General features: G+C 69.1%; 48 protein-coding genes and 1 pseudogene (1 of these 49 running past the window's edge). 21 read left to right on the top strand and 28 right to left on the bottom strand.

Features of this window, described 5'->3' with window-relative positions; genetic code table 11:
* Both MMB92_RS17290 and MMB92_RS17295 read left to right on the top strand, forming a co-directional pair.
* Window positions 1-322: the 3' portion of an SDR family oxidoreductase gene (locus tag MMB92_RS17290; RefSeq protein WP_006488202.1), read on the top strand. It extends 440 nt beyond the left edge of the window; 322 of the gene's 762 nt are visible here — the last part of the coding sequence; its start codon lies off the left edge, out of view; it ends in the stop codon at window positions 320-322.
* Window positions 323-550: 228 nt separating this feature from the next.
* Entirely contained in the window at window positions 551-2,443 is a 1,893-nt protein-coding gene (locus MMB92_RS17295; RefSeq protein ID WP_058901660.1) for a hypothetical protein, read from the top strand.
* A 171-nt stretch (window positions 2,444-2,614) separates the two neighbouring features.
* On the opposite strand, the gene MMB92_RS17300 is transcribed toward MMB92_RS17295, so the two are convergent.
* The 16 genes from MMB92_RS17300 to MMB92_RS17375 form a co-directional block, all read right to left on the bottom strand.
* Window positions 2,615-3,232, bottom strand: a complete 618-nt coding sequence (locus tag MMB92_RS17300) for a DUF924 family protein (protein WP_277562808.1) — start codon at window positions 3,230-3,232, stop codon at window positions 2,615-2,617.
* Window positions 3,229-3,960: an alanyl-tRNA editing protein gene (locus MMB92_RS17305; RefSeq protein ID WP_006488196.1), complete on the bottom strand. Its 732-nt coding sequence runs from the start codon at window positions 3,958-3,960 to the stop codon at window positions 3,229-3,231. Before MMB92_RS17305 ends, MMB92_RS17300 begins: the two co-directional genes overlap by 4 nt.
* A 109-nt stretch (window positions 3,961-4,069) precedes the next feature.
* Window positions 4,070-4,480 (bottom strand): group II truncated hemoglobin, encoded by a 411-nt coding sequence (locus MMB92_RS17310; protein ID WP_006488211.1) that lies wholly within the window; start codon window positions 4,478-4,480, stop codon window positions 4,070-4,072.
* 43 nt (window positions 4,481-4,523) lie between these two features.
* On the bottom strand, window positions 4,524-7,139 hold the full coding sequence (locus MMB92_RS17315; RefSeq protein ID WP_277562809.1) for an FtsX-like permease family protein: 2,616 nt from the start codon (window positions 7,137-7,139) through the stop codon (window positions 4,524-4,526).
* Window positions 7,136-7,753: a DUF4126 domain-containing protein gene (locus MMB92_RS17320; protein WP_006483514.1), complete on the bottom strand. Its 618-nt coding sequence runs from the start codon at window positions 7,751-7,753 to the stop codon at window positions 7,136-7,138. The genes MMB92_RS17315 and MMB92_RS17320 overlap by 4 nt, the downstream gene beginning before the upstream one ends.
* 217 nt (window positions 7,754-7,970) lie before the next feature.
* On the bottom strand, window positions 7,971-8,291 hold the full coding sequence (gene sugE / locus MMB92_RS17325) for a quaternary ammonium compound efflux SMR transporter SugE (protein WP_006497024.1): 321 nt from the start codon (window positions 8,289-8,291) through the stop codon (window positions 7,971-7,973).
* Window positions 8,292-8,444: 153 nt separating this feature from the next.
* Entirely contained in the window at window positions 8,445-8,726 is a 282-nt protein-coding gene (locus MMB92_RS17330) for a DUF333 domain-containing protein (RefSeq protein WP_006483516.1), read from the bottom strand.
* Window positions 8,727-8,876: 150 nt separating this feature from the next.
* Complete coding sequence (gene kdpE, locus MMB92_RS17335) at window positions 8,877-9,575, bottom strand: two-component system response regulator KdpE (RefSeq protein WP_006483513.1); 699 nt, start codon at window positions 9,573-9,575, stop codon at window positions 8,877-8,879.
* Window positions 9,568-12,411 (bottom strand): DUF4118 domain-containing protein, encoded by a 2,844-nt coding sequence (locus MMB92_RS17340; protein ID WP_080323895.1) that lies wholly within the window; start codon window positions 12,409-12,411, stop codon window positions 9,568-9,570. The genes kdpE and MMB92_RS17340 overlap by 8 nt, the downstream gene beginning before the upstream one ends.
* Window positions 12,412-12,563: 152 nt before the next feature.
* Window positions 12,564-13,145: a potassium-transporting ATPase subunit KdpC gene (gene kdpC, locus MMB92_RS17345; RefSeq protein WP_006497028.1), complete on the bottom strand. Its 582-nt coding sequence runs from the start codon at window positions 13,143-13,145 to the stop codon at window positions 12,564-12,566.
* Window positions 13,146-13,170: 25 nt separating this feature from the next.
* On the bottom strand, window positions 13,171-15,255 hold the full coding sequence (gene kdpB / locus MMB92_RS17350; RefSeq protein ID WP_043205568.1) for a potassium-transporting ATPase subunit KdpB: 2,085 nt from the start codon (window positions 15,253-15,255) through the stop codon (window positions 13,171-13,173).
* A gap of 54 nt (window positions 15,256-15,309) precedes the next feature.
* Window positions 15,310-17,115, bottom strand: coding sequence for a potassium-transporting ATPase subunit KdpA (gene kdpA, locus MMB92_RS17355; protein WP_006481875.1), 1,806 nt, complete (start codon window positions 17,113-17,115; stop codon window positions 15,310-15,312).
* A complete protein-coding gene (kdpF, locus tag MMB92_RS17360) occupies window positions 17,112-17,204 on the bottom strand; it encodes a K(+)-transporting ATPase subunit F (RefSeq protein ID WP_006752209.1) in 93 nt (30 codons plus the stop codon). Before kdpF ends, kdpA begins: the two co-directional genes overlap by 4 nt.
* 306 nt (window positions 17,205-17,510) lie before the next feature.
* On the bottom strand, window positions 17,511-18,485 hold the full coding sequence (locus MMB92_RS17365; RefSeq protein WP_058901665.1) for a quinone oxidoreductase: 975 nt from the start codon (window positions 18,483-18,485) through the stop codon (window positions 17,511-17,513).
* A 172-nt stretch (window positions 18,486-18,657) separates the two neighbouring features.
* The gene (locus MMB92_RS17370; protein WP_006478230.1) at window positions 18,658-19,050 is read right to left on the bottom strand and encodes a methylglyoxal synthase; all 393 of its coding nucleotides are present in this window, start codon (window positions 19,048-19,050) and stop codon (window positions 18,658-18,660) included.
* Between the two features lie 57 nt (window positions 19,051-19,107).
* Entirely contained in the window at window positions 19,108-19,887 is a 780-nt protein-coding gene (locus MMB92_RS17375; RefSeq protein WP_006481870.1) for an SDR family oxidoreductase, read from the bottom strand.
* 209 nt (window positions 19,888-20,096) lie between these two features.
* Here MMB92_RS17375 and upp point away from each other — a divergent pair, with 209 nt between their 5' ends.
* From upp to MMB92_RS17445, 14 genes are all read left to right on the top strand, one after another.
* Window positions 20,097-20,747 (top strand): uracil phosphoribosyltransferase, encoded by a 651-nt coding sequence (gene upp, locus MMB92_RS17380; RefSeq protein WP_006481871.1) that lies wholly within the window; start codon window positions 20,097-20,099, stop codon window positions 20,745-20,747.
* A gap of 218 nt (window positions 20,748-20,965) precedes the next feature.
* Window positions 20,966-21,694: a YebC/PmpR family DNA-binding transcriptional regulator gene (locus MMB92_RS17385; RefSeq protein WP_006478227.1), complete on the top strand. Its 729-nt coding sequence runs from the start codon at window positions 20,966-20,968 to the stop codon at window positions 21,692-21,694.
* 104 nt (window positions 21,695-21,798) lie between these two features.
* A complete protein-coding gene (gene purD / locus MMB92_RS17390) occupies window positions 21,799-23,079 on the top strand; it encodes a phosphoribosylamine--glycine ligase (RefSeq protein WP_006484263.1) in 1,281 nt (426 codons plus the stop codon).
* A 118-nt stretch (window positions 23,080-23,197) separates the two neighbouring features.
* Window positions 23,198-24,121: an oxygen-dependent coproporphyrinogen oxidase gene (gene hemF / locus MMB92_RS17395; RefSeq protein WP_277562810.1), complete on the top strand. Its 924-nt coding sequence runs from the start codon at window positions 23,198-23,200 to the stop codon at window positions 24,119-24,121.
* A gap of 14 nt (window positions 24,122-24,135) precedes the next feature.
* Window positions 24,136-24,861 (top strand): nicotinate-nucleotide adenylyltransferase, encoded by a 726-nt coding sequence (locus MMB92_RS17400; protein ID WP_069353512.1) that lies wholly within the window; start codon window positions 24,136-24,138, stop codon window positions 24,859-24,861.
* 4 nt (window positions 24,862-24,865) lie between these two features.
* A complete protein-coding gene (gene rsfS, locus MMB92_RS17405; protein WP_006484266.1) occupies window positions 24,866-25,309 on the top strand; it encodes a ribosome silencing factor in 444 nt (147 codons plus the stop codon).
* Window positions 25,310-25,327: 18 nt separating this feature from the next.
* Window positions 25,328-25,798: a 23S rRNA (pseudouridine(1915)-N(3))-methyltransferase RlmH gene (gene rlmH, locus MMB92_RS17410; RefSeq protein ID WP_006484265.1), complete on the top strand. Its 471-nt coding sequence runs from the start codon at window positions 25,328-25,330 to the stop codon at window positions 25,796-25,798.
* Window positions 25,799-25,849: 51 nt separating this feature from the next.
* Window positions 25,850-26,497: a Maf family protein gene (locus tag MMB92_RS17415; protein ID WP_006497036.1), complete on the top strand. Its 648-nt coding sequence runs from the start codon at window positions 25,850-25,852 to the stop codon at window positions 26,495-26,497.
* A gap of 8 nt (window positions 26,498-26,505) precedes the next feature.
* A complete protein-coding gene (rng, locus tag MMB92_RS17420) occupies window positions 26,506-27,975 on the top strand; it encodes a ribonuclease G (protein WP_006490773.1) in 1,470 nt (489 codons plus the stop codon).
* Window positions 27,976-28,101: 126 nt separating this feature from the next.
* The gene (locus MMB92_RS17425; RefSeq protein WP_006490771.1) at window positions 28,102-28,437 is read left to right on the top strand and encodes a 50S ribosome-binding protein YggL; all 336 of its coding nucleotides are present in this window, start codon (window positions 28,102-28,104) and stop codon (window positions 28,435-28,437) included.
* A 455-nt stretch (window positions 28,438-28,892) separates the two neighbouring features.
* Window positions 28,893-30,044 (top strand): collagen-like triple helix repeat-containing protein, encoded by a 1,152-nt coding sequence (locus tag MMB92_RS17430; protein WP_265225455.1) that lies wholly within the window; start codon window positions 28,893-28,895, stop codon window positions 30,042-30,044.
* Window positions 30,045-30,297: 253 nt separating this feature from the next.
* Window positions 30,298-31,263 carry a PRC-barrel domain-containing protein gene (locus MMB92_RS17435; protein ID WP_006497038.1) on the top strand — a complete coding sequence of 322 codons (966 nt, stop codon included), beginning with the start codon at window positions 30,298-30,300 and terminating at the stop codon, window positions 31,261-31,263.
* The gene (locus tag MMB92_RS17440) at window positions 31,260-32,519 is read left to right on the top strand and encodes an MFS transporter (RefSeq protein ID WP_006489615.1); all 1,260 of its coding nucleotides are present in this window, start codon (window positions 31,260-31,262) and stop codon (window positions 32,517-32,519) included. The genes MMB92_RS17435 and MMB92_RS17440 overlap by 4 nt, the downstream gene beginning before the upstream one ends.
* 38 nt (window positions 32,520-32,557) lie before the next feature.
* Window positions 32,558-33,124, top strand: a complete 567-nt coding sequence (locus MMB92_RS17445; RefSeq protein WP_060211828.1) for an FUSC family protein — start codon at window positions 32,558-32,560, stop codon at window positions 33,122-33,124.
* Window positions 33,125-33,188: 64 nt separating this feature from the next.
* Here the strand turns inward: MMB92_RS17445 and MMB92_RS17450 are convergent, their stop codons facing one another.
* Complete coding sequence (locus MMB92_RS17450) at window positions 33,189-33,569, bottom strand: RcnB family protein (RefSeq protein WP_077175819.1); 381 nt, start codon at window positions 33,567-33,569, stop codon at window positions 33,189-33,191.
* Window positions 33,570-33,711: 142 nt separating this feature from the next.
* On the opposite strand from MMB92_RS17450, the gene MMB92_RS17455 reads away from it, so the two are divergent.
* Complete coding sequence (locus MMB92_RS17455; RefSeq protein ID WP_006489606.1) at window positions 33,712-34,482, top strand: glycosyltransferase family 2 protein; 771 nt, start codon at window positions 33,712-33,714, stop codon at window positions 34,480-34,482.
* A gap of 34 nt (window positions 34,483-34,516) precedes the next feature.
* Here MMB92_RS17455 and MMB92_RS17460 read toward each other — a convergent pair whose 3' ends face one another.
* The 7 genes from MMB92_RS17460 to dnaE all read right to left on the bottom strand — a co-directional run bounded on the left by MMB92_RS17460 (window position 34,517) and on the right by dnaE (window position 46,133).
* Window positions 34,517-35,731 carry a glycosyltransferase family 9 protein gene (locus MMB92_RS17460; protein ID WP_062911284.1) on the bottom strand — a complete coding sequence of 405 codons (1,215 nt, stop codon included), beginning with the start codon at window positions 35,729-35,731 and terminating at the stop codon, window positions 34,517-34,519.
* Window positions 35,732-35,768: 37 nt separating this feature from the next.
* Window positions 35,769-37,010 carry a glycosyltransferase gene (locus MMB92_RS17465; protein ID WP_277562811.1) on the bottom strand — a complete coding sequence of 414 codons (1,242 nt, stop codon included), beginning with the start codon at window positions 37,008-37,010 and terminating at the stop codon, window positions 35,769-35,771.
* Window positions 37,007-38,236 carry an O-antigen ligase family protein gene (locus MMB92_RS17470; RefSeq protein WP_006497044.1) on the bottom strand — a complete coding sequence of 410 codons (1,230 nt, stop codon included), beginning with the start codon at window positions 38,234-38,236 and terminating at the stop codon, window positions 37,007-37,009. The genes MMB92_RS17465 and MMB92_RS17470 overlap by 4 nt, the downstream gene beginning before the upstream one ends.
* Before the next feature lie 53 nt (window positions 38,237-38,289).
* Entirely contained in the window at window positions 38,290-39,420 is a 1,131-nt protein-coding gene (locus MMB92_RS17475) for a glycosyltransferase family 9 protein (protein WP_277562812.1), read from the bottom strand.
* A 262-nt stretch (window positions 39,421-39,682) separates the two neighbouring features.
* Window positions 39,683-40,747, bottom strand: a complete 1,065-nt coding sequence (locus MMB92_RS17480; RefSeq protein ID WP_012492745.1) for a glycosyltransferase family 4 protein — start codon at window positions 40,745-40,747, stop codon at window positions 39,683-39,685.
* Window positions 40,748-40,779: 32 nt separating this feature from the next.
* Window positions 40,780-42,567 carry a lipid A export permease/ATP-binding protein MsbA gene (gene msbA, locus MMB92_RS17485; protein ID WP_277562813.1) on the bottom strand — a complete coding sequence of 596 codons (1,788 nt, stop codon included), beginning with the start codon at window positions 42,565-42,567 and terminating at the stop codon, window positions 40,780-40,782.
* A 32-nt stretch (window positions 42,568-42,599) separates the two neighbouring features.
* Window positions 42,600-46,133, bottom strand: coding sequence for a DNA polymerase III subunit alpha (gene dnaE, locus MMB92_RS17490; protein ID WP_006489624.1), 3,534 nt, complete (start codon window positions 46,131-46,133; stop codon window positions 42,600-42,602).
* 216 nt (window positions 46,134-46,349) lie between these two features.
* Here dnaE and MMB92_RS17495 point away from each other — a divergent pair, with 216 nt between their 5' ends.
* Complete coding sequence (locus MMB92_RS17495) at window positions 46,350-47,204, top strand: sulfurtransferase (protein ID WP_006489627.1); 855 nt, start codon at window positions 46,350-46,352, stop codon at window positions 47,202-47,204.
* 24 nt (window positions 47,205-47,228) lie between these two features.
* Window positions 47,229-48,125: a tRNA glutamyl-Q(34) synthetase GluQRS gene (gene gluQRS, locus MMB92_RS17500; protein WP_124632956.1), complete on the top strand. Its 897-nt coding sequence runs from the start codon at window positions 47,229-47,231 to the stop codon at window positions 48,123-48,125.
* Window positions 48,126-48,379: 254 nt separating this feature from the next.
* Here gluQRS and MMB92_RS17505 read toward each other — a convergent pair whose 3' ends face one another.
* From MMB92_RS17505 to purT, 4 genes are all read right to left on the bottom strand, one after another.
* On the bottom strand, window positions 48,380-49,930 hold the full coding sequence (locus tag MMB92_RS17505) for a DEAD/DEAH box helicase (protein ID WP_034178288.1): 1,551 nt from the start codon (window positions 49,928-49,930) through the stop codon (window positions 48,380-48,382).
* Window positions 49,931-50,310: 380 nt separating this feature from the next.
* Window positions 50,311-50,691, bottom strand: coding sequence for an MliC family protein (locus MMB92_RS17510; RefSeq protein WP_006497051.1), 381 nt, complete (start codon window positions 50,689-50,691; stop codon window positions 50,311-50,313).
* A gap of 94 nt (window positions 50,692-50,785) precedes the next feature.
* A complete protein-coding gene (locus MMB92_RS17515) occupies window positions 50,786-50,971 on the bottom strand; it encodes a DUF6726 family protein (RefSeq protein ID WP_006497052.1) in 186 nt (61 codons plus the stop codon).
* Between the two features lie 18 nt (window positions 50,972-50,989).
* On the bottom strand, window positions 50,990-52,204 hold the full coding sequence (gene purT / locus MMB92_RS17520; protein ID WP_006497053.1) for a formate-dependent phosphoribosylglycinamide formyltransferase: 1,215 nt from the start codon (window positions 52,202-52,204) through the stop codon (window positions 50,990-50,992).
* A gap of 215 nt (window positions 52,205-52,419) precedes the next feature.
* On the opposite strand from purT, the gene MMB92_RS17525 reads away from it, so the two are divergent.
* Together MMB92_RS17525 and MMB92_RS17530 are read left to right on the top strand one after the other, a co-directional pair.
* Complete coding sequence (locus tag MMB92_RS17525) at window positions 52,420-52,965, top strand: META domain-containing protein (protein WP_277562814.1); 546 nt, start codon at window positions 52,420-52,422, stop codon at window positions 52,963-52,965.
* A gap of 177 nt (window positions 52,966-53,142) precedes the next feature.
* A pseudogene (locus MMB92_RS17530) lies at window positions 53,143-54,034 on the top strand (DNA translocase FtsK); the annotation flags it as partial.

The following is a 54,034-nucleotide window of genomic DNA, read 5'->3' on the forward strand; positions in this document are numbered from 1 at the left end:
GTCGATCGCATCGCGGCTCGGCTCGCCGAACGAGTACGTCGACTACGCGGGCTCGAAAGGCGCGGTCGATTCGCTGACGATCGGCCTCGCCAAGGAACTCGGCCCGCACGGCGTGCGCGTCAACGCGGTACGCCCCGGCCTGATCGAGACCGACATTCATGCAAGCGGCGGCCAGCCGGGCCGTGCGGCCCGCCTCGGCGCGCAAACGCCGCTCGGCCGCGCGGGCGAAGCGCAGGAAGTCGCCGAGGCGATCGTCTGGCTGCTCGGCGATACGGCCTCCTACACGACGGGCGCCCTGCTCGACGTCGGCGGCGGCCGCTGAGCTGACGCGCCGCGCAACAATACGGCGGTCGACAACGCCGCGTGGTCACGCCGCCACAAATCTCCACAATTCCGTGACAGTTTCAGTAAACATCCGTAACAATTCCGTGCTCTACTAGCGGTCATTCAGACAGGTGTCTTAAACATCCTGTCCGTTAGCCGGATGTAATCCCCTTATCGGTCCAGCCCATGTCGCCGGACCGGCTCGACTCGACCCGAGATCTTTTCCATGCCTGGAACCGCAGCGCCCAGCCGGCGACGCACGTCCGTGCCCGCCTCGGCCGCGCACACCCGCTCGACCGCCGATACCGACGTCATCGCGACGCTCGACGTTGCCGGCACGCCCGTTGCCGCATCGACCGCGGCCGCCAGCCCCGCGCGCGACCGCGCGCTGCTGCTCGGCTGGCGCGCCTGGTTGTTCGTTGCCGCCCTGGTGTGCGCGTACACGCTGCCCGGCGTGCTCGGCCACGATCCGTGGAAACAGGACGAAACCTACACGTTCGGCATCATCCAGCACATGCTCGAGACCGGCGACTTCGTCGTGCCGACCAATGCCGGCCTACCCTTCATGGAAAAGCCGCCGCTTTACGCGTGGGTCGCGACCAGCCTCGCGTGGCTGCTGCAGCGCGTGATGCCGCTGCACGACGCGGCGCGCCTGGCGAGCGCCCTGTTCGCCGCGCTCGCATTCGGCTTCATCGCACGTGCGGCCCGCGTGGCCAGCCGGACGGAGAACTGGTTCGACCTGGGCGTGCTCGGCCCGGTCGTGCTGAGCGCGGGCACGCTCGTCGTCATCAAGCACGTGCACGACATGATGACGGACGTCGCATTGTTTGCCGGTACGGCAATGGGGTTCTGCGGACTGCTCGAACTCGTGATGCAGCACGTCGCGCGCGCGCAGCAGATGCGGCACGGGCTGCCGGTGCACCCGGCGAGCCGCTGGGCCGCGCCGCTCTTCGGCGCGGGCGTCGGCATCGCGCTGATGGCGAAGGGGCTGTTCGTGCCGCTCGTGTTCGCGGCCACGCTCGTCTGCACACTGGTGCTCTACCCGGCCTGCCGCACCCGCTCGTTCGCACGCGCGCTCGGCATTGCCGCGCTCGTGTTCGCGCCGTTCGCGCTGATCTGGCCGACCGCGCTGTTCCTGCGCTCGGAGACGCTGTTCATGAAGTGGTTCTGGGACAACAACGTCGGCCGCTTCTTCGGTTTCTCCGTCCCCGAGCTCGGGGCAGAAAACGACAAGCCGCTCTTCATTCTCCGCGCGTTCCTGACCGTCGGTTTCCCGATTGCACCGCTCGCGATCGTCGCGCTCGCACGCGGCGCATGGCGTGACTGGCGCGTGCCGTCTGTCGCGCTGCCCGTGCTGTTCGCCGGTATCGGGCTCGTGGTGCTGCAAATATCCGCGACGTCGCGCCAGCTCTACATCCTGCCGTTCTTCGCACCGCTCGCACTGGTCGCCGCGCAGGCGATCGAGCGCCTGCCGCGCCGGCTGCATCTCGCGTGGGATTACCTGAGCCGCCTCCTGTTCGGCACGGTCGTCGTGCTCGCGTGGGCGATCTGGGCGGTGATGGCCGATCCGGCCGCGTCGCGCGCCGATCTCGCGCTGCTCGGCCGCTGGCTGCCGCTCGACTGGACGATGCCGATCCAGCCCGCGCTCGTGACCGGCGCGCTCGCACTGACGGTCGGCTGGCTGACGCTGCTGCCGAAGTTGCGCACGACGGGCCGGTGGCGCGGCGCGCTGTCGTGGGGCGTCGGCGCGCTCGTCGCGTGGGGGCTCGTCTACACGCTGCTGCTGCCGTGGCTCGATGCCGCGAAGAGCTACCGCTCGGTGTTCGACGACCTGAACGCGCATCTGGCGCTCGAATGGAACGACGGCGACTGCATGGCGAGCCTGCCCGGCTTCGGCGAATCGGAGGCGCCGATGATGTACTACTTCTCCGGCATCCAGCACACGCCGATCGACGACGCGAAGACGACGCGCTGCACGTGGATGATCGTGCAGGGCGTGCGGGCCGTCGAGCCGGCGCCCGGCAGCGAGTGGAAGCTGTTCTGGACGGGCGCCCGCCCGGGCGACAACGACGAGTTGCTGCGCGTTTACGTGCGCACGCCCGAACAGCACCTGCAGTGACACCGGGCGGCGCGATGCGCCGTCCTGCCCGCCTTCGATTTCTTCTTCGGCAATGGCCGCGCTCATCCGCCCGGCCGGTGCGCAGCCCTTGCGCGATACCGGCGCCGGTCCGAGCCCGCCAGCGCCCCAACGGTCGCCGCCCCTTCCGTCATCACGTCGACATCCGGATCGTCAGAACGACGAGCCGGGCTCTCGCAGAAACGCCGTTTCCTCGTCGGTCGACGCGCGGCCGAGAATCGCGTTCCGGTGCGGAAAGCGCCCGAAGCGCTCGACGACCGCCGCATGCAGCAATGCGAAGCGGTGATAGCTCTCGCACCCGGCCTCGTCACGGATGCCCGCGCACAGACGCACGGCCTCGCGCTGGCTCTCGACCGACTCGTCGTGCTCGAACGGCAGATACGCGAACGCACGGTGATGGCCGCTCGGCAACCGCGCGTCCCAGCCGGCCGCGACGACGCGGCGCGCGAGCGCGAGCGCCTTCGAATCGGCGGCAAACGCTCGCGGCGTGCCGCGATGGATGTTGCGCGAGAACTGGTCGAGCACGACGATCAACGCGAGCGCGCCCGACGGCGAATCGGCCCAGTGATCGCAAGCGCCGTCGCATGCAGCGTCGAGCAGCGCGCCATAGCGCGTACGCAGCACGTCGTCGAATGCCGCGCCGCCATTGAACCAGACCGTGCGGTTCTGCCCGAATTCGGCCGAGCCCGGCGCGCCGAACCAGAAATCGAGAATCTCCCGTACCTGCGGATCGAGCGCCGCCGCGCCTGCTTTCCCGGTATCGATCGTCATGCAAACTCCAGTACGAGGCGCCGTGTACGCGCACTCTTCTTTTCCAGTTTCGCGACCCGCAACCCACCGATTTCGGACGTGTTGCGCACATGCGTGCCGCCGCACGGCTGCAGGTCGACGTTTTCGATGCGCAGCAGCCGCACGCGGCCGAGGCCCATCGGCGGCTTCACGCTCATCGTGCGCACGAGTTCGGGCCGCTCGGCCATCTCGTCGTCGGTAATCCATTCGGTCGTGACCGGATGCGCGCCGACGACGAAGCCCGCGAGGCGCCGCTCGACGTCGTCGCGGTCGATCGCGTCGGACGTCGCGAAATCGAGCCGCACGTAGTCGGCCGTCACGCTGCAGCCGTCGACCGCATACGGCAGCACCGCGCACATCAGGTGCGCGGCCGTATGCAGGCGCATGTGCCGGTAGCGGCGCAGCCAGTCGATCGCCGCGACCACGCGCGTGCCGGGGGCGAGCGTCGCGACGCTCGCCTCCTGGTCCGGCGCGGGCACGTGCACGGCGTCGTCGGGCGTCGCACCGTCGAACTTCGCCTTGCGCGTGTCGGCGATCGCGATCGTGCTGCCGTCGGGCAGCGTCAGCGTGCCGGTGTCGCCGGCCTGGCCGCCGCCGAGCGGATAGAACACCGTGCGGTCGAGCCGGATGCCGTCGTCGCCGACGGCCTGGACGATCGCCTCGCATTGCGTGAGGTACGCGTCTTCGCGAAACAGCGCTTGTGTCGTCATCGGGCGAGCCTCGTATCGATGGGGGAATGGAAACGGCCAGTGTCGCGCCGGGCGGCACGGGCGCCCAGACGCAGATCGTCCCGCGCGCGGGCAGCGGCGTACCGGTCGATCAACCGGGCCGGTTGCGCATCCAGTCGGCCGTGTCGTAGAACGAATGCATGAGCCGCTCGCGCAGCGGCTCCGGCAACCCGACATCCTCCATCGCCCACGCCATGCAGCGCAGCCACTGGTCGCGCTCGACCGACGCGATCGGGAACGGCAGGTGCCGCGCGCGCAGCCGCGGATGGCCGAACCGGCTGATGTAGTGGTCGGGGCCGCCGAGCCAGCCGCACAGGAACCAGAACAGCTTGTCGCGCGAACCGTCGAGCGACGGCGGATGCAGCGCGCGAATCTGCGCGAACTCCGGCTCGAGGTCCATCAGGTCGTAGAAGCGGTCCACCATTTCGCGCACGCGGGCTTCGCCGCCCACGAGCTCGAACGCCGTCGGCTGCGACGGCGCATCGTCATTCACATCGGTCATACGGATAGTCGGGAAACGGGATCTTCGGGGCCGCGGGCGACGCTCAGGCGTCGCGCAGCGACTGCAGCGCGGGGCGCCGCAACACATTATGCAGGCTCAGCCAGCCGGCCGCACCGGCGCAGACGACACCGGCCGCGATGCCGGCCGGCACGAGCCAAGGATCGACGGCGAGCTGGAAGTCGAACACGCGCGCGGCGAGCACCCAGCCGACCGCGATCGCGCCCGCCGATGCCAGCACGCCGGCCAGCGCGCCGACCACGACGAATTCCGCGCGCTGCACCGCGTTCACCTGCGCGCGCGACGCGCCGAGCGCGCGCAGCAGCGCGGCCTCGCGCACGCGCTCGTCGCGCGAGCCGGCGAGCGCCGTGTACAGCACGAGCACCCCGGCCGCGAGCGTGAACGCGAACAGGAACTGCACCGCCCCGACCACCTGCAGCATCATCCGCTGCAATTGCGCGAGGATTGGCGCGACATCGATCGCGGTCAGGTTCGGGTAGCGCGCGATCAGCGGATCGAGCAGCGCGGCGTCCGAGGCCGGCAGATGGAAGCTGGTCAGGTAGACGGCCGGGAAATCCTTCAGCACGGGCGGCGGCATCAGCACGAAGAAGTTGACGCGGAACGAGCCCCAGTCGAGCTTGCGCACGCTGGTGACGGGCGCGTCGACCGTCAGTCCCGTCACGTCGAAGCGCAGCGTGTCGCCCGGTTTCACGTTCAGCGTCTTCGCGAGGCCGGCTTCGATCGAGATCTGCGGCGTGGCCGCGGTGCCGAACCAGTCGCCTTCGACGATCCGGTTGTCGGACGGCAGCTCGGTCGTATACGACAGGTTGAACTCGCGATCGACGAGCCGGCGCGCCTCTTCGGACGGGTACGCGTCCGGATTCACCGGCTTGCCGTTGATCGCGACGAGGCGGCCGCGCACCATCGGCGCGGGCTCGGCGTCGCGCACGCCGTGCGCGGCCAGATAGGCCGCGACATCGGCGCGCTGGTCGGGCTGGATGTCGATCAGGAACTGGTTCGGCGCATCGGGCGGTGTCGACTGCCGCCAGCCCGCCACGAGGTCGTTGCGCGTGATCGCGATCAGCAGCAGGCACATCAGGCCGAGCGCGAGCGCGGTGATCTGCAGCGCGCTGGCCGTGCCGCGTCGGTGCAGCGACGCCAGCGCGTAACGCCAGCCGACGCCCGCGGCCACGCGCGCATTGCGCACCGCGCGCGCGGCGGCAAACAGCACGAGCCGGGCGATCAGCGCGAAACCGACCAGCGCACCGGCAAAGCCGCCCGCGACGATCAGGCCGAGCTTCAGGTTGCCGGCGGCCACGATCAGCAGCCCCGCGAACAGCACGACGCCGATCGCGTACGCGGCCCACGCGGTGCGCGACGCGTCGCCCCACTCGCGCCGCAGCACGCGCACCGGCGGCACGCGCGTGAGCGGCACGAGCGGCGGCAGCGCGAAACCGAGCAGCAGCACGAGCGCGGCGCCCATGCCGATCAGCGCCGGCCACAACGTCGGCGGCGGCAGCACGACGTCGATCAGGCTGCCGAGCGCGGCCAGCAACGCCCAGTGGCCGGCATAGCCGAGCACCGCGCCCGCGGCGCCCGACACGATGCCGACGCCGGCGAATTCCAGCGCGAACAGCGCGCCGAGCGTGCGGCGGCTCACGCCAAGACAGCGCATCGTCGCGCAGCCGTCGAGATGACGCCGCATGTAGCGCTGCGCGGCCATCGCGATCGCGACCGCCGCGAGCAGCGCGGTCAGCAGCGCGACGAGCGTCAGGAAATGGCGCGCGCGATCCAGCGTCTGCCGCACCTGCGGCTGCCCTTCCTGCAACGACTCGAGCCCGACGCCGCGCAGCTTCCCGCCGTCGACGCGCGTGTGCGCATACGTTTCGAAGCGCGCGATGGCCGGGGCATCGCCGGCGACCAGCAGCCGGTACGTGACGCGGCTGCCGTAGCCGGTGAGCCCCGTCGCGGCGAGCTCGTCCGCGCGCATCATCAGCCGTGGCGAAAAATTGAGGAACGAAAAGCCGCGATCGAGTTCGCGGGTGATCGCGGCGGCGACCGTAAATGTACGCAGCCCGACCCGCACCGTATCGCCGGCCTTCAGGTGCAGCGCGTCGAGCAGCACCGGGTCGGCCCATACGGTGCCGGGCGCGGGAATCGCGGCCGCCTTCTGCGCAGTGGCGGCACCGGCCGGCAGAATCTCGACCGCGCCGCGCAGCGGATACCCGGGCGACACGGCCTTCACGGCCGCGAGGCGCGACGGCGCCGCGTCGGCCGCCTGCCCGCCCGCGGCGGCCGCGATCATGCTCGGAAAAATGGCGGTCGTCGCGGTACGCAGGCCGAGCGCGCGGGCCTGCCGGTCGAACGACGGATCGACCGGATGATCGGCGCGCACGACGAAATCGGCGCCGAGCATCTGGCGCGCGTCGCGCTCGAGCCCCTGACGCAGGCGATCGGCGAGAAAGCCGACGCTCGTCAGCGCCGCGACCGCGAGCACCAGCGCGAGGACGAGCAGCGTCAGTTCGCCCGCGCGCCAGTCGCGCGCGGTCATCCGGGCAGCCTGGTGGATCAGGTCGCGCAGACCGAAGCGGCCCGCATGCGCGCGCCCGTCATGGCCGGATGGCCCGGCCGGCGGCTGCGCCGCGTGTTGCGGCCCCTTCAATCGCGTTTCCCTCCGATCGAGTTGAGCCGCGACACCATGTGGTTCGCCATCCCGCGAAAACCGCCCGACACGCCGCGCCACAGACGCGGCAGCGCCCACGCCGACGCCGCGATGAACGCGGCGAGCAGCACGAGGAACGCGAGCGGAACGAAGAACGCGAGGACGAGCCCGCCGACCACGAGACCGTCCTCGGTCGACGACGCGACCCAGTTCGAAATCGGTTCGGGAGACAGGTTGATCAGCGCGCGCGTGCCGGCCTTCGCCACGTGCGCGGCGCCGGCGAGCGAGCCGCCGGCGAGACCCGCGACCGCCAGCATGGTCGGGTCGGCATGGCCGAGCGCGCCGGCCGCGAGCACGGCCCCGGCCGGGATGCGGATGAAGGTATGCACGGCATCCCACAGCGAGTCGAACGCGGGGATCTTGTCGGCAAGGAACTCGGTCACGGTGAGCACGGCCGCGGCGCCGATCACCCACGGCGACATCAGCACGGCCAGCGTGTCGGGTAGATGGAGCCAGCCGAACCGCGCCAGCACGCCGGCGATCAGGACCGTCAGGTACAGGCGCAGGCCGCTCGCCCACGCGAGCCCCGCGCCGAGCGAAATGGCTTCGATCATGGCCCTCTCCTTGCACTTTCCGTGCGTTTTGCCGATTGATCGGATCGGGTCGGACAGATTGGCCGCGCGGCGCGTGGCGACCGGCACCGCGTGCCGCGAGAAGCACGACGGGATTCAGGCCCGAATGCGTTCCATTATAGACAGGCTGGGCGGGCGACCGGCGCAATTCCGCGGGGCAAGGCGGCGCCCGGGCGCCTGCGCACCCGGGATACCGTCGTCAGGCGGCCGACGACAGCTTCAGGCCGACCAGCCCCGCGACGATCAGCGCCGCGCTCGCGACGCGCGCGACGGTCAGCGCCTCGCCCATCATCACGATGCCGAACACGAACGCGCCGACCGCGCCGATGCCCGTCCACACCGCGTACGCGGTACCGAGCGGCAACTGGCGCATCGCGACCGCGAGCAGCCCGAAGCTGGCCAGCGCCGTCACGATCGTAAACACCGACGGACCGAGCTTCGTGAAGCCGTCCGACGATTTCAAGCCGGCCGCCCAGGCCACTTCCAGCAAACCGGCGATCAACAACCATACCCACGCCATCTCGACGTACTCCGTATCGGATGGGGCCGTCCCCGTTGAAGCGAATGACCCGGGGTCGTCCCCGGGCGGCGCCGAGTATAACAAGAGGCTTACGGACCTGCCGGCTGCCTGCTACGTCGGTGGCCGATGCGGGGCGCGATCGGCCGGCCGCGCTCAGTTCGCCACGCGCTTCGGCGCACCGCCGCCGACGCAGCGATCGTCGCGGTACAGCGCCCACTCCTCGCACACGCGGCCATCCTTGAACACGCACATCCCGACCTGCCCGCTCGACAGGTTGCGGATCACGTGGCGACCGCCGAGCTTCTCGCAGTTGACCGACGCGGGATTGGCCAGCGCCACCTGCGCGGGCGGCTGCTGCCCGGGCGGCAACGGTTGGGCGAACGCGCCGGGCGCGACCAGCGCGAGCGCACAGAGGACGACCAGACGGACGGACATTGCACGCTCCTCGTTTTCGTTCGCGGAACGGTCAGGATAGCGGGGATCGCGCAGCCGGTGTGCAAGGCCGGCGGCAGTCGCGAGACTGTCGCGCCGGCGCAACCGTGCCGGCGCGCGGGGTCATGGCCGCGTGCGCCGCCGCGCCCGTCGTCACACGGCGCCGACGAGCCGGTAGCCGACGCCCGTCTCGGTGACGATGTGCTCGGGCTGCGCGGGATCGGCCTCGAGCTTCTGGCGCAGGTGCGCCATGTAGATGCGCAGATAGTGATGGCTCTCGACGTGCGACGGCCCCCACACGTCGCGCAGCAGCTGGCGGTGCGTGAGCACGCGCCCCGCGTGACGCACGAGCGTCGCGAGCAGCCGGTATTCGAGCGGCGTCAGGTGCACGATCGCATCGTCGCGCCATACCTGGCGCAGCGCGAGATCGACGGTCACGCTGCCGAAGGTCACCTTCGGCGACTCGTTCGCGCCGCCCTGGTTGCGCCGGCGCAGTTGCGCGCGCATCCGCGCACGCAGTTCGGACACGCCGAACGGCTTGGTCAGGTAGTCGTCGGCGCCCGCGTCGAGCGCCGCGACCTTCTCCTCTTCTTGCGTGCGGGCGGACAGCACGATCACCGGCACCTCGGACCAGCCGCGCAGTTCGCGGATCACGTCGAGGCCGTCGGTATCGGGCAGCCCGAGGTCGACGATCACGAGGTCGGGCTTGCGCGTCGCCGCGTCGATCAGCCCCTGCTTGCCCGTCTCGGCCTCGAACACCGCGATGTCCTCCTCTTCGAGCGCGGCGCGCACGAAGCGGCGGATCTGCTTTTCGTCCTCGATCAGGACGACGGTCAGGCTGGGTTCACTCATGGTCTGGCAATGACTCGGATGGGGGCGATGCGCCCGGCAGGTCGGGTTCGTCGTCGGGCACGGCCGGCGCGGCCGGCGGCGTGTCGACCGGCAGCGTGAACCAGAAGCGCGCGCCCGTCACGTGGCCGTCGGGCGCGGTGCGGTTCAGCGCGCCGATTTTACCGCCGTGCGCCTCGACGATCGCGCGGCAGATCGCGAGGCCGAGCCCGATGCCCGGCGTCGCCGATTCCTTCTCGCCGCGCGTGAACTTGTCGAAGATCCGCGTTTCCATGCCGGCCGGCAGGCCCGGGCCGTGATCGTCGACGTGCACGCGCACGAATGGCTGCCCGTCGTCGGTCACGCGCTCGGCGCCGATGTCGAGCGCCGTATCGGGCGGCGTGTACTTCGCCGCGTTCTCGAACAGGTTGGTGAACAGCCGCTCCATCAGCACCGCGTCCATCTGCAGCAGCGGCAGGTCGGCCGGCAGCGCGACGCGCGCCGGATGGCGGGCGAGCACCCGCCGGCAGGCGGCGAGCGCGGCGCCGACGGTTTCCTCGAGCAGCGACCACTGGCGCTTGAGCTGCAGGCTGCCGGCCTGCAGCCGCGCCATGTCGAGCAGGTTCGTGACGATGCCCGTCATGCGCAGCGCCTCGTCGTGGATCGCGTCGACGAGTTCGCCCTCGCGCTGCGCGAGCCGCGCGGCCGCCGCGGCGTCGCCCGCCTGCGCGGCCGCGCGCCCGTTCGCGAGCATCGACGAGAAGCCGACGATCGTCGTGAGCGGCGTGCGCAGGTCGTGCGAGATCGCCGACAGCAGCGAGTTGCGCAGCCGTTCGGATTCCATGTTGACGAGCGCGTCGCGCGCGATCTCGACGTAGTGCACGCGCTCCAGCGCGAGCGCGATCTGCGCGGCGAATGCGTCGAGCATCCGCTGCTGCTCGGGCACCTCGAGTTCGCGCGGCTCACGCGACGCGACCGCGAGCACGCCGCGCGTGCGCATTGGCGCCTTCAGCGGCAGGTACAGCGCGGCCGTCGCCGGCAGCGTATCGGTGCCGCGGCCGGCCGGCTTCTGCTGGTCGTACACCCACTGGCCGACGTCGCTGTCGAGCTCCGCGCCCGTCAGCGTGACGGCCGCGTCGGGCTCCTCGATCTTCTGCCGCACCTGGTCCGCGCTGTCGGGCAGCAGGAACGCGACACGCGCGCGGAACACCTCGCCGACGTGGCGGCTGCCGATCTCGACGATCTGCTCGGTCGTCAGCGCCGCGCCGAGTTCGCGCGCCATCGCGTAGATCGCGCCGGTGCGGCGCTCGCGGCGCTGCGCGACGCTCGCCTGGCGCGTCAGCGTCGATGTCAGATGGCTGATCACGAGCGACGTCAGCAGCATCCCGAAGAAGGTCAGCAGGTATTGCGTGTCGCTGACCGAGAACGACATGCGCGGCGGCACGAAGAAGAAATCGAACGCGGCCACCGACAGGAACGACTGCAGCACGCCCGGGCCGCGCCCGAGCCGCACGGCCGAGAACACCACGCCGAGCAGGTACAGCATCACGAGATTCGTGAGGTCGAGCCGCCCGGACACGACGCTCGCGACGACGGTGATCGCCGCGCAGATCGCGGCCGCATACGCGTAATGGCGCGGCGGCGAGCGGTGCGTGCCGAACTGCGCGAACGCATCGCGCCAGTCGCGCGCCCGCGCGTCGAGCGGCGCGGCGCGCGCCTCGTCGCTCGCGGATGCGCGAATCAGCATCAGGTCGACGTCGCCCGCGCGTTCCGCCAGTTGTTCGCCGAACGGCCGCGCAAAGCGGCGCGCGAGCCCCACCTTCGGCGAACCGCCCGCGACCAGTTTCGACACGTTGCGCACCTTCGCATAGCCGATCAGCGCGGCGACCGCGTCGGCGCCGGCGAGCGTGGCCGTCTCCGCGCCGAGCTCGGCCGCGAGCTTCAGCGCGTCGAGAGTGCGCTGCCGCCGCGCGTCGGGCAGCCGCTGCAGGCGCGGCGTCTCGACGTACACGGCGATCCAGTCGGCCTTCAGGCTCGCCGCGAGCCGCGCGGCCGCGCGCACGAGCGTCGGCGCTTCGGGGCCGGGCCCGACGCACACCAGCAACCGCTCGCGCGCCTGCCAGATGCGCTGGATCGAACGGTCGGCGCGGTACTCGCGCATCTGCGCGTCGACGCGATCGGCCGTGCGCCGCAGCGCGAGTTCGCGCAGCGCGATCAGGTTGCCCTTGCGGAAGAAGTTGCGCACCGCGCGCTCGGCCTGCTGCGCGAGATAGACCTTGCCGTCGCGCATCCGCTCGAGCAGTTCCTCGGCCGGCAGGTCGACGAGCGTGACTTCGTCGGCCGCGTCGAACACGCGATCGGGCACGGTCTCCCACACGCGGATGCCGGTGATCGCGCCGACCACGTCGTTCAGGCTTTCGAGATGCTGGACGTTGACGGTCGTATAGACGTCGATGCCCGCGTCGAGCAGCTCGTAGACGTCCTGCCAGCGCTTCAGGTGGCGTGCGCCCTGCACGTTCGAATGCGCGAGCTCGTCGACGAGGATCAGTTGCGGCGCCCGCGCGAGCGCGCCGTCCAGATCGAATTCGGCGAGCGTGCGGCCGCGATAGTCGATGCGGGCGGGCGGCAGCACGTCGAGGCCGTCGAGCAGCGCGGCGGTCTCGCTGCGGCCGTGGGTCTCGACGATGCCGACGACGACGTCGACGCCATCCTGCCGGCGCTGGCGCGCGGCCTGCAGCATCGCGTAGGTCTTGCCGACGCCGGCGGACGCGCCGAAGAAAATCTTGAGCTGGCCGCGCCGCTGCTTTTCTTCGTCTCGCTGCAGCTTGTCGAGAAGTTGGTCTGGATCGGGACGGTTCATGCGTGAGGAAAGCGGAGCGCCCGGATGCGCGCGAGTACGAGCATTGTGGTTCCAAATCGCCGCAAAAGGCAAAGACGGCGCAAGCGCCGTCGGGAAAAGCGCGTCCAGCGCGGCTCAGGCCGCGCCGGATGCCGGTCGGCACGCGCGATCGGTCAGTGCGCGGCCTGCGCGGCGTCGAGCGCGAGATTCAGCTTCAGCACGTTCACGCGCGGCTCGCCGAGCACGCCGAACTGGCGGCCCGTCGTGTTCGCGGCGACGAGTTGCGCGACCGCGTCCGGCGCCAGATGGCGCGCCTTCGCGACGCGCTCGACCTGGTACGCGGCGGCGGCCGGCGTGATTTCCGGATCGAGGCCGCTCGCCGACGCGGTCACGAGGTCGATCGGCACCGGTTTCGACAGGTCGGTCCCGGCGTCGCGCAACGCGGCGATGCGCGCCTTCACCTGGTCGGGAAGCGACGGGTTCAGCGGGCCGAAGTTCGAGCCGCCCGAGCCGGCCGCGTTGTACGGCATCGGCGCGGTGGCCGACAGCCGGCCCCAGAAATACTTCGGCGCATCGAACGGCTGGCCGATCAACGCGGAGCCGACGACCTTGCCGTCCTGCTCGATCAGGCTGCCGTTGGCCTGCGACGGAAACACGGCCTGACCGAACACGGTCATCACGGCCGGGTAAGCGAGCCCCGTCACGGCGGTCAGGATCACGAACAGCACGACGAGCGGGCGAATCAACGATTTCATGATGGTTCCTTCCAGTGCGGCCGGCTCAGGCCCAGCCGAGCGCGGCGAGCGTCATGTCGATCAGCTTGATGAACGGGAACGGCAGCAGCACGCCGCCGAGGCCGTAGACCAGCAGGTTGCGGCGCAGCAGCGACGCGGCGCCGAGCGGCCGATAGGTCACGCCCTTCAGCGCGAGCGGAATCAGCGCGACGATGATCAGCGCATTGAAGATCACGGCAGACAGGATCGCGGACGCCGGCGACGTCAGGTGCATGATGTCGAGCACGCGCAGTTGCGGGTAGGTCGTCACGAACGCGGCCGGGATGATCGCGAAATATTTCGCGATGTCGTTCGCGATCGAGAACGTCGTCAGCGACCCGCGCGTCATCAGCATCTGCTTGCCGATCTCGACGATCTCGATCAGCTTGGTCGGGTTCGAATCGAGGTCGACCATGTTGCCGGCTTCCTTCGCCGCCTGCGTGCCGGTGTTCATCGCCACCGCGACGTCGGCCTGCGCGAGCGCCGGCGCGTCGTTGGTGCCGTCGCCCGTCATCGCGACGAGGCGCCCGGCCGCCTGATGCTCGCGAATCGTCGCGAGCTTGGTTTCCGGCGTCGCTTCCGCGAGGAAATCGTCGACGCCCGCCTCCGCCGCGATCGCCGCGGCCGTCAGCCGGTTGTCGCCCGTCACCATCACGGTCTTGATGCCCATCTTGCGCAGTTCCGCGAAGCGCTCCTTGATGCCGCCCTTCACGATGTCCTTCAACTCGATCACGCCGAGCACGCGCGCCGCCCCGTCCTGCAGGTCGGCGACGACGAGCGGCGTGCTGCCGCGGCGCGCGACGTCGTCCACCGCGCGGCGCACTTCCTCGGGGAAGCGGCTGCCGTGGGTTTCGACGTAGCGGCGGATCGCGTCGGCCGCGCCCTTGCGGATCTCGCGACCGGGCAGGTCGACGCCGCTCATCCGCGTCTGCGCGGAAAAGCCGAGGAACGTCGCGTGCAGTTGCGCCATGTCGCGCTGGCGGATGTTGAAGCGCTCCTTCGCGAGCACGACGATGCTGCGCCCTTCCGGCGTTTCGTCGGCGAGCGACGACAGTTGCGCGGCATCGGCCAGCGCTTCCTCGGTCACGCCCGGTGCCGGCACGAACGTCGACGCCTGACGGTTGCCGAGCGTGATCGTGCCGGTCTTGTCGAGCAGCAGCACGTCGACGTCGCCGGCCGCCTCCACCGCGCGGCCCGACGTCGCGATCACGTTCGCCTGCATCATCCGGCTCATCCCGGCCACGCCGATCGCGGACAGCAGCCCGCCGATCGTCGTCGGGATCAGGCACACGAGCAGCGCGACCAGCGCGGTGATCGTCACCACGTGGCCGGCCTTCATCGCGTCGACCGAGAACATCGAGAACGGCAGCAGCGTCGCGGTCGCGAGCAGCATCACGATCGTCAGCGCGACGAGCAGGATCGTCAGCGCGATCTCGTTCGGCGTTTTCTTGCGCTTCGCGCCTTCGACCATCGCGATCATCCGGTCGAGGAACGCCTCGCCGGGGTTCGCGGTGACCTTGACGACGATCCAGTCGGACAGCACGCGCGTGCCGCCCGTCACCGACGAGAAGTCGCCGCCCGATTCGCGGATCACCGGTGCGGATTCGCCGGTGATCGCCGATTCGTCGACCGACGCGACGCCGTCGACGACCTCGCCGTCGGCCGGGATCACGTCGCCGGTCTCGACGAGCACGACGTCGCCTTTGCGCAGGTCGGACGCGGTCGTGATGCGGATCGGCGACTTCGGATGCGGCTCGTTGAGCTTCTTCGCCATCACGTCCTTCTTCGCGCTGCGCAGCGATGCGGCCTGCGCCTTCGAACGTCCTTCGGCGAGCGCTTCGGCGAAGTTCGCGAACAGCACCGTGAACCACAGCCACAGCGTGACCGCGAGGATGAAGCCCGCGGGCGCCTCGGCCTGGCCGGCGAGCGCCGCGATCCACAGGATCGTCGTCAGGATGCTGCCGACGTACACGCAGAACATCACCGGGTTGCGGAACTGCGTGCGCGGCGTGAGTTTCTTGAACGAGTCCACGATCGCCGGGCGCAGCAGCGCCGGGTCGAACATGGACCGTGTTGCGGAATGTTGAGTCATTGCGATCTCTTCAAGCTCTTCAGTCTTTTCAACGTGTCGCCATGCGGGCGCGCATCACGCGCCCAGCCACATCATCAGGTGCTCGACGCCCGGGCCGAGCGCGAGCGCCGGCACGTAGGTCAGCGCGCCCACCAGCAGCACGGTGCCGAGCAGCAGCACGACGAACAGCGGCCCGTGGGTCGGCAGCGTGCCGCTCGTCACCGCGATGCGCTTCTTCGCGGCGAGGGAACCGGCGATCGCCAGCACCGGCACGATCGTGCCGAAGCGGCCGAACCACATCGCGATCGCGGTCATCCAGTTGTAGAACGGCGTGCTGACCGTCAGGCCCGCGAACGCGCTGCCGTTGTTGTTCGCGGCCGAGCTGAACGCATAGAGGATTTCCGAGAAGCCGTGCGGGCCGGGGTTCGCGATGCCGGCCTTGCCCGCATCGGCGAGCACGGCGATCGACGTGCCGACCAGCACGAGCAGCGGCGTGAGCAGCACGACGATCGACACCATCTTCATCTCGTACGATTCGATCTTCTTGCCGACGTATTCCGGCGTGCGGCCGATCATCAGGCCGGCGACGAACACCGCGAGCAGCGCGAACACGAGCATCCCGTAGAGACCCGAGCCAACGCCGCCGTAGACCACTTCGCCGAGTTGCATCAGCAGCATTGGCACGAGACCGCCGACCGGCGTCAGCGAATCGTGCATCGCGTCGACCGCGCCGCACGACGCCGCCGTGGTCGCGACCGTGAAGATGCCGGTCTGCGCGATCCCGAAGCGCGTTTCCTTGCCTTCCATGTTGCCGCCCGACTGCAGCGCGCCCGCCGACTGGTCGACGTGCAGCGCGGCGAGCGTCGGGTTGCCGGCCTGCTCGGCACTCACCTCGACGCCGATCGCGATCGTGAACGCGACCGTCATCGCCGCGAGCACCGCGACGCCCTGCCGGCGGTCGCCGATCATGCGGCCGAACACCAGGCACAGCGCGGCCGGGATGATCAGGATCGCGAAGATCTCGATGAAGTTCGCGAACGGCGTCGGGTTCTCGTACGGGTGCGCGGAGTTCGCATTGAAGAAACCGCCGCCGTTGGTGCCGAGCATCTTGATCGCTTCCTGCGACGCAACCGGGCCCATCGCGAGCGTCTGCTTCGTGAGCGGGGTCGGCACCGTGACCGCGTTGCCCTTGTCGTCCTTCACCGGGTTGCCCTGCGCATCGAGCTTCGGCGCCGCGTAGGTGCTCGCCTGCAACACCGGCACGTCCTGGTACGCCTTCATGTTCTGCAGCACGCCCTGGCTCATCAGCAGCGCGGCGACGAGCGCCGCCATCGGCACGAGCACGTACAGCGTCACGCGCGTGAGGTCGACCCAGAAGTTGCCGATCGTCTGCGCGGTGTGGCGCGCGAAGCCGCGGATCAGCGCGATCACGACGACGATGCCGGTCGCTGCCGACAGGAAGTTCTGCACCGTCAGGCCGAGCATCTGCGACAGATAGCTGACGGTCTGCTCGGGCGCGTAGTCCTGCCAGTTCGTGTTGGCGACGAAGCTGACGGCCGTGTTGAACGCGCCGTCGGGCGTCATCGCGCCGAACTGCTGCGGGTTGCCGGGCAGGAAGCCCTGCAGGCGCAGCAGCCCGTAAAGGAACAGCACGCCGAGCGCGTTGAACGCGATCGTCGCGACCGCATACTGCTTCCAGTTCATCTCGGTGCCGGCGTCGACGCCGGCCACGCGGTACAGCGCGCGTTCGAGCGGCCCGAACACGCGCACGACGCGCGAACTGCCGTCCATCACCGCGCTCAGGTAGCGCGCGACCGGCACGGCCGCCGCCAGCAGCACGACGATGAACAGCAGCGTCTGCAACAGGTTGTTCGCGTTCATTCGATGTCCTCCGCGCGCAGCAGCGCAAAGACGAGATACGCGAACAGCAGCGCGGTGGACGCACCAGCCAGCCAAAGCATCCAGGTCATGCCCGCCCCCCGCGACCGTATTGCGCGAGCGTGTCGCAACCGGCAAGCAAACCGAGGGTCAGCGCGGTGAAGAGCACCAGTGCGCCGATGAAAACCCCATCCATTTTTATGTTCTCCGTCGTCGAAATCGGACGACTAGAACCTTATGGGAACGCGCGTAAAGGGCGGGTCAAAGGTATCGGGGCGGGTGTAAAAAACGCGTAAACGCGCGGGGCGGGACGGATGCGAATCGAGGCGGGACGGACGGCGCCGGGGCGCCGCCCGCAACAGGCGCATGCCGGCGTCGCGCCGGCATGCGGGGACGGGTCAGGGAACGAGGATCGTCGAGCCGGTGGTCTTGCGTGCTTCCAGATCGGCATGCGCGCGGCCGACTTCGGCGAGCGGGTAGCGCTGGTTGATGCTCGTCTTCACCTTCCCCGACAGGATCACGTCGAACAGCTCGGCGGCCGCGGCCTCGAGATCGGCGCGCTTCGCGATGTACGAGAACAGCGTCGGCCGCGTGAAGAACAGCGAGCCGCGCGACGAGAATTCCTTCGAGTCGATCGGCGGCAGCGGGCCCGACGCATTGCCGAAGCTGACGAAGTAGCCGAGCGGCGCAAGGCAGTCGAGCGAGCCGATGTAGGTGTCCTTGCCGATCGAATCGTAGACGACCGGCACGCCCGCGCCGTTCGTGATTGCCTTCACGCGCTGCGTGAAATTCTCGCGCGTGTAGACGATCGGGTGGTCGCAGCCGTGCGCCTTCGCGAGTTCGGCCTTTTCGTCGGAGCCGACCGTGCCGATCACGGTCGCGCCGAGCGCCTTCGCCCACTGGCATACGAGCAAGCCGACGCCGCCGGCCGCCGCATGGATCAGGATCGTGTCGCCGACCTTCACCGGGTACGTGCGGCGCAGCAGGTAATGGGCGGTCAGGCCCTGCAGCATCACCGACGCCGCGTCGTCGTAGCCGATGCCGTCCGGCAGCTTCACGATGCGCTCGGCCGGCATCACGCGCTCCTGCGCATACGCGCCGGGCGGCTGGCCGACATAGGCGACACGGTCGCCGGCCTTGAACGCGGTCACGCCGTCGCCGACGGCCGTCACCTCGCCCGCCGCCTCCATCCCGAGGCCGCCGGGCAGCGGCTGCGGATACAGGCCCGTGCGGAAATACACGTCGATGTAGTTGAGCCCAACGGCGTGTTGCCGGATGCGGACTTCGCCCGCCTTCGGCGCGCCGACCTCGACATCGACCCACTTCATCACGTCCGGGCCGCCCGGCTGGTCGTATCGGATTGCTTTCGGCATCGTTTTGCTCCTCTTCTGTCTGTCAGTCAGGAAAACCCGGGGCGCCGATGCGCGCGTCGCACCGATTCGTGCAGGAGCCGGCAGGCGCGCGTGGCGACGCACGATTCTCGCGCGTCGCCGCCGTCCGTGCATGGCCCTGCCACCGGCAGGGACAATCGGACGCGGCCCGCGCCTAGCAAACGTCCTGCATGTTCCGCGCCAGATCGTCGAGCAGCATCCGCGCGGTCGCGACGTTGGTCGCCACCGGCACGTCGTGCACGTCGCACGCGCGCACCAGCGCGGTGATGTCGGGATCGTGCGGCTGCGCGGTCATCGGGTCGCGCAGGAACACGACGATGTCGACCCGGCCGTCGGCGAGCTCCGCGCCGATCTGCAGGTCGCCGCCGAGCGGCCCCGACAGCTTGCGTTCGACCTCGAGCCCGTGCGCGGCCGCGATGCGGCCACCCGTCGTGCCGGTGGCGACCAGCCGGCATTGCGCGAGCGTCTCGCGATACTGGCCCGCGAGCGCGACGATCTCGTCCTTCTTCGCGTCGTGCGCAATCAGTGCGATGCGGGGTTTGCTCATCTCCAGTTCCTTCGTCGTTCGGTTGTCGTGTTGTCGTCGTGAATCGAAAAGCGCGGGTCAGAACGTACCCGGATATGCGCCGCCGTCGAGCAGCCAGTTCTGCCCGGTGATGTAGCCCGCATGGACGCTGCACAGGAACGCGCAGGCCGCGCCGAACTCGGCGCGGGTGCCGAGGCGCCCGGCCGGAATGTCCCTGGTGCGACGCGCACGCATCTCGTCGACCGTCACGCCCTGCGCCTGCGCCGACGCGGCGAGCGTCGTCGCGATCCGGTCGGTGTCGAACAGCCCCGGCAGCAGGTTGTTGATCGTCACGCCCTGCCCCGCGACCTTGCGCGACAGCCCCGCGACGAAGCCGGTCAGCCCCGAGCGCGCACCGTTCGACAGCGCCAGCACGTCGATCGGCGCCTTCACGGCCGAACTCGTGATGTTGACGATCCGGCCGAAGCCGCGGCCGATCATCCCGTCGACGGTCGCGCGGATCAGCTCGATCGGCGTCAGCATGTTCGACTCGAGCGCACGGATCCAGTCGTCGTGCGAGAAGTCGCGGAAGTCGCCGGGCGGCGGGCCGCCGGCATTCGTCACGAGAATGTCCGGCTGCGGGCACGCGGCGAGCGCGGCCGCGCGGCCGTCCGGCGTCGTGATGTCGCAGGCGACCGCCGTGACCGACACGTTCGCGCCGGCCCGGATCTCTTCCGCGGTTTCCTCCAGCGTGTCGCGCGTACGCGCGACGATCACGAGGTTCACGCCCTCCGCGGCCAGCGCTTCCGCGCAGCCGCGCCCGAGGCCCTTGCTGGCCGCGCATACGAGCGCGGTCTTTCCTTCAATGCCGAGATCCATCGTCGCTTCCCTGGTGGCGCGCGTGCCGGCGCGGCCCCGTGTGGCCGCCGACGGGCGGGCGAACGGGCGTGCGCGGCACGCGGATTGTCGTGAGACGTCGATAATATCCGGATCGCGCGGCGCGCCTTGGTAAAATTGCGGCCATAAGCGACGGCCGGCCCGTGCCCGCCGCCGCCCCCGATCCCCTTTTGCCGCCAAGGCACCCCGTCATGAAACAGGACAGCCGTTTCCCGAACCTCTTCATCACCGATCACCCGCTGATCCAGCACAAGCTCACGCACATGCGCGACAAAGACACGTCCACGCGCACGTTCCGCGAACTGCTGCGCGAGATCACGCTGCTGATGGGCTACGAGATCACCCGCAACCTGCCGATCACGACCAAGCGGGTCGAAACCCCGCTGGTGGCGGTCGACGCGCCGGTGATCGCGGGCAAGAAGCTCGCGATCGTGCCCGTGCTGCGCGCGGGCATCGGGATGTCGGACGGCCTGCTCGACCTGGTGCCGTCCGCGCGCGTCGGCCACATCGGCGTGTACCGCGCCGACGACCACCGCCCGGTCGAATACCTGGTGCGCCTGCCTGACCTGGAAGACCGCATCTTCATCCTGTGCGACCCGATGGTCGCGACCGGCTATTCGGCCGTGCACGCGGTCGACGTGCTCAAGCGCCGCAACGTGCCGGCCGCGAACATCATGTTCGTCGCGCTGGTCGCCGCGCCCGAGGGCGTGCAGGTGTTCCAGGACGCGCACCCGGACGTGAAGCTGTTCGTCGCGTCGCTCGACTCGCACCTGAACGAGCACGCGTACATCGTGCCGGGCCTGGGCGACGCGGGCGACCGCCTGTTCGGCACCAAGAACTGACTCGCCGGCGCCGCCTGCCGCGCGGCCCGGCGCGCCGCGACGGCCGCCCCGGCCGTTCGGCCATGCGCGGCGGCCCCGAACCGGCGGTCGCCGCGTGATAAAATCACGATCCACTCGACACGCGCGGCCCCGCGGCTTCATGCCCGCCGAAACGGCCGCCGATTCAACGACACACTGAAACAATCGCCCGCGCTGCGCGCCCGGGCACGGAGAAAGGTATGGCTGGTCATTCGAAATGGGCCAACATCAAGCATAAGAAGGCTGCGGCCGACGCGAAGCGCGGCAAGATCTGGACCCGCCTGATCAAGGAAATCCAGGTCGCGGCGCGCCTCGGCGGCGGCGACGTCAACTCGAACCCGCGCCTGCGTCTCGCGGTCGACAAGGCAGCCGACGCGAACATGCCGAAGGACAACGTCAAGCGCGCGATCGATCGCGGCGTCGGCGGCGCGGACGGCGCGAACTACGAAGAAATCCGGTACGAAGGCTACGGCATCAGCGGCGCGGCGATCATCGTCGACACGCTGACCGACAACCGCACCCGCACGGTCGCGGAAGTGCGCCACGCGTTCTCGAAGTTCGGCGGCAACATGGGCACCGACGGCTCGGTCGCGTTCATGTTCGATCACGTCGGCCAGTTCCTGTTCGCGCCCGGCACGTCGGAAGACGCGCTGATGGAAGCCGCGCTCGAAGCCGGTGCGAACGACGTGAACACGAACGACGACGGTTCGATCGAGGTGCTGTGCGACTGGCAGGCATTCTCGGCGGTGAAGGACGCGCTCGAAGCCGCCGGCTTCAAGGCCGAACTCGCCGAAGTGACGATGAAGCCGCAGAACGAAGTCGAATTCACCGGCGACGACGCGGCGAAGATGCAGAAGCTCCTGGACGCGCTCGAGAACCTCGACGACGTGCAGGACGTGTATACGAACGCCGTCATCGTCGAGGAATGAGATGCCGGCCGCCGCGCACCTGTCGCGGCGGCGGCCCGACCGATTCCGCGGCCGGCGCGCCTGAGCGTGCCGGCCGCCCTGTTTTCTAGTCTGCGGGGAATCCCATGAAACTACTCGTCGTCGGTTCCGGCGGCCGCGAACATGCACTGGCGTGGAAGCTCGCGCAGTCGCCGCGCGTCCAGATGGTCTACGTCGCGCCCGGCAATGGCGGCACGGCGCAGGACGAGCGTCTGAAGAACGTCGACATCACGTCGCTCGACGAACTCGCCGATTTCGCGGAACGCGAAGGCGTCGCGTTCACGCTCGTCGGGCCGGAAGCGCCGCTCGCGGCCGGCATCGTCAACCTGTTCCGCGCACGCGGCCTGAAGGTGTTCGGCCCGACCCGCGAAGCCGCGCAGCTCGAAAGCTCGAAGGATTTCGCGAAGGCGTTCATGAAGCGCCACAACATTCCGACCGCCGACTACGAAACCTTCTCCGATGCGGCCGCCGCCCACGCGTATCTCGACGCGAAGGGCGCGCCGATCGTCGTGAAGGCCGACGGCCTCGCGGCCGGCAAGGGCGTCGTCGTCGCGATGACGCTCGAAGAGGCGCATGCGGCCGTCGACATGATGCTGTCGGGCAACAAGCTCGGCGATGCCGGCGCGCGCGTCGTGATCGAGGAATTCCTCGATGGCGAGGAAGCCAGCTTCATCGTGATGGTCGACGGCAAGCACGCGCTGGCACTGGCTTCCAGCCAGGACCACAAGCGCCTGCTCGACGAGGATCGCGGCCCGAACACCGGCGGCATGGGCGCGTATTCGCCCGCGCCGATCGTCACGCCGCAGATGCACGCACGCGTGATGCGCGAGATCATCATGCCGACCGTGCGCGGGATGGAGAAGGACGGCATCCGCTTCACCGGCTTCCTGTACGCGGGCCTGATGATCGACAAGGACGGCAATCCGCGCACGCTCGAGTTCAACTGCCGGATGGGCGACCCGGAAACGCAGCCGATCATGGCGCGCCTGAAGAGCGATTTCTCGAAGGTCGTCGAGCAGGCGATCGCGGGCACGCTCGACACGGTCGAGCTCGACTGGGATCGCCGCACCGCGCTCGGCGTCGTGCTGGCCGCGCACGGTTACCCGGACGCGCCGCGCAAGGGCGACCGCATCAACGGGATCCCGGCCGAAACCGAACAGGCCGTGACGTTCCATGCGGGCACGACGCTCGCCGACGGCGACAAGCTCGTGACGTCCGGCGGCCGCGTGCTGTGCGTGGTCGGCCTCGCCGATTCGGTGCGCGAAGCGCAGCAGCATGCGTACGACACGATCAACCAGATCAACTTCGAAGGCATGCAGTACCGCCGCGACATCGGCTTCCGCGCGCTCAACCGCAAGAGCGCGTGACGTCGCCATCGCCGCCCCGCGCCCGCGCGGCGGCGGCCCCTCTGCCGGGGTTCGATAGAATGCCCGGCAGACGCTTTTTTTACGGCCCCCGCGTCAGGCGGGGGCAGCCAGTCCAGACATGACCGATTCGACCTACGACGTGGCGCGTGTGCGCACGTACCTCCAGGGCCTGCAGACACGGATCGCCCACGCGCTCGGCGCGCTCGACGGCACGCCGCTCGCGACCGACACGTGGCAGCGCGGGCCGGCCGAACGCCTGCGCGGCGGCGGCTGCACGCGGATTCTCGAAGGCGGCCGCGTGTTCGAACGCGCGGGAATCGGCTTTTCCGACGTGGCGGGCGATGCGCTGCCGCCGTCGGCGAGCGCGGCGCGCCCGCAGCTCGCGGGCCGCGGCTTCGAGGCGCTCGGCGTGTCGCTCGTTTTGCACCCGCGCAATCCGTACTGCCCGACCGTGCACATGAACGTGCGGATGCTGATCGCGACGAAACCGGGCGAAGCGCCCGTGTTCTGGTTCGGCGGCGGCATGGACCTGACCCCGGTTTACGGTTTCGAGGACGACGCGCGGCATTTCCACCAGACCTGCAAGGATGCGCTCGATCCGTTCGGCATCGAGCTCTATCCGCGCTTCAAGCAGTGGTGCGACGAATACTTCTTCCTGAAGCACCGCAACGAGACGCGCGGCATCGGCGGGATCTTCTTCGACGATTTCTCGGAGCCCGGTTTCGAACGCTCGTTTGACCTGATGCAAAGCGTCGGCGATGCGTTCCTGCACGCTTACCTGCCGATCGTCGAGCGCCGCGCCGAGCTGCCGTACGGCGAGCGCGAGCGCGACTTCCAGGCCTACCGCCGCGGCCGCTACGTCGAATTCAACCTGGTGTTCGACCGCGGTACGCTGTTCGGCCTGCAAAGCGGCGGCCGGACCGAGTCGATCCTGATGTCGATGCCGCCGGTCGCGAACTGGCGCTACAACTGGCAACCCGAGCCGGGTTCGGCCGAAGCGCGGCTGTATAGCGACTTCCTCGTGCCGCGCGACTGGGTCTGAGCCCGCGCCCCCCGCTGCCCCAACGAAAGGACGCGTTTCTGGACACCACCGCCCGCCCCGCCCCGCTGCCGCGCCGTATCGGCTTGCTGGGCGGCACCTTCGACCCGATCCACGATGGCCATCTCGCGCTCGCGCGCCGGTTCGCCGAGCTGCTCGACCTGACCGAACTCGTATTGCTGCCCGCCGGGCAGCCGTACCAGAAGCGCGACGTGTCGGCCGCCGAGCACCGGCTCGCGATGACGCGCGCGGCCGCCGGCACGCTGTCCGTGCCGGGCGTGACCGTAACGGTCGCCACCGACGAGATCGAGCACACCGGCCCGACCTACACGGTCGAGACGCTCGCGCGCTGGCGCGAGCGGATCGGCCCGGATGCGTCGCTGTCGCTGCTGATCGGCGCGGACCAGCTCGTGCGCCTCGATACGTGGCGCGACTGGCGCACGCTGTTCGACTACGCGCACATCGGCGTGTCGACGCGCCCGGGCTTCGAGCTCGGCGCGGCGCCGCCGGACGTCGCGCGGGAAATCGCCGCGCGGCAGGCCGGCGCCGACGTGCTGAAGGCCACGCCGGCAGGCCGCTTGCTGATCGATACGACCCTTTCGTTCGACATCGCCGCGACCGACATCCGCGCGCACCTGCGCGAATGCATCGCACGCCATGCGCAAATGCCCGACGCGTCGGCCGAACATGTGCCGGCCGCCGTATGGGCCTATATTCTTCAACATCGCCTCTACCATTCCTGAATCCATGGATATTCGCAAACTGCAGCGCGTGATCGTCGACGCCCTCGAAGACGTCAAGGCGCAAGACATCAAGGTGTTCAACACCAGCCACCTGACCGAACTGTTCGACCGCGTGGTCGTCGCATCGGGCACCTCCAACCGCCAGACCAAGGCGCTCGCGTCGAACGTGCGCGACAAGGTCAAGGAAGCCGGCGGCGACGTCGTCAGCTCCGAAGGCGAGGACACCGGCGAATGGGTGCTGGTCGACTGCGGCGACGCGGTCGTGCACATCCTGCAACCGGCGCTGCGCCAGTACTACAACCTCGAGGAAATCTGGGGCGACAAGCCCGTGCGGATGAAGCTCGGCGGCGGCAAGGGCAACGGCTTCGCGACGGCGAGCGAAGACGACGAGGAAGAGGAAGAAGCGCCCGCACGCCCGGCGCGCAAGACGGCCGCCCGCCGCCGTTAAGCCGTCACGCGTGTCCCGATGAAGCTTTTCATCCTCGCGGTCGGCCACAAGATGCCGGGCTGGATCGCCTCCGGCTTCGACGAATACACGAAGCGGATGCCGCCCGAGCTGCGCATCGAGTTGCGCGAAATCAAGCCCGAGCTGCGTTCGGGCGGTCGCAGCGCCGAAAGCGTGATGGCGGCCGAGCGGCAGAAGATCGAGGCCGCGCTGCCGAAGGGCGCGCGCCTCGTCGCGCTCGACGAGCGCGGCCGCGACTGGACCACGATGCAGCTCGCGCAGGCGCTGCCCGGCTGGCAGCAGGACGGCCGCGACGTCGCGTTCGTGATCGGCGGCGCCGACGGGCTCGATCCGGAACTGAAAGCGCGCGCCGACGTGCTGCTGCGCATCTCGAGCATGACGCTGCCGCATGGCATGGTGCGCGTGCTGCTCGCCGAACAGCTTTACCGGGCGTGGAGCATCACGCAGAATCACCCCTACCACCGCGCATGACGTGTCGTCCTCGAGACGCGCGCCGCGCGCGCTCAACGAGATAACGACACCATGCCGTCCAGCACGTCCCCCGCGCTTTTTCCGACCCCGCTTTTCCAGACGCTTTACCTCGCTTCGCAAAGCCCGCGCCGCCAGGAGCTGCTGCAGCAGATCGGCGTACGCTTCGAGCTGCTGCTGCCGCGCCCCGACGAAGACGCCGAGGCGCTCGAGGCCGAACTGCCCGGCGAAGCCGCCGACGCGTACGTGCGGCGCGTGACCGTCGCGAAGGCCGAGGCCGCGCGTGCCCGCCTCGTCGCGAGCGGCAAGCCGGCCGCGCCGGTGCTGGTGGCCGATACGACCGTGACGATCGACGGCGCGATCCTCGGCAAGCCGGCCGACGCCGACGATGCGCTCGCGATGCTCACCCGCCTCGCCGGCCGCGAACACGCGGTGCTGACCGCCGTCGCCGTGATCGACGCCAGCGGCGAGCTGCTGCCGCCCGCGCTGTCGCGCTCGTCGGTGCGCTTCGCGGCCGCGTCGCGCGACGCATACGTGCGCTACGTCGAAACCGGCGAGCCGTTCGGCAAGGCCGGCGCGTACGCGATCCAGGGCCGCGCGGCCGAATTCATCGAGCGAATCGACGGATCCCATTCAGGTATCATGGGTCTGCCCCTTTTTGAGACTGCCGCGCTGCTGCGTACCGCACGCGTCGCCTTCTGAACCGCACCATGAACGAAGAAATCCTGATCAACCTCACGCCGCAGGAAACGCGCGTCGCACTCGTCCAGCAAGGCGCGGTGCAGGAGCTTCACGTCGAGCGCACGCTGTCGCGCGGGCGGGTCGGCAACATCTATCTCGGCAAGGTCGTGCGCGTGCTGCCCGGCATGCAGTCGGCGTTCATCGACATCGGCCTCGAGCGCGCGGCGTTCCTGCACGTCGCCGACATCTGGCATCCGCGCCTCGCGGGCGAGCCGCAGTCGGGCGCGCCGCACCAGCCGATCGAGAAGATCGTGTTCGAAGGCCAGACGCTGATGGTCCAGGTGATCAAGGATCCGATCGGCACGAAAGGCGCGCGGCTGTCGACGCAGGTCAGTATCGCGGGCCGCACGCTCGTCTACCTGCCGCAGGAACCGCATATCGGCATCTCGCAGAAGATCGAAAGCGAGGCCGAGCGCGAGGCCGTGCGCGCGCGGCTGACCGCCGTGATCCCGCCGGACGAGAAAGGCGGCTACATCGTGCGGACGATCGCCGAGGACGCCACCTCCGACGAGTTGGCCGGCGACGTCACGTACCTGCGCAAGACGTGGGCGACGATCGTCGCGCAGGCGCAGCGGCTGCCGGCGACAAGCCTGCTGTACCAGGATCTCGATCTCGCGCAGCGCGTGCTGCGCGATTTCGCGAACGACGACACGACGCGCATCCAGGTCGATTCGCGCGAGACGTACACACGTCTCGCGGAGTTCGCGGGCGAGTTCACGCCGGCCGTGAGCCCGAAGCTGCATCACTACACGGGCGAGCGGCCGCTGTTCGACCTGTACAACATCGAGACGGAGATCCAGCGCGCGCTGTCGCGCCGCGTCGACCTCAAATCGGGCGGTTACCTGATGATCGACCAGACCGAGGCGATGACGACGATCGACGTGAACACGGGCGGCTATGTCGGTGCGCGCAACTTCGACGACACGATCTTCAAGACCAACCTCGAGGCCGCGCACACGATCGCGCGGCAACTGCGGCTGCGCAACCTCGGCGGGATCATCATCATCGACTTCATCGACATGGAGAACGCCGAGCATCGCGACGCGGTGCTGTCCGAGCTGAAGAAGGCGCTCTCGCGCGACCGCACGCGCGTGACGGTGAACGGCTTCTCGCAACTCGGGCTCGTCGAGATGACGCGCAAGCGCACGCGCGAATCGCTCGCGCACGTGCTGTGCGAACCGTGCCCGACCTGCCAGGGCAAGGGCCAGGTGAAAACGTCGCGCACCGTGTGCTACGACATCCTGCGCGAGATCCTGCGCGAATCGCGGCAGTTCAACCCGCGCGAGTTCCGCGTGATCGCCGCGCAGCAGGTGATCGACCTGTTCCTCGATGAAGAGTCGCAGCATCTGGCGATGCTGATCGACTTCATCGGCAAGCCGGTGTCGCTGCAGGTCGAGTCGAATCTGAGCCAGGAGCAGTACGATATCGTGCTGATGTAACCTTCCGCCCATCCGCCGCCGGCAGCACCGCGCGGCGCCCCGCTGCGGTGGCCGGGCTGTTCGCGCATGCCGCGCCGGCACCTGCCGCCGCCCTTTCATTGACCCTTTTCGCATTCACCCCACACCATGAGCCAAGGCCACAACCGCCGCCAGCGCAAGAAACTCCACATCGGCGAATTCCAGGAACTCGCGTTCAACGCCACCGCGCACTACCGCAACGACATGACCGACCTCGAGCGCGGCCAGTTGATCGATGCGTTCATCGACTTCGTCGAAGCGAACGGGCTGCTGACCGTCGCGTCCGCGGACGAAGGCATCGGCGCGTACGTGATCTCCGGCGCGCCGCGCGGCACGACGACCGACGCGGACCGCGAACTCGTGCGCGGATGGCTGGCCGCCCGTCCGGAACTGACGGACGTCAAGGTCAGCGAATTCACCGACGCGTGGTATCCGGACGCCTGATTGCCCGGCTTCACGCTGCTTCAAACGGCGCCCGCGCCTGCCCGCCATCACGGCGGGCCAGGCCGGCGTCGCGTGTTTCCCCTTCCGCCGCCCCTCTCCTCCCCGGCACCGGCTCACACGATTCGCGCCGCGTCGACCGTGATTACCCCGATTTCCGCAGTGAATCGGACGCTTACTTCAATTTAACGATCGTTAAAAGACGGCTCGTGTCGACGGACCTACTCTGATCGCACGAATCCGGTGGTTTTCGGCACGATCGGCAAGCAAGACGAAAGAATTCAAACGATTCGTCCTGCAGGCGCTCCGGGTTCCGACTCAGGCGAAAACGCGACACGGCGACAGGTCAATCAGGGAGACAACAACGATGCGCCCGACGCCTTGCTTCCGTCGCGACGATACGTCGACGCACACGAAGGCTGCCTGAGATCCATTTCCATAATCGAGACGAGGACGACATGAACACGCCCACCCTTCATCAAGCAGGACTCCGAATGATCATGATCGCGGCCGGCGCCGCGGCGCTGATGTCGCTGTCCGCGTGCGGCGGCTCCGGCTCGCTGAGCCAGGGCACCGGCGGCAGCGGGTCGGGATCGGGCGACACGACGGCCACGACCGGCGGCACGGGCAACGGCTCCGGCGGCACGTCCGCCAACGGCGTCGGCCAGACGACCGCGGCGTCGAGCAACATCGTGACCGCCGCGGGCGGCACCGTGTCGGGCGGCGGCGCGGTGATCGCGAGCCAGTCGGTGCCCGGCACCAACGCGGCGACCATGCAGGGGCTCGGCACCGTCGTGCAGGACGTCGGCGCGGCCGTCACCACGCTCGGCACCGGTCTCGGCGCCGGGCTCGGCCAGCTCGGCGCGTCGTCGAATCCGGTCGGCACGACGGTCGCGAGCACGGGCGGCGTGGTCACGAACCTCGGCGACGCGGTCGCGGCGACCGGCGGCGTGGTGTCCAGCCTCGGCGCCAGCGGGTCGGCGCTGGCGCCCCTCGCGCCGGTCACGTCGCCCGTCGGCGGCGCGATCACGACGCTCGGCAACACGATCGCCGGCGGCGGCGCCACGCTCGGCACGCAGTTGTCGACCGGCCCCGTCGCGCAGGTCACGGGCGCCGCCAGTTCGGCGATCACGCCGATCACGACGCAGGTCGGCTCGATCACGCAGACGGTCGCGTCGAGCACGCCGCTCGGCGCGCCGCTCACGAACCTCGTGACGACGGTCGGCAACGGTGTCGCGAACGCCGGCACGACGATCGCGAAAACCGGCGGCAACCCGGTGACGACCGGCGTCGGCAACGTGGTGACGGCAACCGGCAACACGGTCGCCACCGCCGGCACGGCGCTGCTCGGCGGCGGCGGCGCCGCGACGAGCCCGCTCGCACCGGTGACGGGGTTGCTGTCGACGGGTGCACTCGGCGGTGCAACGGGCGGCGGCAACCCGGCAGGCGCGCTCACGTCGGCGGCCGGCACCGTGACGGCCGCCGTGTCGGGCGCGACCGGCGGCGCGCCGGTCGCGGGGCTGACGGGCGGCAGCGGCACCGGCGCGCTGTCGAAGACGGGTGGCGTGCTCGCCCCGCTGACGACGACGCTCGGCTCGCTGGTCAAATAAGCAACACGCCATGCGGCGCCCGCCGCGTCGTCGACGCTCGGGCGCCGCAACCGCATCTCCGACGGTTTCCGCGGTCGTCCGCCCGCGTCCGATCCCTTCCTTTTCCCGACGGTCCGCCTGCAACAGGCCATCGAAATCGGTCCTGAAAGCAAGACACGTTAAACTCTCACCTCGCGTGGTGCGCCGCCCGCACCCGCCATCCATCGCCAGCCGCGTGCCCTCGGGCCGCCCCCGACCCATGGAGTGAGTGTCAATGAGCGGCGGACTCCCGTTTCCCGCATCCCGCAAGTCGTTGCCGTCGTCGACGGTCTTCCTGATTCTCGCCGCCGCCGCGCTGCTGTCCGGCTGCGGGCTGCTGCCGGTCCAGAACCCGCCCGCCCCGATCAGCGAGGCGCTCGTCGAGCCGGTCGAGGAGACCGCCGGCGAGCCGCTGACGATGCCGCCCGTGCCGGCGCCGACGCAACCGGAAACGCCGGAAGCGCCGAAGAAGCCGCACCGCGAGGTGACGCGGCCGAAACCCGTGCAGCGCCCCGAATCGCCGACCCCGCCGCCACCTCCGCCCCCGCCGATCGTCGCGACGCGCCCGCTCGACCGTACCCAGATCCACGCGCTGCTCGACAGCGAAGTCGCGCGCCGCAACGGCAAGGTGGTCGGCCGCGCGGTCGACATGGTGGTCGACGCGAGCGGCAAGCCGCGCGAGATGATCGTCAACCTGCAAGGCTTCATGGGCATCGGCGACCGCAAGGTCATCTTCCCGTGGAACGTGTTCCGCTTCACGCCGGGCGGCAAGCAGGAGCCGATCGTGCTCGACGTCCCGTCGGGCGACCTGCCGCCGGCCGCGCGACCGAAGGCGGTGCCGCTGTCGGGTTCGGCCGCGGCGTCGCCGACGACGCGGCTGCCGATGCTCGACAGCGATGTCGAGCGCCCGAACGGCACGAAGATCGGCCGCATCGTCGACGTGCTGATCGACCGCGGTGCACAGCCGCAGGCCGTCGTGCTCGACCTCGGCGGGCTCGTCAATACCGACCGCCGTTCGATCGCCGCGAGCTGGGGCGCGCTGCGCTTCGTCACGCGCGACAAGGCGCTGCACCCGCAGCTCGACCTGAACGACGCCCAGATCAAGGCATCGCCGCCCTACGCGGCCGACAAGCCGATCGTCGCGGTCTTCCCGCCCGTTGTCCCGGCCGCGCCGGCTTCGTCTGCGAGTGCCACCCGATGACGATCAAGCATTCCGTCAGCGTTCGCAGTCTCCGGGCCCTCGACTGGCTCAACTTTTTCGTTGCAAACGTTCAAACCGGGTTCGGTCCGTTCATCGCGTCCTACCTCGCGTCGCACAAATGGACGCAGGGCGAGATCGGCATGGTGCTGTCGATCGGCACGATCAGCGCGATGGTCAGCCAGGTGCCGGGCGGCGCCGCCGTCGATGCGCTGAAGAACAAGAAAGGCGCGGCCGCGTGGGCGATCGCGGCCATCATCCTGTCCGCGGTCCTGCTCGCGTCGAGCCCGACGATCGTGCCGGTGATCGCCGCGGAGGTATTCCACGGCTTCGCGAGCTGCATGCTGGTGCCGGCGATGGCCGCGATCTCGTTCTCGCTCGTCGGCCGCGCCGACCTCGGCGACCGGCTCGGCCGCAACGCGCGCTGGGCGTCGATCGGCAGTGCAGTCGCGGCCGGGCTGATGGGGCTGACCGGCGAATACTTCTCCGCGCGCGCGGTGTTCTGGCTGACCGCCGTGCTGGCGCTGCCCGCGCTGTTCGCGCTCGCGATGATCCAGCCGACGCACCAGGTGATCCCGCAGTCGTCGAAGCCGGACGACCTCGACGAAGCCGGCGAGCGCGAAACGCTGCTCGAACTGCTGCGCGACCGCCGGATGCTGATCTTCGCGGCCTGCGTCGTGCTGTTCCACCTGTCGAACGCCGCGATGCTGAACCTCGCGGCCGGCGAAGTCACGGCCGGGATGGGCGAGAACGTGCAGCTCGTGATCGCCGCGTGCATCATCGTGCCGCAGGCGATCGTCGCGATGCTGTCGCCGTGGGTCGGCCGCTCCGCGCAGCGCTGGGGGCGCCGGCCGATCCTGCTGCTCGGCTTCTCCGCGCTGCCGGTGCGCGCGCTGCTGTTCGCGGGCGTCAGCAGCCCGTACCTGCTCGTGCCGGTGCAGATGCTCGACGGCATCAGCGCGGCCGTGTTCGGCGTGATGCTGCCGCTGATCGCAGCCGACGTCGCGGGCGGCAAGGGCCGCTACAACCTGTGTATCGGGCTGTTCGGGCTCGCGGCCGGGATCGGCGCGACGCTCAGCACGGCCGTGGCCGGCTACGTCGCCGATCACTTCGGCAATGCGGTCAGCTTCTTCGGACTCGCGGCCGCGGGCGCGCTCGCGGTGCTGCTGGTCTGGCTCGTGATGCCCGAAACCCGCGTCGAGAATGGCGATGCGACGGCCGACGAACCGGCCGCCGCCTCGCCCGAACAGGCGCATTGACGGCGGCCCGCCGCCACCCGCTTCTTGGCCGACGCACGATGGATACGATCAGGACACTCAACGAAGCCCGCCAGCAGATCCAGCAGTCGATCTTCGATCTGTTCAAGGGGCTGTCATTCAGCGAGCGGCTCACGCAAGGCGCGCTGATGGCGCTGCAGGCCGTCTGCGGCGCGTGCCTCGCGTATGCGATCGGCCGCGCGATGCATACCGAGCAGGCCGTGTGGGCGGCGATCACCGCGATCGCCGTCACGCAGCACAACTACTCGGACACGATGTCGCTGTCGCGCGACCAGTTCATCGGCGCGATGGTCGGCGGCGTACTCGGTTTCGCCGGCGCGGCGCTGGGCGGCGATCGCCTCGTCGCGTATGCGCTCACGGTCGCGGTCGTGATCGTCTGCTGCTGGTGCCTGAACGTCGGCAGCGCGGCGCGGCTCGGCGGCGTGACCGCGACGATCGTGCTGCTGTTCCCGGGCAACGGACCGCTGTGGGACGTTCCGCTGATCCGGCTCGGCGAAGTGACGCTCGGCACGGTATGCGCGCTGGGCGTGTGCTGGCTGATGTCGAGAATCGAACGGCGCTGGTTCCGCCGCGCGGCGGCAAAGTGACGCGCTAATCCGGCGGCCCGGCGCGCATCGCGGCATCGCCATCCATGCCGGGCCGCGGGCTAGGTCAGTCGCCGATTCGCAGCACGATGCCGGAACCGATCTGCACCAGCAGGTGATCCCCGCCGACGCCGACCCATTGATAGCCGCGCGGCGGCGGACTCAGGTGATAGCCGCGCCAGTCGTCGATCACGTATTGGCGGTCGCGGAACTCGGGAGGAAGCCGGTCACCCTTGTGCCACTCGCGGCGCGGCTGGTCGGCCCAGCGCGGCGGTACGTCTTCAACGCGGCCGGGCCCTTTGCGCATGTCGTGCTTGCCGTGACCATACGCATGGCCATTGCCATGCCCATGCCCGTGGTCGTCCTGTTGCGCGCTGGATAACGTCGGCGCCGCCAACGCGGCGGCCACGAACACAACGGCAAGAATCGGGTGCCTTGTTACCATCATCCACCTCCCGTCGAACCGCCGGCGCCGGGATGACGCCGGCCGCACACAAGGCTAGCACACCTCGCGGGGCCCGCCGGTTGTGCGGCGCCACGCACGAGGCAGCGGGTATACTCTCGCTCACCTTCGATCCGTACGATTTTTCATGGCTGAACCTACGCTCGGCGTCGCCATCATCGCCCACAACGCGGCCCGCCGGCTCGCGCAGTGCCTCGACGCGCTCGCCTTTGCGGACGACATCGTGGTCGTCGACGGCGGCAGCACCGACGACACCGTCGAGATCGCCCGCGCACACGGCGCCCGGGTGATCGTCGCCGCCGACTGGCCGGGCTTCGGCCCGCAGAAGAATCGCGCGCTCGCAGCGCTGTCGACGGACTGGGTGCTGTCGATCGACACCGACGAAGTCGTGTCGGACGAGCTCGCCGCATCGATCCGTGCGGCGTTGCGCGCCCCGCAGGCCGATGTGTACGCCATCGACCGGTTGTCGGCGTTTTGCGGCAGCTGGGTGCATCACAGCGGCTGGTATCCGGACTGGATCCCGCGCCTGTTCCGGCGGGACACCGCCCGCTTCTCGGACGACCTCGTCCACGAGCGGCTGGTGTTCGACGGCCGCGTCGCGCGGCTCGACGGGAAGCTGCACCACTACTCGTACGACGACATCGACGCGGTGCTGCGCAAGCTCGACGCGTATTCGAGCGCCGGTGCGCGGCAACGCCGCGCGGCCGGCGAGCGGGCGACGGTCGGCAAGGCCATCCGGCGGGGGGTGTGGGCGTTCGTGCGGACCTACGTGCTGCGTCGCGGGTTCCTCGACGGGCGGGCCGGATTCATGATCGCGGTGTTCAATGCGGAGACGGTGTACTACCGCTTCCTGAAGCTCGCGCACGACGGCGCGGCTGAACCCGCATCGCGCCGCTAGGCAGCGGCCGAAAGGTGCGCCGATGGCGCACCGGTTATACGCCGCCGCGCGGCAAGGCCGACACGTCGATGATCGACTCGCGCGGCGCCTCCACCACCGGACGGCCTTCGACGAGCGCCGCCGCGGCGGCAATCACGCGCTGCGCGGAAAGCTCCGTCAGGCAGCGGCTCCAGCTTTCCAGATGACGGTCGCAGCCTTCGAGTTTGCAAGGCACGCAGTCGCCGTCACCCTGCATCAGGTAAACGTTGCCGCGCTGCGCCGAACCGCGCAGCGCCCACGGCTCGTCGTGAGCGGGCCAGTGGGCGGGCCACGGCCCCCAGCGCACCGGGTTGGACGGTCCGAACAGCGCGAGCGTCGGCGTCCCGCACGCGGCGGCGACGTGCGTCGCGCCGGTGTCCGGCCCGACGAACAGCCGTGCGCGGCGAATCAGTTCGGCGGTCTCGCCGAACGTCAGGCGCCCGACGAAATTCGCGACCGGCTCGCCCGCGGCAGCCACGATCCGCTGCGCATAGTCGACCTCCGCCGCGCCTGGCCCACCGCTCAGCGCGACGTCGAAGCCGCTTGCGCGGGCCCAGCGGATCAGTTCGACCCAGCCGTCCTCGCGCCACTGCTTGTAACGGAACATCGGGGATAGGTGCAGCACGATGTGCGCTCGAGTACGCGACAGCGCGGCCGGCCCATACAGCAGTGCGTCGAATTGCGCGACGCGCGCCGGATCGGTGCCGATGCCGGGCGCGACCACTTCAGCGCAAGGCGTCACGCCGAGCACTTCTGCAATCGCGAGACTGCTCGTCACCGTATGGACATCGCCGTGGCGATTGAGCGCAATGCCGTCCAGCATGAAACGCGTCAGCCGCGTGATCCGCTCCGGATCGACGAGCCCGACGCGCCGACGCCCACCGAACCACGTATAGAAACGGGCACGATCGGAGCTGATCGCCGCGCATGCGAGATCGTAGCGCCGCCACAGCCTGGCCGCGTCGGCGAACCGCTCGCGCGGCTTCGCGCGCTGCGCGACGACGATCACCCGACGAATGTCGGGATTGTGCTCGAGCACGCCCTCGGTGCCGCGAAACACGACCATGTCGATCTGCGCGTCAGGCCAGCGCCGCTTCAGGGAGCGGACCAGCGGCGTCGCCAGCAGCACGTCGCCGATCCGGCGGGTGCAGGTGACGAGAATGCTGCGCGGCGGCGTATCGAACGTAAGGGAAGCGGTCACGGCGGGTATCGACTGACGGAAGCGGGCCATTTTAGCGAAATCGCGCGGCGCGAACCATGCTGCCGGCTCAGCGCGCCGCCGCGAGCAGGTCGGCGGCGAGCGCGGCGAAACGCCGGTTCGCCGCCGGCACGTCGAACGTCGCGATCCGTGCCGCGGCACAAGGCGCGAGCGCCGCCCGCACGTCCGCGTCGGTCACGAGGCGTTCCAGCGCCGCCGACATCGCATCGACGTCGCCGACCGGCACGAGCAGGCCTGCGCGGCCGTCGTCGAGCATGTCGCGCGGGCCGGTCGGGCAGTCGGCCGCGAGCACCGGCGTGCTGAGCGCCATCGCTTCGCCGAGCACCATGCCGAACCCTTCGTAGCGGCTGCTCAGCACGAGCGCTTCGGCGGCGCGAACGTACGGAAACGGATTCGCGCAATAGCCCATGAAATGCACGGCATCGCGAATCCGCAGTTCGTCCGCAAGCTGCTCGAGTGCTGCGCGATCCGGCCCGTCGCCAAGCAGGACGAGATCTACCGCGTCCGGCCGGCGAGCACGCCATTGCGCATACGCGCGCAGCAGTGTCCGGTGATCCTTCTGCCCTTCGTCGAGCCGCGCGACCGACACGACGAACCGTTCGGCCGGCCACTCGACCGACGCCGTTGCTTGCTGCCGGATCGCAGAGATGTCGATCACGTTCGGGAGTTCGACGACCCGCACGCCGGAGCCGGCGAACATCTTCTCGGCTTCGTGCTGCATCGCAGGCGTCAATACCGCGATCGCCGCGTAGCGCGCGTACTGGCGCGTGCGCCGCGCCATGTACGCGTCGCCTTTTTTGCCGAAGCGTGCGACGAAGCTGTAGTGGCTGACGCCCAACCACGGCGCGGTACCGCGGCCGGCAATCCGCCGCAGCGAGAAATCGTAATCGCAGACGAGGTCGTAGCCGGAGGCGACCTGCAGGAAGCGTCGCGCGACCAGCCGGCGAATCGCCGCATGGGTCGTCAGCTTGTGCAGCAGCTTTTCGCCGAAGCGCAACCGGCGGCGGCGCTCGAGCTGGTGCAACGCATGCGACCAGCGCGCCGTCGCGAGCACGTGAACCGGCACGTCGGCCGGAATCGCGCCGCTGCGGCGCAGCGCATCGAGATCGTCGGTCGGGAAGGCAACCGACAACGCGGGAGCAAACTGGCGGCGATCCAGCGCGTTCAGCCACGCGACCAGCGCGGTTTCGGTACCGCCCCGCCCGAAGTCGTCGATATGGAACAGCAATCGCACGGGCTTGCCGTTCGCGATCGACGGGCCGGCTTCCGCGCGGCTCGCGACGGCGTTCACGATCCGCTCCCCGGCTGCGCGCGACGCACGCGTGCGCGTCGCTCGCCATGCCCGAGCACCAGCCCGGCAAATGCCCAGAATGCCAGGATCGTCGTCTGCCACATGAAATCGTCCACCAGGTTCTTCGTGACCATCCCGACCACGAGCGCGATGCCGCCCGCCGCAATCCACGGATCAGCCTTCCGCAGTCGCCAGAACGCGAATGCGAGCGCCGCCAGCAACAGTGCCTGCATTGCCAGGCCGATGCGCCCGGTCTGTAGCCACGTATTCAGGAAAAGATTGTGCGCGTGCGTCAGCGCCTGCGGCTCGAGTGCCAGCAATTCGGGCGGCATCTCGCTGCGGTAGGCCATTCCCGGCACCGGTTTGCCGAAACCGATACCCAGCCATTTGTGACGGCTACCTTGCTCGTCATAGAACCGCCACAGCTTGGGCCGCGTGTCCGACGACAGCGTGTCGCCGACTGCCGTCATGCCGGGCGGCACATACAGACGCACGCCGGCGATCGAGACGTCGCGCGATGCGGCCAGCGGCGGCGGTGAATCGTGATAGCGCAGCCGCGCGCTCATTTCGAGCGTGCCGATCGCACCGGCGCCGACGACGACCACTGCCAGCCCCGCCAGCAGCAGATGATGCCGGTACAGCGGATAAAGGCCGATCAGCAACACCACCGCGGCAGCAGGCCAGAAGAAGCGGTTGAGGCTGGCAAGCCCGACCATCCCGCACAGCACGAGTCCCGACACGCCGAACCAGCGCCAGCCGCGCCTGGGCACGAAGAACGCACAGAACAACGCCATGGCGAACGCAACGAGCGTACTCGTATGCCCCACCCGCGCATAGAACCGCAACGGGAACGTTTCGGGTGTCGGCGGCTGCAGCTTGCCCCAGTAGATCACGCTGACCGCGGCGAGCAACGCGCACGCGAGCCAGACGGTCAGCGTGACGCGTTCGGGCCGCTCGACCCGCGTGCCGAACAGCCAGAAGCCCCAGAACGACAGCAGCGGATACACGACCTCGTCGAGCCACGCATGCCGGCTGACGTCCGGGAACACCGACCAGCGGGTGGCCGCGAAACTCCACGCCGCCCAGCCGACGATCGGGACGAACAACGGCCACCGGAACACCGCCGGCCGGTCGCGCCCGCACGCGGCGCCGATCAGCGCAATCCCGACCAGCACCATGCTGCAATTCACGAACGCCGCCATGTGCCCGAACATGATGGCGAACATCAGAACGGGGCAGCCAATCCACAGAAGACGCTCCATACGCGCCGCAATAGCCGTCATCGAACTTGCACCAGAACGTGTTTCAGTGCGCCACGTACCGCATCCACCGACAGCCCGCTCATGCAGCCCGCGGAGCCGTCGTGCCACGCGACGCATGTCGTGGCGTCGCGATCGCATCGCCTGACCCACTGGACGTGACGCCGGAAAATATACGGTTGATCGCGGCATGGCATGTCCGCGATCGTTACGGCGACGAACGGAACGTCGCGCCAGTAACGTCCGGCACCGTGAACCAGCGCGCTGCCGGGCCCGAACAGCGCGACGGTCGGTACGCCGATGAGGCGCGCGAGATGCGCGACGCCCGTGTCGGGACAGACAACTGCCCGAGCGCCTGCATAGAGATGCCAAAGATCGGCGAGACCGAGTTTCCCGGCAAAGTTCGGCTGCCCGGCGTGCGGCCCGATCTGCTCGATCAGGTCGGCTTCGCTCTTGCCGCCGCTCCACACCACCCGATAGCCACCCGCCTCCATGTCGGCCGCCAGCGCTCGCCAGCGCTCGATCGGCCAGCGCTTGACCATCGTGCTGGCACCCGGATGCAGCACCACGTAGGGCCGCTCCCGAAGCGCCGCTGGCAACGCGACGCTCGGCGGCGGCGCCGGCCAGTCGCCCGGCCGGTATGCGCGCGGAGGGCCGCCGTCGACCAGGTCCGCGATCAGGTCGCCCCACGCGGCCGGCGCATCGGGATACGGACGACGTTCGTCGACTGGCCAGTTCTTCCACGCCGGGGCATCGCCGTCGTGCGCGACGATCCAGCGACAGCCGGCCGCGAGCGCCAGCCAGCTGTGACGGTTATCCGCCGCGACGAGGCCGAGATCGTACGGCCCCGACGCCAGCAAGCGGCGCACCGACACGGGGTCACGCGGATCGAAAGCCAACGCCTGGACGCCAAACGGCTCGCCCGCATACAACGGTGCGATCGCCTTCGGACACGCGAGCGCGATGCGCGCGTGCGGATATTGTTCGCGCAGCTTCGCCAGCAACGGTGTCAGCAACAGCGTATCGCCGAGCAGGAGATGGTGCGCGACGAAAATGCTCGCCAGTTGCCGAGGCTTGCGCCGCAGCGGCTTGAACAGCAATCTCGGCAGAGCCCGCGCGAAGATGTGGATACGTCCGGGGAAGCGGCTCATCGTTAACAGCGGGCTGTCTCGATGGCAAAATTCGCGACGCGGATCGGCCCGATGAACAGCCGAGTCGCCACACGAATCACCATGATCATTGTGAATTGAATAAGTATTTGCACGGAGCAAATCGCGCCGATCAACCGGCACGAATCACCGGAGCGGAATAGCCAGCCGCACCACCCAAACAGGCCGCCAGAGTATACCATCGCCCCCTCGCGCGCCCGAACCGGAAGCCGTCTGACAGATTGCCCCTTACAGGGACGGACCGCTACGCCGGCGCCCACGCCTCGCGGGCCAGCGCGAGCAACTGCTCGACATGATGGCGCACGCCCGGGTCGTAACCTACCGCGTCGCGCGCGACGGCGGCCCGGTCGCCGGCTCGCACGCGCTGTGCGGCCGTCGCCAGCACGGCGCGCAGCGCCTCGACATCGTCGGCTGCGAACGTCAGCTTCGCATGGTCCGCGATGACGTCATGGCAGCCGAGCGTGGGCGGCAAGATCACGGGTGTCCCGCACATCACTGACTCGATGCCGACCAGCCCGAACGGCTCGTATTTCGATGCAAGGATCGTGTAATCCGCCGCGCGGTATCCGTCCTCGATGTCCTTCACGTAGCCGATGTAGCGCAGTTGCGCCGAGGTCCGCTCCGGCGGGCGGCCGGCCACCGCGACGACGATCGACGCGTCCGTCCCCTGCAGCGCGGCCTCGATCAGCGGCAAGCCCTTGCGCACGTGGCTGCTCGACGGAAACAGCAGCACGACGTCGCGCTCGCCGAAACCGAAGCGGCGCCGCAACGCGGTGCGCTCGTCGTCGCCGACAGGCGTGAAGCGCTGCGCATCGACGGGGGGATACAGCATGCGGATCCTGGCGTCGTCGACGCCGTACAGCGTGCGCAGTTCGTCGCGCATCATCTGCGAATGCGCGACCACATAGCGCGCATTCGCGTACTGCCGGCTCTCGAGCGCAATCTGGCGCCGGTCGAAATAGCCCGGTGCGCGGCCGATCGCGCGCAAGAACCCTCGATGTGTGCCGCCGCAAATCGCGATCTCCGAGCAGGCGACCCGATTACAGCCGATCAGCACATCCACGTCGGCCGCGCGGCGTGCACCGCGGAGCCGCCACGAGAACCATTCGTCGCGCACCTTGCCGGGCAGGAACGAGACGTTGATCCGATGCGGCTCGACGAGCCGCGCCTCCGGAATCGACGCGTCGACGGAGCGCGCGAAGAACGCGGGCGTCACGCCCGCCTCCGCCATTCCCCGCGCGATATCGATCGCGTAGCGCTCGAGGCCGCCCCCGTGCTTCAGCGCATTGGCCGACAGGCCGATCTTCATCTCCGCACGCGCGACACGGGCCCGCACGACGCTCACCCGGCCTCCTGCTGGAACTGAATCCGATGCAGATGGGCATACAGGCCGCCGGATGCGAGCAGCGCCGCGTGGCTGCCGCTCTCGACGATTCTGCCGCCGTCCATCACGAGAATCCGGTCTGCACGCTCGATCGTCGACAGCCGATGTGCGATCACCAGCGTCGTGCGGCCCTTCATCAGCGTCTCGAGCGCCGCCTGAACGTGACGCTCGGATTCCGAATCGAGCGCCGACGTCGCTTCGTCGAGAATCAGGATCGGCGCATCCTTGTAGATCGCGCGCGCAATCGCGAGACGCTGGCGCTGGCCGCCCGACAGGCGCATGCCGTTGTCGCCGACGAGCGTGTCGAGCCCGTCGGGCATCGCCTCGACCGTACTGAGCAGATTCGCGGCGCGCAGCGCCGCCGTCACGCGTTCGCGGTCGGGGGTTTGGCCGTACGCGACGTTGCTCGCGATCGTGTCGTTGAACAGCACGACATCCTGACTCACCATCGCAATCTGGTCGCGCAGGTCACGTAGCCGATACTCGGGTAACGCGACGCCGTCGACGAGAATCTCTCCGGACGTCGGATCGAAAAAGCGCGGCATCAGGTTGACAAGCGTCGTCTTGCCGCTGCCTGACGGCCCTGCGAGCGCGATCATCTCGCCAGGCGCCACGTCGAACGACACGCGGTCGAGCGTTGGCTTGCCGATGCCGGCGTGATACGCGAACGACACGTCGTTGAAACGAATCCGGCCGGTGGCCCGCTCGAGCGGCTTGCCGCCGCCTTCGGGCTCGCGCGGCTCGTCGATCAGGCCGAAGATCAGCTCGGCCGCCGTCATCCCGCGCTGCAGCGGCTGGTTCACGTCCATCAGGTGCTTGAGCGGCGAAATGATGAGCAGCATCGCGGTGACGAACGCGACAAAGCCACCGACCGTCGTCTGGTCGTTCGCGGACTGCACGACGGCAATCGTCAGCACGACGGCCAGCGCGATCGACGCGAGAAACTGCGTGAGCGGCTGCGCAAGCCCACCCGACACGATCATTCGCATCGAATAGCCGCGCAGACGCCGGCTCAATTCGTTGAAGCGGCTGATTTCGTACTGCTCGCCGTTGTGGATCTTGACGACCTTGTAGCCGCCGACGGTCTCCTCGACGATGTACGCGAGCTGGTTCGTCAGCATCTGGTGCTCGCGGTTCAACCGGCGCAAACGCCGGTTGATCTTGCCGACGAGCCAGCCGATACACGGCAGCAACACGGCGACGATCAGTGTCAGTCGCCAGTTCAAATAGAACAGATAACCCAGCAGAAAGACCACCGTCAACGAATCGCGCACGAGCGTAATCAACACGCCCAGCAATACGTTCAGGACCTGGTTGACCTCGAAGACGACCGCATTGATCACCGTACTCGCGGTCTCGCGCTGGAAAAACGACACGCCGGTGTGAATCATCCGGTTGAACATCTCGATCCGCAGGTCGAGCAGGATCCGGTTCGAGACATACTGAAGCAGATAGTTGGACGCGTACTGCGCGGCGGCACGCACCAGCGCGAGACCGACGACCGCGATCGGCACGTAGAGCTTCGCGGTCACGTCGCCCTTCGTGCCGAAGCCGCGGTCAAGCAGCGGCTTGAGCAACGCCGGAATCCCGGCTTCCGTTGCCGCGACGACGGCCATCGCGAGGACGCCCGCCACCATCACCCACAGGAGCGGCTTCAGGTACGGCCAAAGGCGGCGCGCGACGACCACGGGCGACGATGCGTCTTCCCCGCCTATGGGTTTGCTAAGAGTAGGCTTGACGCTCAAGGTGCCCTCAAGGAATTTGAATCGAAAATCATTCAGTAGACGATTTCGGCGGAACTACCGTCGAACGCCGCGCGCAGCTCTGCCAGCAGCACGTCGCTCGGTTTCACGCGCCAGGCATCGCCCAGACGCATTTCGCCTTGCGCGCGCGCGTTGCTGTAGTGGATCTGCACCGCGAGCCCGTTCGGCAGCGGCGCCTGCGGGCGCCGACCGCCATCGCGCCCGCCGCCGCGCGGCGCGGGCGCTTCGATCACGTTCGCGGCGGCCGGATCGTCCTTCGACACGTGCGGCTCGAGCACACGGCGCAGCGCGAGCGCGTCGGCGTTGCCGTTCATCGTCAGCCGCACGGCCTGCGCGTAGCGGCTGCGCGCGCGTTCGAGATCCATCACGGTATCGGCCGTGAAGCGAATGCCGCCGGTGAACGCGTCGTTGCGCGCCTGCCCCTGCACGATCAGCAGCTCGTCTTCCTTGAACAGCGCCTTGTTCGCCTCGAACTGTTCGTTGAAGATCGTGATCTCGCACTGGCCCGTGCCGTCGTCGAGCAGCGCGATCAGCATCTTGCCGCGCTGCGTCATCTGCGTGCGCAGCGACGCGATGATGCCGGCGACGAGCTTGTCGCGCCCTTCCTTCAGGTCACCGACCTTCTGCCGCACGAACCGCCGCACTTCGTCGCGATACGCATCGAACAGGTGGCCGGACAGATAGAAACCGAGCGCGGCCTTTTCTTCCTGCAGGCGGCGCTTGTCGTCCCACGCGGGTTCGTCGACGAGCGCATGCGCGTGCGGCGACTCGGCGCCCATGTCGAACAGGCCGGCCTGCATCGCGTTCGCTTCGGCCTGGTCGGCCGCTTCCATCGCGAGCGGCACCGACGCGATCAGTTGCGCACGGTTCGGATTCAGCGAATCGAACGCGCCGGCGCGGATCAGCGCCTCGACCGTGCGGCGGTTGACGACGCGCCGGTCGATCCGTTCGCAGAAGTCGAACAGGTCGGTGAACGCCTTTTCCTCGCGGGCGCGCAGGATTTCCTCGATCGCGTTCTGGCCGCTGCCCTTCACCGCGCCGAGGCCGTAGCGGATCGTGCGCGAGCGCTTGCCGTCGGCTTCCGCGACCGGCTCGAACCGGTAATGCGACTGGTTGATGTCCGGCGGCAGCACGGCGAGGTTGTTCACGACGCAGTCGTCGAACAGGATCTTCACCTTGTCGGTGTCGTCCATCGCGAGCGTCATGTTGGCCGCCATGAATTCGGCCGGATGGTGCGCCTTCAGCCACGCGGTGTAATACGCGAGCAGCGCATACGCGGCCGCGTGCGACTTGTTGAAGCCGTAGCCCGCGAACTTCTCCATCAAGTCGAAGATCTCGTCGGACTTCTCGCGCGTGAGGCCGTTCTTCGCGGCCCCCTCGGCGAAGATCTCGCGGTGCTTGACCATCTCCTCGGGCTTCTTCTTGCCCATCGCGCGACGCAGCAAGTCCGCGCCGCCGAGCGAGTAGCCGCCGATGATCTGCGCCATCTGCATCACCTGCTCCTGATAGACCATGATGCCGTAGGTCTCTTTCAGGACGGGTTCGACGCGCGGATCCGGGTATTCGACCTTCTCGCGGCCGTGCTTCCGCGCGCAGAAGCTCGGGATCAGGTCCATCGGGCCCGGCCGGTACAACGACACGAGCGCGATGATGTCCTCGAAGCGGTCGGGCTGCGCATCCTTCAGCATGCCCTGCATCCCGCGGCTTTCCAGCTGGAACACCGCGACCGTGTTGGCCTTCTTCAGGATCTGGAACGACGCCGGATCGTCGAGCGGCACCTGCGCGAGCGACCAGTCTGCCTTCGACGGATCGAGACGGCGGATGTAGCGCTCGGCCCAGTCGAGGATCGTCAGCGTCGTGAGACCCAGAAAGTCGAACTTCACGAGGCCGACGGCTTCGACGTCGTCCTTGTCGTACTGGCTGACCACGCCGCCGTCGTCGCCCTGCGTGTACAGCGGGCAGAAATCGGTCAGCTTGCCGGGCGCGATCAGCACGCCGCCCGCGTGCATCCCGACGTTACGCGTGAGGCCCTCGACGCGCTGCGCGAGATCGAGCAGCTGGTGGACTTCGTCCTCGTGGTCGTAGCGCTCCTGCAGCTGCGGTTCTTCCTTCATCGCGTCGGCAATCGTCACGTGCTTGCCGGGCTTGAACGGAATCAGCTTCGCGACGCCGTCGGTAAACATGTAGCCGAGGTCGAGCACGCGGCCGATGTCGCGCACGGCCGCCTTCGCGGCCATCGTGCCGAACGTGGCGATCTGCGAGACGGCGTCCGCGCCGTATTTCTCCTTCACGTACTGGATCACGCGATCGCGGCCGTGCTGGCAGAAGTCGATGTCGAAGTCGGGCATCGACACGCGTTCCGGATTCAGGAAGCGCTCGAACAGCAGGTTGTAGCGCAGCGGATCGAGGTCGGTAATGCCGAGCGCGTACGCGACCAGCGAACCGGCGCCCGAGCCGCGGCCCGGGCCGACCGGCACGCCGTTGTTCTTCGCCCAGTTGATGAAGTCCGCGACGATCAGGAAGTAGCCGGGGAAGCCCATCTTCGTGATGGTCCCGCACTCGAATTCGAGGCGCTTGTAGTACGTGTCGCGCTGCGCGTCGCGCTCGGCTTCGACCGGATACAACTGCGCGAGGCGGGTTTCGAGCCCCTCCTTCGACAGCTGGACCAGGTAGTCGTCGAGCGACATGCCGTCCGGCGTCGGGAACAGCGGCAGTTTCGGCTTGCCGAGCTCGAGCTTCAGGTTGCAGCGCTTCGCGATCTCGACCGTATTGGCAATCGCCGACGGCAGGTCGGCGAACAGCGCGGCCATGTCGTCCTGCGTGCGGAAATACTGGTCGGTCGTGAAACGCTTCTGGCGCCGCGGGTTCGCGAGGATGTCGCCTTCCGAGATGCACACGCGCGCCTCGTGCGCGGTGAAATCGTCGTCGGTCATGAACTGCGTCGGGTGCGTCGCGACGACCGGCAGCTTCAGCGACGCGGCGAGCGTCGCCGCCTGCTGGATGTACGCCTCGGCGCCCGGCTGGCCGTAACGCTGCAGCTCGATGTAGAAGCCGCCCGGGAACACCCTCGCCCAGCGCTCGGCGTGACGGCGCGCGGCTTCTTCGTTGCCCGCGGCCAGCGCAAGCCCGATATCGCCCTGTTGCGCGCCCGACAGCGCGAGCAGCCCCTGCGCGAGCTCGCCGTCGAGCCAGCTCGCGTCGAGTTCCGCGCGGCCGCGATACTGGTTCGTGAGCCACGCCTTCGACAGCAGCTCGCAGAGATTCAGGTAACCGACCTTGTCCTTGACCAGCAGCAGCAGCCGCGACGGCTTGTCGCGGTCGTCCGGATTGGCAATCCAGACGTCGCAGCCGGCGATCGGCTTGATGCCCTTGCCGCGGGCTTCCTGGTAGAAACGGACGAGGCCGAATGCGTTGCCGAGATCGGTGAGCGCGAGCGCGCCCTGACCGTCCGCGGCCGCCGCCTTGACGATGTCGTCAATGCGCACGATGCCGTCGGCAATCGAGAATTCGGAGTGAACGCGAAGATGGACGAAGCGAGGATCTGACATGGGCGCTATTGTAGCCGCCCCGCCGCGCGGGCTGCCCAAAAAATGCCCGCTTTGGCCGTTCGGCCGATGCACGCGGCGACGCGTCGCGCGGTTGGCCGATCGGCCAGGTACCGACGCCCGCGCCGTTTGCGGGATAATACGGTTTTTCGAATCAGCGCCCCGGCTTCGCACCCTTTTTTGCGGGCCGCCGGGCGGCCGTTTTCCCGTCGGACCATCATGACCATCGTCAACCTCGCCGCCTACCACTTCGTATCGCTCGACGCGAACGAGCAATGGCGCCCGCTCGTCACCGCCCGCTGCAACGAACTCGGCCTGCGCGGCACGATCCTGCTCGCGCCGGAAGGCATCAACCTGTTCATCGCCGGCACGCGCGAAGCCACCGACGCATTCATCGCGTACATCCGCCACGATCCGCTGTTCGAAGGCAAGTTCGCGACGCTGCAGTTCAAGGAAAGCCTGTCCGACTCGCAGCCGTTTCGCCGCATGCTCGTGCGCCTGAAGCGCGAGATCATCACGATGAAGAAGCCCGCGATCAAGCCGGAACTCGGCCGCGCGCCGTTCGTCGACGCGCGCACGCTGAAGTCGTGGCTCGATCGCGGCCACGACGATACCGGCCGCCCGGTCGTGATGCTCGACACGCGCAACGCGTTCGAGGTCGACGTCGGCACGTTCGACAACGCGCTCGACTACCGGATCGACAAGTTCAGCGAATTCCCGGAAGTGATCGACGCGAACCGCGCCGACCTCGAAGGCAAGACGGTCGTGTCGTTCTGCACCGGCGGCATCCGCTGCGAGAAGGCCGCGATCCACATGAAGGAAATCGGCATCGACAACGTGTACCAGCTCGAAGGCGGGATCCTGAAATACTTCGAGGAAGTCGGCGGCGCGCATTATCACGGCGACTGCTTCGTGTTCGACTACCGCACCGCGCTGAACCCGCAGCTCCAGCCGACCGAGAACGTCACGTGCTTCGCGTGCCGCGCGGTCGTCACGCCGGAAGCGCAACGATCGCCGAGCTACGTGGCCGGCAAGTCGTGCCCGGCCTGCGCGCAGGCAGCCAGCGCCGCGTAACGGCGCGTCGCACCGCGCCCCGCGATGAATCCCGGCTATCGCGGCCGCTTCGCGCCGTCGCCCACCGGCCCGCTGCACTTCGGCTCGCTGGTCGGCGCGCTCGCAAGCTGGCTCGACGCCCGCGCGCACGGCGGCACATGGCTCGTCCGCATCGAGGATCTCGACGGCCCGCGCACGGTCCCCGGTGCGGCCGACGACATCCTCGCGACCCTCGCGCATTTCGGCATGACGCCCGACGAACCGCCCGTCTGGCAGAGTACGCGCGATGCGGCCTACACGGCCGCGCTCGAGCGGCTCGTCGCGGCGGGGCTCGTCTATCCGTGCGGCTGCACGCGCAAGGAAATCGCCGATTCGCTGCGCGCCGCCCATGAACGCCATACGACGCTCGCGTATCCGGGTACCTGCCGCACCGGCCTGCACGGCAAGCCCGCGCGCGCATGGCGGCTGCGCGTGCCGGACGGCGACGATGCGGTCGTCACGTTCGACGATCGCTGGCAGCACGCGCAATCGCAGAACCTCGCGACCGAAGTCGGCGATTTCGTGCTGAAACGCGCGGACGGCCAATGGGCGTATCAGCTCGCGGTCGTCGTCGACGATGCCGATGCCGGCATCACGCACGTCGTGCGCGGCGCCGACCTGCTCGATTCGACCGCGCGCCAGATCTACCTGCAGCGCTGCCTCGGCGTGCCGACTCCCGCGTACCTGCACGTGCCGGTCGTCGTCGATGCCAACGGCGAAAAGCTCAGCAAGCAGACGGGCGCGACGGCACTCGGACGCGACGATCCGCTGCCGGCGCTGCGGGCCGCGGCCGCGCATCTCGGTTTGGCGGCCGATGGCGATCGGCCGGTCCATACGATCGACGCGTTCTACGCGGCCGCGACCGATGCATGGGCGCGTCGCTTCGGGCCGCGTGCCGGTTGAATCGCTTGCACGACGCCGGCCCACGCCGACGACGCGCCTGTCTCGGTCAGCACCGAATCCAGCCGCATGAAAGCAAGGCGAAAGCCACGTCCGCCGACGACTCGGCATCGAAAGCTCCTCCCGCACGCGGCAAGCAATAGCTCGCACACGCCCCGCCCCGATCGCCTCGCCCAATGAAAAACGGGCACATGCTCGTCACATGTACCCGCTTGTCCGGCAGCGCTCACGCGCCGCCCCAACCCACTCGGCCCGCCTTATGCCGACGGCTTGCGCGGCATCCCGAAGCCGCCGAGCAGCGCGGCGACCTGGCGCTTCGGCCCTTTCTTCTCGGGCTGCTGCGCGGGCTGCGCGTCGTCCGGCTGCTTCGCCGACGCCGACGGCTCGTACGGCTTCAGGAAGAAATCGTCGACCGGCGCTTCGTGGCGGCGATGATGGCCACCGCGCTCGGCGCTGCCCGACGACCGGCGGCCCGAGGCACCGCGATGCTCGTCGCGATCGCGCCGACCGCCCCGTTCGCCACCGCGCTCACCGCCACGCTCCCCGCCGCGCTCGTCGTGACGATGGCGCGCCGGCTTGTCGAGCTTGAGCGTCTGCATTTCGAGCGGACGCTTGATCAGCTTCTCGATATCGGCGAGCTGCTTGCGCTCGTTCGGGCTGCACAGCGACAGCGCGTCGCCCGTCGCACCCGCGCGGCCGGTACGGCCGATCCGGTGCACGTAGTCTTCCGCGCTGAACGGCAGGTCGAAGTTGATCACGGCCGGCAGCTCGGCGATGTCGAGACCGCGCGCGGCCACGTCGGTCGCGACCAGCGCCTCGATCTCGCCGCGCTTGAACGCGTCGAGCGCCTGCATCCGCTCGATCTGCGTCTTGTCGCCGTGGATCGCCGATGCGACCACGCCGTCGCGCTCGAGATTGCGCGCGAGGCGGCTCGCACCGATCTTGCTGTTGCAGAACACGATCACCTGCTTGAGGCCGCGATCGCGCAGCAACTGCACGACGGCCGCCTGCTTGTCGCCTTCGGCGACGTCGTAGACGATCTGCGTGACGTTCGCGTTCGTCGAGTTGCTGCGCGCGACCTCGATCGTCTGCGGGTTGCGCAGGTAGGTCGACGCGAGCTTCTTGATTTCGCCCGAGAAGGTGGCCGAGAACAACAGTGTCTGACGCTCCTTCGGCAGCAGGTTCAGGATGCGCTGCAGATCGGGCAGGAAGCCCATGTCGAGCATCCGGTCGGCTTCGTCGAGCACGAGGATCTGCACCTGGCCGAGGTTCGCCGTCTTCTGCTGCACGTGGTCGAGCAGGCGGCCCGGCGTCGCGATCAGGATCTCGACGCCGCGGCGCAGTTCGGCCGATTGCGGGTTCATGTCGACGCCGCCGAACACCACCGCGCTGCGCAGCGGCGTGTGCTTCGCATACGCGTGCACGTTCGCGGCGACCTGGTCGGCGAGTTCGCGGGTCGGTGTGAGGATCAGCGCACGCACCGGGTGGCGCGCCGGTGACGCGCTCGTGTTGGCCTGCGGCAGCAGACGCTGGATGATCGGCAGCGAGAAGCTCGCGGTCTTGCCGGTGCCCGTTTGCGCGGCGCCCATGACGTCGCGGCCGGCGAGCACGACCGGAATGGCCTGCGCCTGGATCGGCGTCGGCGTCGTATAGCCCTGCTCCGCAATGGCTTTCAGGATATCGGCGGCAAGGCCGAATTGATCGAAGGTTGCGTCGACGGGCTTGGCGACAGAATCGGACATGGTGGCGTTTCGCTCAAAAGGCGCGGCGGGGACATCGTGCGTCAGGCCAGCCGGGCCTGCGCTCATCACAATTCGGAAATAGACGGAGCCGCGGCGCGCCGCGCGGCGCCGCTCTGGCGCTTGGGACCGGTTCAATGCGAACGCTGGACGCCAGGCCGTGCGGACTCCGTTCGGCGCGAATGCCGGCGGAAAGGGCCGTATTGTAGCACCGTGCGGGCATCTGTCCGTGACAAGCCGCGAACGGCCGTGGCGGCGGTTCGCGCGGCGGGGCCGCCCAGGCCCGCCCAAGGCCCGCGCGGGCGAACGGCTGGCCGATCGGGTTATCCGACTCGGCCGGCACACGATATTAGGGGTTCGATCTCTAAGCGTCGTATCGACAGGTGCGCCGCCAGCCCGACAGCCGGTCAACACGGGTGGCGAATACGCTCCGCGATCGTGCCCGCCGATCAGCCCTTCTTCTTTTTCTTCTCGACCTGCACGCAGTCGCCCAGCAGCGGCGGCGACTTCGGGTCGGCGATCTCGTCGCGCAGCGTCGCTTCCTTGCCCTTCGTCCACCACGTATAGCGGCCTGCCTGATAGCGCGCGCCGGACGCCGACACCGTATCGACGAACAGCATCTGCTTGCCGTCGACCGGCACGAGCGCGAAGCTCTGGCCGTTGCCCGCGAGCCAGTACGACACGCGCACCGGCTGCTTGTGATTCGCGCACTGGTAGACGGTTTGCTGGCGCGCGTCGGCGTCGATCTCTTCGACGGTCAGTTGCGCGGCATGCGCGACGGAAACGGCGGTACCGGCGAGCGCAAGCGCAGCGAAGGTTTGGCGAATCATGCAGGTCCTCTCACGAGACGGGTGGAAACGCGCCCTCGCGGGGCGCGCGGTTATTGTTTATCGGGGTGGCGGGTTAGCACGCCGGTTGCCGGAATCAGGGATCGATCACGTCCGCGCACGCATCGGTCGGCGCGGCGGCGACATGGCCGACGAGCGGCACGATCTTGAGCCCGGCCGACGCCACGCGGCACGGCGCGGCCGCGAGGCCGCAGCCCGCGAGACTCGCGACGAGCGCCAGCGCGGCGCCCAGCTTTCCGATACGCAACCATCTCGACGCCATCGTCGTCTCCTCGTTCCGTCAGCGTGCCGACACGGGCCGGACGGCCGCGGCCGCGCGCTTCGCGCGTTCGCGGGCTTCGTCGACGCTCGCGCCGGTCGCCAGCGCGACGCCCATGCGTCGCTTCGCAAAACTTTCCGGCTTGCCGAACAGGCGCAGGTCCGCGCCCGGCACCGCGAGCGCGTCGCGCACGCCTTCGAACGCGATCCCGCGCTCGTCGAGCCCGCCGTAGATCACCGCCGACGCAGCCGGCGTGCCGAGCGCCGGATCCACCGGCAGCCCGAGAATCGCCCGCGCGTGCAGCTCGAATTCCGACTGGCGCTGCGAGGCGAGCGTGACGAGGCCCGTATCGTGCGGCCGCGGGCTCACCTCGGAGAACCAGACGTCGTCGCCGCGCACGAACAGCTCGACGCCGAACATCCCGCGCCCGCCGAGCGCCTCGGTCACCTTGTGCGCGATCTCGCGCGACTTCGCGAGCGCTGCCGCGCGCATCGGCTGCGGCTGCCACGATTCGACATAGTCGCCCGCCACCTGCACGTGGCCGACCGGCTCGCAGAAGTAGGTACGCGTGTCGAGCGTCGCGGGGTCGATCGCGCGCACGGTCAGCTGCGTGATCTCGTAGTCGAAATCGACGAAGCCCTCGACGATCACGCGGCCGTGGTTCACGCGCCCGCCCGCCATCGCATGGTCCCACGCGGGTTTCACGTCGGCGTCGGTCTTCACGACCGACTGCCCCTTGCCCGACGACGACATCACGGGCTTCACGACGCACGGCATGCCGATCTTCGCGACGGCCGCGCTGAAGGCTTCGAACGAATCGGCGAACGCATACGGCGACGTCGGCAGGCCGAGTTCCTCGGCCGCGAGCCGGCGGATCCCTTCGCGATTCATCGTGAGCTGCGTCGCGCGCGCGGTCGGGATCACCTCGGCGAGGCCGGCCGCCTCGATCGCCGCGAGCGCGTCGGTGGCGATCGCCTCGATCTCGGGCACGATCAAATGCGGGCGCTCGGCCTCGACGATCGCCCGCAGCGCGGCCGGGTCCGTCATGTCGATCACGTGCGCGCGATGGGCGACCTGGTGGCCCGGCGCATCCTGATAACGATCGACCGCGACGACTTCGACGCCGAGGCGCTGCAACGCGATGATGACTTCCTTGCCGAGTTCGCCGGCGCCGAGCAGCATGACGCGCGTGGCCGAGGGTGAAAGCGGCGTACCGAGCCGCTGACCGATCTGCATGTGATTTCCCGCTGGTTCTGTTGGAGGACGAAAACGGCTTCGATGTTAACACGGGCATCCGGGCCGGTTTGGGCGGTTTGGTCGCGCCCACGCCGCGCCGCGCGATCCCGTGGGCGGGCTGCGAACGTTTTCACGCGCGAAGTGTCGGCTCGCCTGCCGCGGGGCGGGTGCGTTACTCTTACGCCTTGATCAGAATCCGAAGAGGAACGAGGCTCATGTCCCACCTGTCCGCGGCCGCACGCGCACGCACCGGCCTGCTTCGCCCGTTGCGCGCGCCGCTTTGCGCGCTGACGCTTGCCACGCTTCTCGCCGCCTGCGCGATGCCGACCCATCCCGATTCCGCCGCCCCCGCGCCCGACCCGTACAACCCGGCCGCCGTCCAGCTGCTCGACGACACCAGTTGGGAGCTCACCAGCTGGGTGAACACCGACGGCACGCCACGCGCGATCCCGCACGGCGACAACGGCGAACCGATCAAGCTCGCGCTGTCGACCGATTCGGGCATCCGGCGCGCGAGCGGGTTCTCCGGCTGCAACCGCTACATGGGCACCTACGCGATCAAGAACGGCGTGCTGAGCTTCGGCCCGCTCGCCGGCACGCGGATGGCCTGCCCAAACACGCTCGGCGGCCAGCTCGAAGCCGCCTACCTCGATGCGCTCGCCCACGTCGAGAAGACCGGCGTGCAGATGCGTGCGCCCCAGCAATTGCAGATCGTGACCCAGGCCGGCGCAACGCTGACGTTCACGCACCGGAGCCCCTGATGTACGGCGCGCGCGAAGGCCGACCGACCGCCTTCGCGTGGCGCGCCACGCGCACGCGCCAGCCGCGTGCGTCGCGCGGCGTGAATCGGAATCACGCCGCGTTAGAGTCTTGTTCGCCGGCCGGTTAAACTCGGCGGGTCGCGCCCCGCGCGCCCCGCCCCACTCCTGTTTCAAAGCATGCACACGGTTGTCTTCGGCTGGTTCGGCATCTCCGCCGTCTGGTTCCTCCTTCTCTTCTGGCGTCTCGTGCAGGCGATGCTGCCCGGTGGCGGCGGACTCGCCGGTCGCGGCTCGATTCGCCTGTGGCTCGGCTTCGCCGCGGTATTCGTCGCAAGTTGCACGCTGACGAGCCCGCTGTCGGGCCCCGACACGAACGCGCTCGGTCATGCGTTCTCGGCCGGCTTCGCCCACGTGCTCGGCCCGGTCGGCACGCCGGTCGCGATGGTCGTGCTGTTCTTCGCCGGCCTGCCGTGGCTGACCGGCATCGGCTGGCGGCAGTTCGCCGCATGGGTCGACACGTCGTTCGGCGTCAAGCTGTCGCGCGACGGCGGCGACGACGACGCGCGCGGAATCGCCGACCTGCCGCGCAGCGCGCTGCATCGCGACGACGACGTCGTGCAACCGACCACCGCGCACACCGTCAACTCGATGGCGCCGCGCCAGAACGGCCGGTATTCGCGCCCGACATTGTGGAAACCCGATCCGCAGGCACGACCGAAGCCGCGCAGCAAGACGCCCCCGCGCCCGCTTGCGGAACCCGTCGCGCCGTCGGGCTGGCTGAAGCCGACCGCCTCCCCGCGCACGCCGGTGCCGCCCGCCCCCATCCCGGCCAGCGCGATGCCGCCGCCGACCACCGGCAGCACCGCCAGCCTCGCGCGCGCCGCCGCGAACGCGCAAGTGCCGCGCCCCGCGCCCGCCCCGCTTCCGGTCGGATTCGAACCCGTCCGGCCGCGTCCGACCGCTGCGCGGCCGGCCACCGCTGCGCTGACGCAGACCGCGCCGCGCGCGACCGTCACGCCGCGACCGGCCGGCACGCAAGCGCAACGTCCGCCGGTGCGCCCGGTCGCGG

The organism is Burkholderia sp. IO2 (assembly GCF_029522185.1).
In the GTDB taxonomy this organism is placed as follows: domain Bacteria; phylum Pseudomonadota; class Gammaproteobacteria; order Burkholderiales; family Burkholderiaceae; genus Burkholderia; species Burkholderia cenocepacia.

Excerpts from the sequence above, each read along its gene's own strand:
- MMB92_RS17295 (WP_058901660.1), top strand. The coding sequence starts at position 551 with ATGCCTGGAACCGCAGCGCCCAGCCGGCGACGCACGTCCGTGCCCGCC.
- MMB92_RS17300 (WP_277562808.1), bottom strand. The coding sequence starts at position 3,232 with ATGACGATCGATACCGGGAAAGCAGGCGCGGCGGCGCTCGATCCGCAG.
- MMB92_RS17305 (WP_006488196.1), bottom strand. The coding sequence starts at position 3,960 with ATGACGACACAAGCGCTGTTTCGCGAAGACGCGTACCTCACGCAATGC.
- MMB92_RS17310 (WP_006488211.1), bottom strand. The coding sequence starts at position 4,480 with ATGACCGATGTGAATGACGATGCGCCGTCGCAGCCGACGGCGTTCGAG.
- MMB92_RS17320 (WP_006483514.1), bottom strand. The coding sequence starts at position 7,753 with ATGATCGAAGCCATTTCGCTCGGCGCGGGGCTCGCGTGGGCGAGCGGC.
- sugE (WP_006497024.1), bottom strand. The coding sequence starts at position 8,291 with ATGGCGTGGGTATGGTTGTTGATCGCCGGTTTGCTGGAAGTGGCCTGG.
- MMB92_RS17330 (WP_006483516.1), bottom strand. The coding sequence starts at position 8,726 with ATGTCCGTCCGTCTGGTCGTCCTCTGTGCGCTCGCGCTGGTCGCGCCC.
- kdpE (WP_006483513.1), bottom strand. The coding sequence starts at position 9,575 with ATGAGTGAACCCAGCCTGACCGTCGTCCTGATCGAGGACGAAAAGCAG.
- MMB92_RS17340 (WP_080323895.1), bottom strand. The coding sequence starts at position 12,411 with ATGAACCGTCCCGATCCAGACCAACTTCTCGACAAGCTGCAGCGAGAC.
- kdpC (WP_006497028.1), bottom strand. The coding sequence starts at position 13,145 with ATGAAATCGTTGATTCGCCCGCTCGTCGTGCTGTTCGTGATCCTGACC.
- kdpB (WP_043205568.1), bottom strand. The coding sequence starts at position 15,255 with ATGACTCAACATTCCGCAACACGGTCCATGTTCGACCCGGCGCTGCTG.
- kdpA (WP_006481875.1), bottom strand. The coding sequence starts at position 17,115 with ATGAACGCGAACAACCTGTTGCAGACGCTGCTGTTCATCGTCGTGCTG.
- kdpF (WP_006752209.1), bottom strand. The coding sequence starts at position 17,204 with ATGACCTGGATGCTTTGGCTGGCTGGTGCGTCCACCGCGCTGCTGTTC.
- MMB92_RS17365 (WP_058901665.1), bottom strand. The coding sequence starts at position 18,485 with ATGCCGAAAGCAATCCGATACGACCAGCCGGGCGGCCCGGACGTGATG.
- MMB92_RS17370 (WP_006478230.1), bottom strand. The coding sequence starts at position 19,050 with ATGAGCAAACCCCGCATCGCACTGATTGCGCACGACGCGAAGAAGGAC.
- MMB92_RS17375 (WP_006481870.1), bottom strand. The coding sequence starts at position 19,887 with ATGGATCTCGGCATTGAAGGAAAGACCGCGCTCGTATGCGCGGCCAGC.
- upp (WP_006481871.1), top strand. The coding sequence starts at position 20,097 with ATGAAACAGGACAGCCGTTTCCCGAACCTCTTCATCACCGATCACCCG.
- MMB92_RS17385 (WP_006478227.1), top strand. The coding sequence starts at position 20,966 with ATGGCTGGTCATTCGAAATGGGCCAACATCAAGCATAAGAAGGCTGCG.
- purD (WP_006484263.1), top strand. The coding sequence starts at position 21,799 with ATGAAACTACTCGTCGTCGGTTCCGGCGGCCGCGAACATGCACTGGCG.
- hemF (WP_277562810.1), top strand. The coding sequence starts at position 23,198 with ATGACCGATTCGACCTACGACGTGGCGCGTGTGCGCACGTACCTCCAG.
- rsfS (WP_006484266.1), top strand. The coding sequence starts at position 24,866 with ATGGATATTCGCAAACTGCAGCGCGTGATCGTCGACGCCCTCGAAGAC.
- rlmH (WP_006484265.1), top strand. The coding sequence starts at position 25,328 with ATGAAGCTTTTCATCCTCGCGGTCGGCCACAAGATGCCGGGCTGGATC.
- MMB92_RS17415 (WP_006497036.1), top strand. The coding sequence starts at position 25,850 with ATGCCGTCCAGCACGTCCCCCGCGCTTTTTCCGACCCCGCTTTTCCAG.
- rng (WP_006490773.1), top strand. The coding sequence starts at position 26,506 with ATGAACGAAGAAATCCTGATCAACCTCACGCCGCAGGAAACGCGCGTC.
- MMB92_RS17425 (WP_006490771.1), top strand. The coding sequence starts at position 28,102 with ATGAGCCAAGGCCACAACCGCCGCCAGCGCAAGAAACTCCACATCGGC.
- MMB92_RS17430 (WP_265225455.1), top strand. The coding sequence starts at position 28,893 with ATGAACACGCCCACCCTTCATCAAGCAGGACTCCGAATGATCATGATC.
- MMB92_RS17435 (WP_006497038.1), top strand. The coding sequence starts at position 30,298 with ATGAGCGGCGGACTCCCGTTTCCCGCATCCCGCAAGTCGTTGCCGTCG.
- MMB92_RS17440 (WP_006489615.1), top strand. The coding sequence starts at position 31,260 with ATGACGATCAAGCATTCCGTCAGCGTTCGCAGTCTCCGGGCCCTCGAC.
- MMB92_RS17445 (WP_060211828.1), top strand. The coding sequence starts at position 32,558 with ATGGATACGATCAGGACACTCAACGAAGCCCGCCAGCAGATCCAGCAG.
- MMB92_RS17450 (WP_077175819.1), bottom strand. The coding sequence starts at position 33,569 with ATGATGGTAACAAGGCACCCGATTCTTGCCGTTGTGTTCGTGGCCGCC.
- MMB92_RS17455 (WP_006489606.1), top strand. The coding sequence starts at position 33,712 with ATGGCTGAACCTACGCTCGGCGTCGCCATCATCGCCCACAACGCGGCC.
- MMB92_RS17460 (WP_062911284.1), bottom strand. The coding sequence starts at position 35,731 with ATGGCCCGCTTCCGTCAGTCGATACCCGCCGTGACCGCTTCCCTTACG.
- MMB92_RS17470 (WP_006497044.1), bottom strand. The coding sequence starts at position 38,236 with ATGTTCGCCATCATGTTCGGGCACATGGCGGCGTTCGTGAATTGCAGC.
- MMB92_RS17475 (WP_277562812.1), bottom strand. The coding sequence starts at position 39,420 with ATGAGCCGCTTCCCCGGACGTATCCACATCTTCGCGCGGGCTCTGCCG.
- MMB92_RS17480 (WP_012492745.1), bottom strand. The coding sequence starts at position 40,747 with ATGAAGATCGGCCTGTCGGCCAATGCGCTGAAGCACGGGGGCGGCCTC.
- dnaE (WP_006489624.1), bottom strand. The coding sequence starts at position 46,133 with ATGTCAGATCCTCGCTTCGTCCATCTTCGCGTTCACTCCGAATTCTCG.
- MMB92_RS17495 (WP_006489627.1), top strand. The coding sequence starts at position 46,350 with ATGACCATCGTCAACCTCGCCGCCTACCACTTCGTATCGCTCGACGCG.
- gluQRS (WP_124632956.1), top strand. The coding sequence starts at position 47,229 with ATGAATCCCGGCTATCGCGGCCGCTTCGCGCCGTCGCCCACCGGCCCG.
- MMB92_RS17505 (WP_034178288.1), bottom strand. The coding sequence starts at position 49,930 with ATGAGCGCAGGCCCGGCTGGCCTGACGCACGATGTCCCCGCCGCGCCT.
- MMB92_RS17510 (WP_006497051.1), bottom strand. The coding sequence starts at position 50,691 with ATGATTCGCCAAACCTTCGCTGCGCTTGCGCTCGCCGGTACCGCCGTT.
- MMB92_RS17515 (WP_006497052.1), bottom strand. The coding sequence starts at position 50,971 with ATGGCGTCGAGATGGTTGCGTATCGGAAAGCTGGGCGCCGCGCTGGCG.
- purT (WP_006497053.1), bottom strand. The coding sequence starts at position 52,204 with ATGCAGATCGGTCAGCGGCTCGGTACGCCGCTTTCACCCTCGGCCACG.
- MMB92_RS17525 (WP_277562814.1), top strand. The coding sequence starts at position 52,420 with ATGTCCCACCTGTCCGCGGCCGCACGCGCACGCACCGGCCTGCTTCGC.